63 protein-coding genes and 8 pseudogenes (2 of these 71 cut by a window edge) are annotated in these 55,034 nt (G+C 61.2%); 61 read left to right on the top strand and 10 right to left on the bottom strand.

Features of this window, described 5'->3' with window-relative positions:
* From CFB34_RS33405 to CFB34_RS33365, 9 genes and pseudogenes are all read left to right on the top strand, one after another.
* Positions 1-39 carry the final stretch of a copper resistance system multicopper oxidase gene (locus tag CFB34_RS33405; RefSeq protein ID WP_027810005.1) on the top strand. It extends 1,992 nt beyond the left edge of the window, so only the last 39 of its 2,031 coding nucleotides appear in the window; its start codon lies off the left edge, out of view; the stop codon is at positions 37-39.
* Positions 40-47: 8 nt separating this feature from the next.
* Entirely contained in the window at positions 48-920 is an 873-nt protein-coding gene (locus CFB34_RS33400; protein ID WP_089444650.1) for a copper resistance protein B, read from the top strand.
* A gap of 84 nt (positions 921-1,004) precedes the next feature.
* Positions 1,005-1,391: a copper homeostasis periplasmic binding protein CopC gene (gene copC, locus CFB34_RS33395; RefSeq protein ID WP_027810007.1), complete on the top strand. Its 387-nt coding sequence runs from the start codon at positions 1,005-1,007 to the stop codon at positions 1,389-1,391.
* A 5-nt stretch (positions 1,392-1,396) separates the two neighbouring features.
* A complete protein-coding gene (copD, locus tag CFB34_RS33390) occupies positions 1,397-2,320 on the top strand; it encodes a copper homeostasis membrane protein CopD (RefSeq protein WP_034175672.1) in 924 nt (307 codons plus the stop codon).
* A gap of 233 nt (positions 2,321-2,553) precedes the next feature.
* Positions 2,554-2,841 (top strand): DUF4148 domain-containing protein, encoded by a 288-nt coding sequence (locus CFB34_RS33385; RefSeq protein WP_075687087.1) that lies wholly within the window; start codon positions 2,554-2,556, stop codon positions 2,839-2,841.
* 881 nt (positions 2,842-3,722) lie between these two features.
* Complete coding sequence (locus tag CFB34_RS33380) at positions 3,723-4,094, top strand: hypothetical protein (protein WP_143282329.1); 372 nt, start codon at positions 3,723-3,725, stop codon at positions 4,092-4,094.
* A gap of 253 nt (positions 4,095-4,347) precedes the next feature.
* Positions 4,348-4,721, top strand: a pseudogene (locus CFB34_RS33375) (creatininase family protein); the annotation flags it as partial.
* Between the two features lie 87 nt (positions 4,722-4,808).
* Positions 4,809-5,801: an IS5-like element ISBmu2 family transposase gene (locus CFB34_RS33370; RefSeq protein ID WP_006412423.1), complete on the top strand. Its 993-nt coding sequence runs from the start codon at positions 4,809-4,811 to the stop codon at positions 5,799-5,801.
* 128 nt (positions 5,802-5,929) lie between these two features.
* Positions 5,930-6,052 (top strand): annotated as a pseudogene (locus tag CFB34_RS33365) (creatininase family protein); the annotation flags it as partial.
* A 10-nt stretch (positions 6,053-6,062) separates the two neighbouring features.
* Here CFB34_RS33365 and CFB34_RS33360 read toward each other — a convergent pair.
* Together CFB34_RS33360 and CFB34_RS33355 are read right to left on the bottom strand one after the other, a co-directional pair.
* A pseudogene (locus CFB34_RS33360) lies at positions 6,063-6,458 on the bottom strand (IS4 family transposase); the annotation flags it as partial.
* A pseudogene (locus tag CFB34_RS33355) lies at positions 6,422-7,612 on the bottom strand (IS66 family transposase); the annotation flags it as partial. The pseudogenes CFB34_RS33355 and CFB34_RS33360, both read right to left, overlap by 37 nt.
* A gap of 219 nt (positions 7,613-7,831) precedes the next feature.
* On the opposite strand from CFB34_RS33355, the gene istA reads away from it, so the two are divergent.
* Together istA and istB are read left to right on the top strand one after the other, a co-directional pair.
* The gene (gene istA, locus CFB34_RS33350) at positions 7,832-9,343 is read left to right on the top strand and encodes an IS21 family transposase (protein ID WP_027809980.1); all 1,512 of its coding nucleotides are present in this window, start codon (positions 7,832-7,834) and stop codon (positions 9,341-9,343) included.
* Positions 9,344-9,347: 4 nt separating this feature from the next.
* Positions 9,348-10,136: an IS21-like element ISBmu1 family helper ATPase IstB gene (gene istB / locus CFB34_RS33345; RefSeq protein WP_012213993.1), complete on the top strand. Its 789-nt coding sequence runs from the start codon at positions 9,348-9,350 to the stop codon at positions 10,134-10,136.
* Positions 10,137-10,220: 84 nt separating this feature from the next.
* Here istB and CFB34_RS33340 read toward each other — a convergent pair.
* The 4 genes and pseudogenes from CFB34_RS33340 to CFB34_RS33325 all read right to left on the bottom strand — a co-directional run.
* Positions 10,221-10,592, bottom strand: a pseudogene (locus CFB34_RS33340) (transposase); the annotation flags it as partial.
* A gap of 31 nt (positions 10,593-10,623) precedes the next feature.
* Positions 10,624-10,974, bottom strand: coding sequence for an IS66 family insertion sequence element accessory protein TnpB (gene tnpB, locus CFB34_RS33335; protein ID WP_027810102.1), 351 nt, complete (start codon positions 10,972-10,974; stop codon positions 10,624-10,626).
* On the bottom strand, positions 10,950-11,426 hold the full coding sequence (locus CFB34_RS33330; RefSeq protein ID WP_027810101.1) for a transposase: 477 nt from the start codon (positions 11,424-11,426) through the stop codon (positions 10,950-10,952). The genes tnpB and CFB34_RS33330 overlap by 25 nt, the downstream gene beginning before the upstream one ends.
* Positions 11,427-11,473: 47 nt before the next feature.
* The gene (locus CFB34_RS33325; RefSeq protein WP_077186797.1) at positions 11,474-12,538 is read right to left on the bottom strand and encodes an IS4 family transposase; all 1,065 of its coding nucleotides are present in this window, start codon (positions 12,536-12,538) and stop codon (positions 11,474-11,476) included.
* Positions 12,539-12,669: 131 nt separating this feature from the next.
* Here CFB34_RS33325 and CFB34_RS33320 point away from each other — a divergent pair.
* The 14 genes and pseudogenes from CFB34_RS33320 to CFB34_RS33255 all read left to right on the top strand — a co-directional run.
* Positions 12,670-13,023 (top strand): annotated as a pseudogene (locus tag CFB34_RS33320) (creatininase family protein); the annotation flags it as partial.
* A gap of 101 nt (positions 13,024-13,124) precedes the next feature.
* Complete coding sequence (locus tag CFB34_RS33315) at positions 13,125-13,613, top strand: DUF411 domain-containing protein (protein ID WP_077186796.1); 489 nt, start codon at positions 13,125-13,127, stop codon at positions 13,611-13,613.
* A gap of 353 nt (positions 13,614-13,966) precedes the next feature.
* Positions 13,967-14,277: pseudogene (locus CFB34_RS33310) on the top strand (integrase); the annotation flags it as partial.
* A 1,287-nt stretch (positions 14,278-15,564) separates the two neighbouring features.
* Positions 15,565-15,900 (top strand): metalloregulator ArsR/SmtB family transcription factor, encoded by a 336-nt coding sequence (locus CFB34_RS33305; RefSeq protein ID WP_027810097.1) that lies wholly within the window; start codon positions 15,565-15,567, stop codon positions 15,898-15,900.
* Positions 15,897-16,376, top strand: coding sequence for an ArsI/CadI family heavy metal resistance metalloenzyme (locus CFB34_RS33300; protein ID WP_027810096.1), 480 nt, complete (start codon positions 15,897-15,899; stop codon positions 16,374-16,376). The genes CFB34_RS33305 and CFB34_RS33300 overlap by 4 nt, the downstream gene beginning before the upstream one ends.
* Positions 16,377-16,385: 9 nt before the next feature.
* Entirely contained in the window at positions 16,386-16,880 is a 495-nt protein-coding gene (locus tag CFB34_RS33295; RefSeq protein ID WP_027810095.1) for an arsenate reductase ArsC, read from the top strand.
* A gap of 16 nt (positions 16,881-16,896) precedes the next feature.
* Complete coding sequence (locus tag CFB34_RS33290; protein WP_027810094.1) at positions 16,897-17,391, top strand: arsenate reductase ArsC; 495 nt, start codon at positions 16,897-16,899, stop codon at positions 17,389-17,391.
* A 64-nt stretch (positions 17,392-17,455) separates the two neighbouring features.
* Entirely contained in the window at positions 17,456-18,529 is a 1,074-nt protein-coding gene (gene arsB / locus CFB34_RS33285; protein WP_027810093.1) for an ACR3 family arsenite efflux transporter, read from the top strand.
* A 1-nt stretch (position 18,530) separates the two neighbouring features.
* Positions 18,531-19,763: an MFS transporter gene (locus CFB34_RS33280; RefSeq protein WP_027810092.1), complete on the top strand. Its 1,233-nt coding sequence runs from the start codon at positions 18,531-18,533 to the stop codon at positions 19,761-19,763.
* Complete coding sequence (gene arsC, locus CFB34_RS33275; RefSeq protein ID WP_027810091.1) at positions 19,760-20,182, top strand: arsenate reductase (glutaredoxin); 423 nt, start codon at positions 19,760-19,762, stop codon at positions 20,180-20,182. Before CFB34_RS33280 ends, arsC begins: the two co-directional genes overlap by 4 nt.
* Entirely contained in the window at positions 20,160-20,897 is a 738-nt protein-coding gene (gene arsH, locus CFB34_RS33270; protein ID WP_077186795.1) for an arsenical resistance protein ArsH, read from the top strand. Before arsC ends, arsH begins: the two co-directional genes overlap by 23 nt.
* 309 nt (positions 20,898-21,206) lie before the next feature.
* Positions 21,207-22,199 carry an IS5-like element ISBmu2 family transposase gene (locus CFB34_RS33265; RefSeq protein ID WP_006412423.1) on the top strand — a complete coding sequence of 331 codons (993 nt, stop codon included), beginning with the start codon at positions 21,207-21,209 and terminating at the stop codon, positions 22,197-22,199.
* Between the two features lie 116 nt (positions 22,200-22,315).
* Positions 22,316-22,666: an arsenic resistance N-acetyltransferase ArsN2 gene (gene arsN2, locus CFB34_RS33260; protein WP_242808740.1), complete on the top strand. Its 351-nt coding sequence runs from the start codon at positions 22,316-22,318 to the stop codon at positions 22,664-22,666.
* Positions 22,667-22,852: 186 nt separating this feature from the next.
* Positions 22,853-23,062 (top strand): annotated as a pseudogene (locus CFB34_RS33255) (DUF4158 domain-containing protein); the annotation flags it as partial.
* Between the two features lie 589 nt (positions 23,063-23,651).
* Here CFB34_RS33255 and CFB34_RS33250 read toward each other — a convergent pair.
* Complete coding sequence (locus CFB34_RS33250) at positions 23,652-24,116, bottom strand: hypothetical protein (RefSeq protein WP_027810088.1); 465 nt, start codon at positions 24,114-24,116, stop codon at positions 23,652-23,654.
* Positions 24,117-24,781: 665 nt separating this feature from the next.
* Between CFB34_RS33250 and CFB34_RS33245 the strand changes: the two genes are divergently transcribed.
* The 15 genes from CFB34_RS33245 to CFB34_RS33175 all read left to right on the top strand — a co-directional run bounded on the left by CFB34_RS33245 (position 24,782) and on the right by CFB34_RS33175 (position 35,158).
* On the top strand, positions 24,782-25,609 hold the full coding sequence (locus CFB34_RS33245; RefSeq protein WP_027810087.1) for a DUF932 domain-containing protein: 828 nt from the start codon (positions 24,782-24,784) through the stop codon (positions 25,607-25,609).
* A 73-nt stretch (positions 25,610-25,682) separates the two neighbouring features.
* Positions 25,683-26,348, top strand: coding sequence for an LPD29 domain-containing protein (locus tag CFB34_RS33240; RefSeq protein WP_027810086.1), 666 nt, complete (start codon positions 25,683-25,685; stop codon positions 26,346-26,348).
* 23 nt (positions 26,349-26,371) lie between these two features.
* Positions 26,372-26,653, top strand: coding sequence for a hypothetical protein (locus CFB34_RS33235; RefSeq protein WP_034175683.1), 282 nt, complete (start codon positions 26,372-26,374; stop codon positions 26,651-26,653).
* Between the two features lie 111 nt (positions 26,654-26,764).
* Positions 26,765-27,226 (top strand): hypothetical protein, encoded by a 462-nt coding sequence (locus CFB34_RS33230; RefSeq protein WP_027810084.1) that lies wholly within the window; start codon positions 26,765-26,767, stop codon positions 27,224-27,226.
* A 460-nt stretch (positions 27,227-27,686) separates the two neighbouring features.
* A complete protein-coding gene (locus CFB34_RS33225; RefSeq protein ID WP_027810083.1) occupies positions 27,687-28,340 on the top strand; it encodes a DNA methyltransferase in 654 nt (217 codons plus the stop codon).
* A 23-nt stretch (positions 28,341-28,363) separates the two neighbouring features.
* Positions 28,364-28,870 (top strand): hypothetical protein, encoded by a 507-nt coding sequence (locus tag CFB34_RS33220; RefSeq protein WP_027810082.1) that lies wholly within the window; start codon positions 28,364-28,366, stop codon positions 28,868-28,870.
* A gap of 49 nt (positions 28,871-28,919) precedes the next feature.
* On the top strand, positions 28,920-29,087 hold the full coding sequence (locus CFB34_RS33215; protein ID WP_165581456.1) for a hypothetical protein: 168 nt from the start codon (positions 28,920-28,922) through the stop codon (positions 29,085-29,087).
* Positions 29,088-29,139: 52 nt separating this feature from the next.
* Complete coding sequence (locus CFB34_RS33210; RefSeq protein ID WP_027810081.1) at positions 29,140-29,328, top strand: hypothetical protein; 189 nt, start codon at positions 29,140-29,142, stop codon at positions 29,326-29,328.
* Between the two features lie 699 nt (positions 29,329-30,027).
* Positions 30,028-32,157: a ParB/RepB/Spo0J family partition protein gene (locus CFB34_RS33205; RefSeq protein ID WP_039350079.1), complete on the top strand. Its 2,130-nt coding sequence runs from the start codon at positions 30,028-30,030 to the stop codon at positions 32,155-32,157.
* 1,043 nt (positions 32,158-33,200) lie between these two features.
* On the top strand, positions 33,201-33,467 hold the full coding sequence (locus CFB34_RS33200) for a hypothetical protein (protein WP_027811052.1): 267 nt from the start codon (positions 33,201-33,203) through the stop codon (positions 33,465-33,467).
* On the top strand, positions 33,442-33,993 hold the full coding sequence (locus CFB34_RS33195) for a hypothetical protein (protein WP_077186813.1): 552 nt from the start codon (positions 33,442-33,444) through the stop codon (positions 33,991-33,993). The genes CFB34_RS33200 and CFB34_RS33195 overlap by 26 nt, the downstream gene beginning before the upstream one ends.
* Before the next feature lie 44 nt (positions 33,994-34,037).
* Complete coding sequence (locus tag CFB34_RS33190; RefSeq protein ID WP_027811054.1) at positions 34,038-34,259, top strand: DUF3717 domain-containing protein; 222 nt, start codon at positions 34,038-34,040, stop codon at positions 34,257-34,259.
* A 56-nt stretch (positions 34,260-34,315) separates the two neighbouring features.
* Positions 34,316-34,459 carry a hypothetical protein gene (locus CFB34_RS33185; protein WP_154233621.1) on the top strand — a complete coding sequence of 48 codons (144 nt, stop codon included), beginning with the start codon at positions 34,316-34,318 and terminating at the stop codon, positions 34,457-34,459.
* Between the two features lie 104 nt (positions 34,460-34,563).
* Positions 34,564-34,857, top strand: a complete 294-nt coding sequence (locus CFB34_RS33180) for a type II toxin-antitoxin system RelE/ParE family toxin (RefSeq protein ID WP_027811055.1) — start codon at positions 34,564-34,566, stop codon at positions 34,855-34,857.
* Between the two features lies 1 nt (position 34,858).
* A complete protein-coding gene (locus CFB34_RS33175; RefSeq protein WP_027811056.1) occupies positions 34,859-35,158 on the top strand; it encodes an addiction module antidote protein in 300 nt (99 codons plus the stop codon).
* 162 nt (positions 35,159-35,320) lie between these two features.
* Here the strand turns inward: CFB34_RS33175 and CFB34_RS33170 are convergent, their stop codons facing one another.
* Positions 35,321-35,632, bottom strand: a complete 312-nt coding sequence (locus CFB34_RS33170) for a hypothetical protein (RefSeq protein WP_027811057.1) — start codon at positions 35,630-35,632, stop codon at positions 35,321-35,323.
* A gap of 247 nt (positions 35,633-35,879) precedes the next feature.
* On the bottom strand, positions 35,880-36,383 hold the full coding sequence (locus CFB34_RS33165) for a hypothetical protein (protein ID WP_143277545.1): 504 nt from the start codon (positions 36,381-36,383) through the stop codon (positions 35,880-35,882).
* A 1,016-nt stretch (positions 36,384-37,399) separates the two neighbouring features.
* Here CFB34_RS33165 and CFB34_RS33160 point away from each other — a divergent pair.
* From CFB34_RS33160 to CFB34_RS33140, 5 genes are all read left to right on the top strand, one after another.
* Positions 37,400-37,801 carry a hypothetical protein gene (locus CFB34_RS33160; protein ID WP_027811058.1) on the top strand — a complete coding sequence of 134 codons (402 nt, stop codon included), beginning with the start codon at positions 37,400-37,402 and terminating at the stop codon, positions 37,799-37,801.
* On the top strand, positions 37,794-39,860 hold the full coding sequence (locus CFB34_RS33155; RefSeq protein WP_027811059.1) for a type IV secretion system DNA-binding domain-containing protein: 2,067 nt from the start codon (positions 37,794-37,796) through the stop codon (positions 39,858-39,860). Before CFB34_RS33160 ends, CFB34_RS33155 begins: the two co-directional genes overlap by 8 nt.
* Positions 39,861-39,866: 6 nt before the next feature.
* Positions 39,867-42,761, top strand: a complete 2,895-nt coding sequence (gene mobF, locus CFB34_RS33150; protein WP_027811060.1) for a MobF family relaxase — start codon at positions 39,867-39,869, stop codon at positions 42,759-42,761.
* A gap of 462 nt (positions 42,762-43,223) precedes the next feature.
* On the top strand, positions 43,224-43,700 hold the full coding sequence (locus CFB34_RS33145) for a cupin domain-containing protein (RefSeq protein ID WP_034192242.1): 477 nt from the start codon (positions 43,224-43,226) through the stop codon (positions 43,698-43,700).
* A gap of 188 nt (positions 43,701-43,888) precedes the next feature.
* Positions 43,889-44,680: a VUT family protein gene (locus tag CFB34_RS33140; protein WP_034192243.1), complete on the top strand. Its 792-nt coding sequence runs from the start codon at positions 43,889-43,891 to the stop codon at positions 44,678-44,680.
* Here CFB34_RS33140 and CFB34_RS33135 read toward each other — a convergent pair.
* Positions 44,667-45,284 (bottom strand): helix-turn-helix transcriptional regulator, encoded by a 618-nt coding sequence (locus tag CFB34_RS33135; RefSeq protein WP_049120948.1) that lies wholly within the window; start codon positions 45,282-45,284, stop codon positions 44,667-44,669. The two genes, CFB34_RS33140 and CFB34_RS33135, sit on opposite strands and share 14 nt — an antisense overlap.
* A gap of 282 nt (positions 45,285-45,566) precedes the next feature.
* Here CFB34_RS33135 and CFB34_RS33130 point away from each other — a divergent pair, with 282 nt between their 5' ends.
* The 16 genes from CFB34_RS33130 to traC form a co-directional block, all read left to right on the top strand.
* Positions 45,567-45,818, top strand: a complete 252-nt coding sequence (locus CFB34_RS33130; RefSeq protein ID WP_034192245.1) for a hypothetical protein — start codon at positions 45,567-45,569, stop codon at positions 45,816-45,818.
* A gap of 567 nt (positions 45,819-46,385) precedes the next feature.
* Positions 46,386-47,033, top strand: a complete 648-nt coding sequence (locus CFB34_RS33125) for a lytic transglycosylase domain-containing protein (RefSeq protein ID WP_223274478.1) — start codon at positions 46,386-46,388, stop codon at positions 47,031-47,033.
* Positions 47,030-47,419 (top strand): hypothetical protein, encoded by a 390-nt coding sequence (locus tag CFB34_RS33120; RefSeq protein ID WP_034192246.1) that lies wholly within the window; start codon positions 47,030-47,032, stop codon positions 47,417-47,419. The genes CFB34_RS33125 and CFB34_RS33120 overlap by 4 nt, the downstream gene beginning before the upstream one ends.
* A 179-nt stretch (positions 47,420-47,598) precedes the next feature.
* Complete coding sequence (locus CFB34_RS33115) at positions 47,599-47,997, top strand: hypothetical protein (protein ID WP_027811065.1); 399 nt, start codon at positions 47,599-47,601, stop codon at positions 47,995-47,997.
* Positions 47,998-48,009: 12 nt separating this feature from the next.
* Positions 48,010-48,297 (top strand): type IV conjugative transfer system protein TraL, encoded by a 288-nt coding sequence (gene traL / locus CFB34_RS33110; RefSeq protein WP_027811066.1) that lies wholly within the window; start codon positions 48,010-48,012, stop codon positions 48,295-48,297.
* Positions 48,298-48,301: 4 nt separating this feature from the next.
* On the top strand, positions 48,302-48,913 hold the full coding sequence (locus tag CFB34_RS33105; protein WP_027811067.1) for a type IV conjugative transfer system protein TraE: 612 nt from the start codon (positions 48,302-48,304) through the stop codon (positions 48,911-48,913).
* Positions 48,910-49,656, top strand: a complete 747-nt coding sequence (locus CFB34_RS33100) for a type-F conjugative transfer system secretin TraK (protein ID WP_027811068.1) — start codon at positions 48,910-48,912, stop codon at positions 49,654-49,656. Before CFB34_RS33105 ends, CFB34_RS33100 begins: the two co-directional genes overlap by 4 nt.
* Positions 49,649-50,971, top strand: coding sequence for a TrbI/VirB10 family protein (locus CFB34_RS33095; protein ID WP_027811069.1), 1,323 nt, complete (start codon positions 49,649-49,651; stop codon positions 50,969-50,971). The genes CFB34_RS33100 and CFB34_RS33095 overlap by 8 nt, the downstream gene beginning before the upstream one ends.
* A complete protein-coding gene (locus CFB34_RS33090) occupies positions 50,964-51,818 on the top strand; it encodes a hypothetical protein (RefSeq protein WP_175048440.1) in 855 nt (284 codons plus the stop codon). Before CFB34_RS33095 ends, CFB34_RS33090 begins: the two co-directional genes overlap by 8 nt.
* The gene (locus CFB34_RS33085; RefSeq protein WP_027811070.1) at positions 51,815-52,243 is read left to right on the top strand and encodes an HNH endonuclease signature motif containing protein; all 429 of its coding nucleotides are present in this window, start codon (positions 51,815-51,817) and stop codon (positions 52,241-52,243) included. The genes CFB34_RS33090 and CFB34_RS33085 overlap by 4 nt, the downstream gene beginning before the upstream one ends.
* Positions 52,240-52,698, top strand: coding sequence for a hypothetical protein (locus CFB34_RS33080; RefSeq protein ID WP_027811071.1), 459 nt, complete (start codon positions 52,240-52,242; stop codon positions 52,696-52,698). Before CFB34_RS33085 ends, CFB34_RS33080 begins: the two co-directional genes overlap by 4 nt.
* A gap of 2 nt (positions 52,699-52,700) precedes the next feature.
* Positions 52,701-53,054, top strand: coding sequence for a hypothetical protein (locus CFB34_RS33075; RefSeq protein WP_027811072.1), 354 nt, complete (start codon positions 52,701-52,703; stop codon positions 53,052-53,054).
* Complete coding sequence (locus CFB34_RS33070) at positions 53,051-53,326, top strand: hypothetical protein (protein WP_027811073.1); 276 nt, start codon at positions 53,051-53,053, stop codon at positions 53,324-53,326. The genes CFB34_RS33075 and CFB34_RS33070 overlap by 4 nt, the downstream gene beginning before the upstream one ends.
* Complete coding sequence (locus CFB34_RS33065) at positions 53,323-54,234, top strand: DsbC family protein (RefSeq protein ID WP_223274479.1); 912 nt, start codon at positions 53,323-53,325, stop codon at positions 54,232-54,234. Before CFB34_RS33070 ends, CFB34_RS33065 begins: the two co-directional genes overlap by 4 nt.
* Before the next feature lie 2 nt (positions 54,235-54,236).
* A complete protein-coding gene (gene traV, locus CFB34_RS33060) occupies positions 54,237-54,917 on the top strand; it encodes a type IV conjugative transfer system lipoprotein TraV (RefSeq protein WP_027811075.1) in 681 nt (226 codons plus the stop codon).
* 14 nt (positions 54,918-54,931) lie between these two features.
* A protein-coding gene (gene traC / locus CFB34_RS33055; protein WP_027811076.1) for a type IV secretion system protein TraC crosses the window boundary here: on the top strand, positions 54,932-55,034 show its 5' end (the start). 2,492 nt of this gene lie beyond the right edge of the window; only the first 103 of its 2,595 coding nucleotides appear in the window; the start codon lies at positions 54,932-54,934; the stop codon falls past the right edge of the window.

Below are 55,034 nucleotides of genomic sequence, written 5' to 3'. Positions count from 1 at the left end.
GAGACTGGCATGTTCCGCGAAGTGGCTGTAGAGGAGTGAGGGCTCTCATGTTCGAAAAAAAGCAATATGGGAAATTTGCCGCCACGGCCGCGACCGTAATGTTTGTCACCATGGCGCCCGTATCGGCAATGGCCGAGTCCTCAGGATCGAATCAATCGGCAGGAGTGGGGGAGCCGACCATGCAACCGATGGAGTCCTCGCCGAAAAGCGTGCCATCGCCGGTACCGCCATTGACGGATGAAGACCGTAAAGCGGTCTTCACCGGCGGCCACTTGCATGATATGGGCGATAAGGAGATCAACTATCTGTTCCTGCTCGATAACCTCGAGTGGCAGAACGGCAGCGATGGCGGTGTTCTGAACTGGAATGGAACCGGGTGGGTCGGAGGTGACGTCGATCGTCTCTGGTTGCGGTCGGAAGGGAAACGGACAACGAAGGGACTTGAAGACGCCGAAGTTCAAGCGCTTTGGGGGCACTCGATCGGCCCTTGGTGGGATGTGGTTGGAGGAGTTCGCCATAACTTCAAGCCGGGAAGGTCGCAAACGTGGGCGGCTGTTGGTATTCAGGGACTCGCGCTCTACAACTTCGAAACGCAAGCCACTGCGTTCGTCGGACAGAGTGGACAAACGTCGATGCGCCTCGAAGGGACCTACGATTTCCTGATCACAAATCGCCTGATTCTTCAGCCGTCGCTGGAACTCAACATATATGGAAAAAGCGATGCAGCAAGAGAGCAGGGGGCTGGTTTGGCGAACAGTTCCTTGGGTTTGCGTTTGCGATATGAGGTCGATCGTCAGTTTGCGCCATACATTGGCATTACCTGGGATCGTTCATACGGCAACACCGCGCGCTTTGTTGAGCACGAGGGCGGGCGCCGGAACGAGGTGTCGTTCGTGGCCGGCGTACGTGTGTGGTTCTGAAACGCAGAAGCTTGCTTGCCGTACGGTGATTGAAAGTAGGGCAACAAGATAACTATCACTATTTACTTGAAAGGGAGATTTACTATGTCGCTCCAACGTTTTGTTTCGAGAACTTTCGTCGCTGCTGCTGGCCTCGTAGTCGCAACGGCTGCATTTGCTCACCCGAAACTGCTCTCGTCGACGCCGCAGGACAACACTGAAGGCTCCGCACCTCAGAAGATCGAACTTCACTTTTCGGAGAATCTGATGACTCAGTTCTCCGGTGCGGGCCTTGTGATGACGAGCATGCCGGGGATGACGGACCATTCCGCCATGAAGATCGCAGCCAAGGTTTCCGGAAGCGATGATCCCAAGACGATGGTGATTACTCCTGCTCAACCGCTCACGGCCGGTACGTATCGAGTCGACTGGCGCGCCGTGTCGTCCGACACGCACCCGATCACCGGGAAGATCACGTTTATTGTGAAGTGAATATTATGGACAGCTGGGTAAACATCGCAATTCGGTTCATTCTTTACATGGACCTGATGCTGCTCTTTGGCCTCCCGCTTTTTGGTCTGTATGCCTTGCAGCATCACGAGCGTCGATCCCTGCACATCACGAGACAATTTTCCGCCATCCTCGGCGGAGCGGCCGTAGTCGGGATTGTGATGTCCTTACTCAGCATGCTCGTACTGGCAAAGATGATGACGGGCGCGGAAGATTATTTCAGCGTGAGTCGGCACGCTTTTGAGATGATTGTGTCTGGCACGGCGTTGGGCGCAGCATGGGTCCTTCGACTCGTCGCACTCAGTGTCGCCCTCGTAGTCACGCCGCTTTTGGTGCGTCGCCCGACGTACGGATTCGCGATCACCGCCAGTGCCGGATTGATCGCGTTGGCCACCTTGGCTTGGGGTGGTCATGGGGCAATGGACAGCGGTGGCAAAGGTGTGCTTCATCTGTCGGCCGACATTCTTCATCTTGCTGCCGCGGGCGGATGGGTGGGCGCCTTGACGGCCTTTGTATTGCTGCTTCGCGTAAACCATGCATCACCGAATCAACAATTCGAGCTTTTGCAAAGGACATTGGCCGGCTTTGCCGCGATTGGGACAATGATCGTTCTGACGCTCACCGCAACCGGGCTGATCAACTACGGCATGATCTCCGGACTCACACTTAGTGGTTTGACATCGACGTTGTACGGCCAGCTCTTGTTGACTAAGCTGGGGTTTTTCGCTTTGATGCTCGCGCTTGCTGGGGCGAATCGCTTTCACTTGACGCCACGTCTCGAAGAGAAAATGCGAATCGGAGATCATGTTGGTGCAATAGCTGCTTTGCGCAAGAGCTTGTTGATCGAGTCGGGTGCGGCGACGGCGATCCTCCTGTTAGTCTCTGTACTCGGCCTCCAAAGTCCGCAATAAGGTTTTCCTCCTATTGGGCGAAGGCTCGCGAGCTCGCTCAAATTTTGCCCCCTTAATCGAATTAAAACACAACGGCGTCCATATATATGAGCGCCGTTAATCGCATTCAAGAATTGGGGCCATGGAAACAATCCTCAATGGCGCTCAGATTTCAGAATCTTAATCTATCAGCCATGCATTCGTCGGGTGCGTTGCGTAGTATTCATTTGTAGTTCCCTGACATGGAGGATTGTATGAAAATCGCAACTATCTTGATCGCAGTCGCCAGCTTTGCGACGATTTACCCTGCGTTCGCTGATTCCGGTATGTCACAAGACAGCGGTGTCGGATACTCGAGTGCCGCGAATAGCCAATCGGGAAACCCGGTGCGCGGAAAAACGAGGGCGGAAGTATACGCGGAGCTGATTCAGGCCCAAAAGGACGGTCTAATCCCGAGTAGCAAATCGGATTATCCGCCGAGCGAAGCAACTATCCAGAGAAATCGCGAGCTTTATCGGTTGGGACGTTTTTCGTCAAACTAAATGATGCTGTAAATCCGTGGATCGGTGGTACTTGCATATGGCTATTTGGGAATTGTGGTGATACGAAAAGGCATCTCTTGCAAGTACGCCGATCGAAGTGAATTTGCTTTTATTCCGCTCAGGTGGCTCCCAAAACGAGATTTGCGATGCAATTGAAGGCCTGGAGGAGATATGAAGACTTTTCGCCACAAGTACATGCTGTTGGCGAGCTGCATCACGTTGCTGCTTTCCGCTTGTGCAGCAAGGAGTGTGACCGCCGAATCTGGAAAGGTCAGCCAAGCCGAGGAGAGCTCGAAAATTCAGGTGCCGAAATCGTACCCTTGTCAAAATCTTCACGTCAAGACCGGAAATTGCCCGCCTCGGTAACTCCGGATAGGGCTGATGATGTTCGGCAGATACGTGACGTCCCGGGATGCCGCTGAACAGATTTTTTGAATCGGTATGGTGGAAGAAATGAAGACTTCAAGATTGCTAGTTATGCTTGGTGTGCTTTCTATCTCGGCTGCCGCATTTGCGAATGGCATGCCGGAAAGCAAGTACAATGAACTTCAAAAGCATGTAAGGACCGAATCGACGCGAGATCCTTATCTGCGGTCACATCAGGATAGGACTCAATCGACATTTTCAAAACATGCTGTCGGTGTTTATAGGAAAAAATAATATGACCGACCATCCCGCGCCGTGATCTTGCTTCTCTCCGTGCCCCTCCAACCTTTCCAGTCTTGAATCGGGTGTGCTCGTCTACTCCAAACATATCAAGGAATGTGGTAAATTTTGCGAGGTTGGATTCTATGCGGTCTTTTTTGCGGCCTCATCTGCGTTCCATCGTGTTTGCGTTGCGCTGTATGTGACAAAGATGTAATGCTGCTGCCACGCTGCAATTGGGTGAATTCCTGCATGCTTGTGACCATTGCGATCACGCGGGTTTTGATGCAGAACGGAAGGCCCTCGGATCGTTCAAGTTAATTGCCTGGGAGATTGAAATGAAAGAGATAGCAGCTTTTGTAGCCCTGACCATCGCGCTCGTTTCGAGTTTGATCGCTGCACCGGCATTCGCCGATGCGGACCACAAGTATCCGCAATTGCCGAGCGTAGCCGCGAGCGCCAACGCACAAGCAGCTGGTGCCACGGTGCGGAAGGAATATGGGCAGGACGGCTATGGCAACGACGCCACGAGCGCCGCGCAAAGCGGTGTGCGCTCGGCTTCCGAATCGTTCATGATCAACGACCGCTCGCTATACCGCAATCCGTGATCTTCACCGTCCACGCAGGTGAGCCATCCCACGTCGTCCTCACCCTAGCGTCTAAGCGAGAAAGGCGCTAACCGTGTGGCTCACCTTTTATGCCCCGGGCAGTATTGTCCGGGGCACTTTTTTTTGCGAATCATTGCGGGCTAGTGGAGCGGACGCCAACTTGTACTTCGCGACGTGCCGAAGCCTGTTCGTTTGGTAGAAAGTGCGAGTAGACTCGTGAGCCGAGTTCTCCAATTTGCCTGGTGAGTCCGGTATGCAATTCATCCTTCAAGTCGCTTGTGCCGCCACTGTCGCTTTGGCAGCGACACATTCTGTCTTGGCGCAGACGTCTCAGACGATTCAACTAGAGGACTTGACCTGGACCGAACTGCGTGATCAGATCCACGCCGGCAAGACCACTATCGTCGTTCCCATCGGCGGAACTGAGCAAAGCGGGCCGTAGTCGCGCTTGGCAAGCACAACGCGCGCGTCGGGGTGCTATCTCGGCGCATCGCGGAGGGTCTCGGCAACGCGCTCGTCGCCCCCGTGATTGCCTACGTTCCAGAGGGCGGCTATGCGCCACCCACGTCCCACATGCGCTTTCCCGGTACGATTACGGTGCCTGACGACGTATTTGAAAGGACCCTAGGGAAACGCTGATTTATTCGGCTCGGCGGTCATCGCAGACGTAGCCGAGGACGTTTAGAAGACAGCTCACGGAACGGACCCACGACGATGAAGAGGCAGATCGGCTTCGCGGAAGCGGAAATTGCAGGCAAGAAGCGAGTGACGAGGCGCCAACGCTTCCTGGAAGAGATGGAGAAGGTCGTTCCGTGGCAGCGCTTGCTGTCGGCCATCGAACCGCACTATCCGAAGGGCACGCGAGGTCGCCCGCCGATTGGCCTTGAGCGGATGCTGCGAATCTACTTCGTGCAACAGTGGTACGGACTGTCGGACGAAGGACTGGAAGACGCGCTGTATGACAGCATCACGCTGCGAGCCTTCGCCGGCATCGATCTGGCGATCGAGAACGTGCCTGATGCAACCACGCTGTTGAAGTTCCGGCGCCTGCTGATCGAACACGAACTGACACGGAAGTTGTTCGACGAGATTGGCATCTCGCTGTGCGAGCGTGGGCTGATGATGAAGGAAGGCACGCTGGTTGACGCGACGATCATTGAAGCGCCGCCGTCGACCAAGAATGCCGGGAAGAGCCGTGACCCGGAAATGCATCAAACGAAGAAGGGCAACGAATGGCACTTTGGCATGAAAGCCCACATTGGCGTCGACGCCGACTCGGGCCTGATTCACAGTGTGGTTGGCACGGCGGCCAACGTGTCGGATGTATCGCAAGCTCATGCCCTGCTGCACGGGCATGAAGAGCAGGTGTTCGCCGACGCGGGCTACATTGGCGTCGACAAGCGCGAGGAAATGGCGGGCAAGGCCGTGAAGTGGCACGTCGCTGCCAGGCGGGGAAAGATCAAGGCGATGCAAGAAGGAGCGCTGAAGGACCTGGTGATCGCGCTCGAGCGAACCAAGGCGCAGATCCGTTCGCGGGTTGAGCATCCGTTTCATATCGTCAAGAATCTGTTTCAGCATCGCAAGACCCGATACAAGGGCTTGGCCAAGAACACCGCGCAACTGTTCAGCCTGTTCGCTCTGGCGAATCTGGTGATTGCGCGAAATCTGTTGCGATCGGTCCATGGGAGCAGTCCGTCATGCGTATGAAAAATGCGAGCAGGGGAGGCTCGCTTACGCGCCAAATTCACTGAATTGAGCGCCGATTCGCTTCGTCATCCAGAAAATTTGAAGCCATCTCGCCTGCAACTTCGGAAGTTGGTCCATTGATCAGCGTTTCCCTAGAGTCCGCCGCTCACAGTTTCAAAATTCACGGCTTCGTGAATATCGTTTTTCTCGGGGACCATGGCGGCTATCAGGACGACATCAAATGCGTGGTAGCGCGACTTAATAGGCCCTGGACGCATGTCGTTATACAGAAGTGCCGGCGTCACCGTCATCGCGTAATAAGCGCATGGTTTCCGCGGCGATATGAACTTTCGTGAGTCCCTTCCAGATCGTCTCAGCGCCGGGTTCGCCGTCGCTCTTGCGAGCGAGGAATCCACCGAGACGCGCGACCAAGCGCAGCACTTCGTTGAGCTTGGGTTGCGCAGATCGAGGCGTTTTCGTAAGCAGGTACGCAGCCCGAATTTCATCGGGATCGAAGAACAGACGCGCGTCCAAATCAGGGCAGGTGCGCCCCAGCCGCATCAGATAGGTCACGCGCCAAGCCACCACAAGGAACAGCGCCAACGCGCGCTCAAGTGTATGCGGTCTTTTAACGACACCCATCAGAGGTTGGGAGTGGCAGGCATGCTCCATGGCATGAGGGCCGCGTAGTCGTCGGCGGTTGCAGCGAGAGGCAGCTTCGTGAACAGCCAGACGAGGTAGCGATACGGTTCGATGCCGTTCGCCTTGTACGTCTCGACGAGGGAGTACAGATTGGCGCTGGCCTGCGCGCCGGCGACAGTGTCGGAGAACAGCCAGCCTTTGCGGCCGACGACGAACGGTCTGATCGCGTTTTCACACAGGTTGTTCGAGAGTGGCCAGTTGCCGTTCTCGATGTAGCGGACCAGCTTGGGCCATTGCCCGCTCATGTATTGCAGCGCCTTGCCGAGCAGACTCGACGGCACGACGGCGGGCAGATGCTCGACCATCATGCGTTCGACGAGGGAGAGCACTCGGGCGCTGTATCGGGTACGCAATCGCTGCCGGCGTTCAGGCGTCCACTTCGCGCTTCGCGCCTCGGCCGTGAACAGCTTGCCGATCAGCTTAACGAAGCGCGTGGCCAGCAGATCCGATGAGCGTGCCGCTTTCGGCACCGACTCCTCGGCCTTGATGAAGCCGCGGCGTACATGCGCCCAGCATCCGAGATGCACGAGCTGGTGATCGTGGGCGATGCCGTTATAGAGTTCGTACCCGTCCGTCATCAGCACAGTGTCGGGCTGCACGCCGGCATAGAGCTTCTGCGCATGTTGGGCACCACGTCCCGGCGAGTACGAGAACATCCGCACGGGCGGCCCTGAGCCGTTGACCTGCGCCCACAGGTAGCTCTTTGCCTGCGGCCTTCGTCCCGGTTCCTTCAGCACCTGGAACGTTGTCTCGTCGCCGTAGATCAGGTCGGATTCGAGCAGCGCGTCACGCATCAGGTTGATCACCGGCTGCGTAGCAAGCCCCACTCGCACCACGCTAGCGGCCAGCGTGTTCGACAAGATGTCGCCGCCGAAGCGACGCAGCAGCGTGGCCTGGCGATACAGTGGCATGCCGTATTGGTACTTGCCAGTGATGATCCACGCCAGCGCGGATTCCGTGAGCAGCCCGCGAGGGATGATGCGCGTCGGCGCTGGCGTGACCTTAATGCCGAGATCACAGCAAGGGCAGGCGTACTTGACCCGCTGGTGCTGAACGACGCGCACTTGCTCGGGAATCACGTCGAGCTGTTCGCTCGTTTCTACGCCAATCTCGACGAGGGCGTGGCCGTCTGTCACGGGGCGGCGCTATGGAGCCAATGCGGGGTCGGCATAAGGGCGCCACTTGAGGGGCGGCACATAGGCGCCAGTCCAAGGGCGGCGTAATGGCGCCACGTTAGGGGCGGCGCATAGGCGCCAGCAGCATCAGGGCGAGAACGCGGTTCGAACTTTCCGAGTCGGTACGCTCCGTTCTTTTTGAACGGAGCGTCCATGGCCAACAGGAGGTTCGAATTGTTTGAATACCGCCAAGTCCTTGTCCGCATGCGGCAAGGCGATTCTGACCGCGACATCGCGCGCGGCGGTTTGATGGGGCGCAAGAAGCTGACGACCGTGCGCCGCGAGGCTGAAGCGCGTAGTTGGCTGGATCCGGTGCAGCCGCTGCCGGACGACGCTACGATCGCGGGTGTCTTCGGGCGCACGCCGCACCTGCCGCACACCTGTGTGTCGACGGTTGAGCCATATCGCGAACAGGTCCGCGAATGGCTTGCCGCCGGCGTTCAGGGCACCACGATCCATGCCGCCCTTCAACGCAATCATGGCTACGCCGGCAGCTATTGTGCCGTGAAGCGCATGCTGCGCCATCTGGCTGCCGAGCGCAGCGTGGCCACCACAACGATCCTCGACTTCGCACCGGCCGACGCCGCGCAGGTCGACTTCGGCGCGGGACCCGTGCTGACGGTCGAGGGCATTGCGGTCCGGACGTGGATCTTCGTGATGACGTTGTGCTGGTCGCGCCACCAGTATGCCGAGATCGTGCTGGACCAGACCGTCGAGACGTGGCTCGCCAGCCACCGGCGCGCCTTCGAATGGTTCGGCGGCTGTCCCGACCGGGTCATCATCGATAACGCGAAGTGCGCGATCATCCGGGCGTGTCGATACGAGCCGGCGGTGCAACGCTCGTACGCCGCGCTTGCCGAGGGATATGGATTCCGGATCGACGCCTGTCCGCCGCACGATCCCCAGAAGAAGGGCGTCGTCGAATCGGGCGTCAAATACGTCAAGAAGTCCTTCGTGCCGCTGCGCGAGTTCCGGGATCTGGCCGACGCCAACCGGCAACTGCGCGAATGGGTGATGCAGCAGGCCGGCACTCGTATCCACGGCACCGTCCACGAACGGCCGCTGACGCGCTTCGGCGTCGAGCGCCCGTTGCTCGCTGCATTGCCGGACGTGCCGCCGGTACTGTCGGTCTGGAAGGAGGTGGCGGTCCATCGCGACGGCCACGTCGTCTACAAGCACGCGCTGTACTCTGCACCGTTCACGCTCGTCGGCAAGTCGCTCTGGCTGAAGGCGACCGATACGGTCATCCAGCTGTTCCATCGGCATGAACTCGTCGCAACCCATCCGCGGCAGCGGGCCGGCGGTCGCCACACGGTGCGAGATCACCAGCCGCCCGAAGCGCAGGCCTGGCTCGAGCACGATCCGCAGTGGTGTCTGGCGCGCGCGAAGGAGATCGGGCCGTCGTGCCACGGCGTGATCCTCGCGCTGTTCAACGACAAGGTGCTCGTCAACCTGCGCGGCGCGCAGGGGATCATCCGGCTGCGACAGAAAGTCGGCGATCAGAGGCTGGAAGCAGCCTGCGAGCGTGCGCTCGCGTTCAGCAGCGCGAAGTACAGCACCATCAAGGGCATCCTCGACAAAGGCCTGGACAGCGAACCGGTGCCGCGTCCCGCGTCGGCCCCGACTGGCGCTTACCAGAACGGCGGCCGCTTCGGCCGTGATCTCCAATCCCTGCTGATCCACTGACACCATGAACCCGAGTCCCGAATTGAATTCCATCCTCAAACAGCTGCGCCTGTCCGGCATCCTCGACTCGCTTGAGCAGCGCAACCGTCAGGCGATCGACGGGCAGCTCGCCTATACCGAGTTCCTTGCCATGCTGCTGCACGACGAGGTTGCCCGTCGCGAACACAAGAAGCTCGGCACCCGTCTGCTGCGCGCCGGCTTCGCGATGGGCAAGACGCTCGAGACGTTCGACTTCGACCGGCTGCCTACGTTGAACCGCTCACACGTTCATGATCTCGCGACAGGCCGGTATCTCGACGAGAAGGTCGCGATCCTGATCGCCGGTCCAACCGGCACCGGCAAAAGCCACTTGGCCCAGGCGCTGGGCCACTGCGCCGCCCGCCAAGGCCGCGATGTGCTGTTCATCTCGCAGACCGAGCTGCTCAAGCGATTGAACGCCGCGCGCGCCACCGGCGCCTATGACCGCAAGTTCCAGCAGTACGCCCGGGTGCCGCTGCTGATCGTCGATGACTTCGCGCTCAAACCGCTACGTACCCCGCAGGACGAGGACTTCCACGATCTCGTCGCGGCCCGCTACGAGCACGCGGCGACCATCCTGACGTCGAATCTCGACTTCGGTGAATGGGGCGCCGCGTTCCCCGACAACCGCATCCTCGGCACCGCCACACTCGACCGACTACGCCACGGCGCCTACCGGCTCGTCCTCGAGGGCGACAGTTACCGCACCCCGAAACCGATGCCAGATCCCCCTCAAAATGCAGTTGCCAAAAACGGCAAAAAACCGCAACCTTGAAACCGTTCGAATCCGCGTTTTACCCCCGGTTCTGCTGGCGCCATTACGCCGCCCATCCCCGGCTCCTTTACGCCGCCCCGCGACACCGTCGTGCGCGCAGAATCGTTCAGCTTCTGGCAACTCGTGCCGCACGACCTCGCGCGGCAGGCTCGGATTGAGTGGTTTGCGCCCGCGCTTGCCGCGCGTGTGGGCGGCGACCGAGGTGCCGGGCACGTCTTCACGCGCGGGCGCGTCGGCAGTCGCCGCCAATGCCTCTGCTTCGTTGAACAGGCCGAGCTGGTCGGCATGGCGCGCCTCGCTCGATGCACCGAACAGTTCGTGCTTGTAGGCCCGCAGCTTCTCTTCGGCCAGATCGCGCTGGGCCGTCACGAGTCGAAGCTCACCGCGCAGCGCATCGCGTTCGGCGAGCAGTGCCTGGTATTCCTCAACACTCGGCATGACGGGGCTGTTCGGCATGGCCGATTAGACCATGTCACCCGCGCGGTGTTCAGCTCATCCGCGCGTAATATCGCTGGGGATGCTTCTGGATCACGGCCAGGTCGATGCCGTCGAGCAGCCAGTGCAATTGCTCGGCGCTGAGCGTGATTGTGTCGCCTCCGTTCGGCCAGATGAAGCGATCGGCTTCGAGTCGCTTGAGCAGCAACCAGAAGCCGTTGCCGCCCCAGCCGAGAATCTTGATTCGATCGCGCCGGCGGTTGCCGAAGACGAACAGCGCCGAGGTCATCGGGTTCAGGCGCATCGCCTGTTCGACCAGGATCGACAGTCCGTTGATGCCCATGCGGAAGTCGACTGGATCGCGATGCAGATAAACCTTCAGCCCTTCGTCGAACCGGAACATGGCAGCCTCCCGAGCATTTGCACAACGGCCGTCAGTTCATCGAAGTTCGCCGGGCCCAATTCTAAGGAAACGCCGTTTGGCAGGTGCACATTCAGTGAGAATGCCGCAGCCAATTTAGTCGGAGTGGGAGCAACCGCGGAGGTGACGACCTGCATAAAGGCTGATTCCTCATGCACGGAAGCCGCCGGCAGCTCGACGCGAGCCTCTCGTGACGGCTCCGTCACGGAGCTGACTATCTCGCCCGCGGCTTGTTCGCGCTGATACTTGGAAATCCACGTCCGAACGAGGTTTGGATTGACGTCGTGCTCCATGGCCGTCCGCGCGATCGACACCCCGGGCTTCAGACACGCCTGTATCAATTCGCGCTTTGCATCCTCGTCGTACTTACGCCGTCCGTCTCGCTTGCGATCGACCACCAATCGGCTCTGCAAACCTCCGCGTTGCTCGTTCATGCACACCTGTCCACGCTCATTGAACATGGACACGTAGCCTCGGTGAATCAGCCTCGCCGTGCAATGGCGTCAATCAAAGAGCGCTTACGCTCAAGTCGCTCAATCGTGCCCAACTGCAGTTCTTCGACCTGACAGCCGTTCTTCAGAACGTTGAACAGGATTTCGATTTCCCATCTGGCCCGATACCACTCGATCAATTCCGTCGCTTCATCCAGCGTGGTCGCCGTACGGTTAGTCAGCAAGCGCCATTCGATCGGCTTCACACCGGCTGGTGCGTCAAACTCGCGCGCGACCAGGCACGTTGCAGCGACGCTTTTGCCCTTGCTCGCAGGCAACTGCACGCGCCGCAGCCACAGGCGCTGGCGCACCGTGCGCGCTTTCACACCTTGGCGCGCGGCCATCGGGAAGGCGATTTCGCCCACCGCTTCGTCGTGCGTGGCGTACTCCCACAACTTATCGCCTTCGGGCAGGCTGCGGTTATGCGCGGCACGTACCAGCCAGTCGGCCGGGTTGCCCAACGCGTCGGCGCGCTCCATCAACGCCATCAAATCCGCTTCGCGGTCGGCCACATACAGCAGACGGGTCGAGGACATATCCGGCGCCATCTCGGCGATGCGCTCGTAGCCTTCGATCCAACGCAAACTTTCCTTCGGGCCACCACGTCGGCCCGAGTCGTCCTTCTTCTCGCGGGCCCACATCCATACGTCAAGGATGCCCAACGGCTCGCGCTGCGGCGTCACCGCATAGGTCGGATGAACAAACATCCCGCGCTGCGCCTCATACGTCAGCGGCCCCAATCCGAGCGCATCCTGACCATTGAAATCAAGCTCGGTGGTGTCTTGAAGACAGAGCACAACCTGATGCGTTTGCATCCGCTTTTGCGTCTGCTGCCAATGCGGCTCCAGAATCGCATGCCACTGGACCTTCTCGTTATCGAAGAAGCGGTACGCCGCTATCGTTTCGCCCCAACCGTGACATGCCTGCGGCACGCTGGCCGTCGGGTCCGCCGCCATCCTTTCCATCAAAAGCCTCGCTCGCTTGTTCAGGCGCGCGTCGCCAAGGTCCAGTTGCTCGAATTCCGTTTGTGTCCAGGGCGTCGATTCGGTGACCAAGGCATCCGCTCAAAAGCGGAGAGTAGACGCGATCCGCCGACAGTTTACAAGCGCCGCTCTATGTCATTGAAAGTAAACGGGCTTCGTCGCCGTCGCCGAACAACGAGGACGTTGTGTATAACGACATGCCCTGGACGGGGTCACGCGCGCGTGCGTTCGTCCCATCAGAATATTATGCGTCGAGTTTTGACGGCTACGCGCAGATTTTGCGCGAGCGTCGCGTGCGAAGCGACGAGATCGGTACGCACGCCGGACTCGCGGACACATCATTGCAACTGGCGGTTGTTCCGCAAATGGTGCGTGTCGAAGAACTGCGCAACGCGGCTAAACCCGGGGTTGCGGATGGAGTCTATGGCGGCGACCCGCGTCACGCAAGCTCGGAGTTCGGGCAGCTCGGCGTTGAAGCAATTGTCGCCCACACCGTCAAGGCGATCAACACCCAACCTGGGCGCTACTCCCTTGGGGACACTGGTAATATCCGCTAATGCCATGCAACAGTACAGTACGCTCAATACTTGGCAAGTTGATCATGTCCGGTACTGGATAGTTTCCGCCGATATACCCATTCAATTAAGGAGGAGTTTGTATGAAAAAGCCTTTGAAGGTCGGATCGATTTCACACGCAAGGCGATCAGTCGTGGCCGGGTTGGCACTTTTGCCCGTCATAGCGTTTTCGCAGGAGACTGCTGGCAAGCCTGTCGTGCAAGTATGGAAGACACCAACCTGCGGTTGCTGCGAAGACTGGGTATCACATCTCAAGAACAACGGCTTCAAGGTGGCCGTGCAAAATGTCGACGATACAGTCGAGGCAAGACGTAAAGCAGGCATGCCTGATCGCTACGCTTCGTGCCATACGGGTATCGTGCAGGGATATGCTATCGAAGGACATGTTCCGGCTCGTGAAATCAAGCGCCTTCTGCGCGAGCGACCGAAAGCAATCGGATTGGCTGTACCTTCCATGCCGATTGGGGCTCCTGGTATGGACGGGCCGGCATATAACGGACGCCACTTGCCGTACAACGTCATGTTGGTGAGTCGCGATGGACAAACCAGCATATTCCAATCGTACAGATGAGATGCCGTGCCTCTGCGGCCGCGGATGCTATCACTGGTGGAATCGATTCGCCTGATTGATAGTCGATGGCGGTAAAATCCGCGCTTTTCGGGCGGCCCCAAGGTGTAGCGATGCGGCTTGGTGATTAGTGTGATCGCAACTAATCGTTCGTCGCGATCCGATTAAGTTTTGGGGCGAGCACGTAGAAAACCATCGGATAGATTAGTACGAGCCGTCGATCGCGCGCTCAGAGAATAGCGAAGCGCCCACTCTCGAAGCGGTGCGCAACGGCGATCGTGACGCGCGATGCCGTCACGGACGAATCCCGAGCCGAGGCCTTTGGCGCGGCAACGCAGCCGGCGACTGCCTGAACGATGGCCGACCGTTCCCTGCAGCAGCTGGCACAGATGCCGTTGCGCAGCTACAGCCGTACCGAATTCACAGCTTTGCGCGCGCGCGTTCAAGGCCTGGCGATCGAGATGATCGAGCGGCTGTCCTTCGATCGCGATGCGGATGAGCGGGCCGACGTCGCGCAGCGCTGCGTACGATGCGCGACGACTTGGTCGCGGCTGCGCTGCGCGACGGTTCGCCGGTGCTGAAGTCGCAGCTGCAGGCGACGATAGAGAAATGCGGTGAGGCGCGCCTGACGCTGATGTCGCTGCAGATGATCGAGCAGGTGGCCGGAACGCATTCCGACGTCGAGGTACAGGAGCGTCGACTTCATGCCGAAAGCCCGCACCAGGCAACGGCCGCCTTCAGGCGGTCGTTGGTATCTGGCGCGCGATCTGGTGAATAAGTATGGCGGGTGGCCGACAGTATGGGACGTTTCCGGGACTGAAGCCGAAGTTCTCGACGCGCTTGAGCGTTACCTTAAAATGTGCAAAATGTCGACGTTAGTATCTGTTATGTAAAATCATTCGGATTGCTATCAAATAAGGTGAGCGCCAATGGAATTGGAACCTCGGAGCATTCTCGCGCCCGGAACAGGTCTGCTAGAGATCTTGGGATGCGGGATTGCTTGGATCGCCGTTGTCGCAGCACTTATCTATCTTTTCGGAAGGTTGAATAAGACTGCGGGGGTAACTGCGGGGATTGTCGGTATGGTCGGCGGCTGCGCGATACTGATCCTGCACTTCATACAGTGATACGTTGAGAATCGCGCAACGTCCAATATGCTGTATTACCCGCCGGACGCAGCAAGCAACCGCTTTTTGCTTCCGACGGCCGTTGAATAGGGAGCACTGACGATGTCGTTACTAGCCGGATGGTTTTTCGAGGGAGCGATGCTGCGCCACACGCCGTCGCTCACGGACCTTGCTGTTTGGGAAATCGCGTCCGGGGGAAGTTCGAAATCGCCGGCAACGCGCGAGCAACCAGACGGGCTCCAAATGACAAGGAGGCGCACGCTCGCAGTTGCTGTCAATGGTCGGAACATGATCCTCCGAGGTGACCTCGATCGTCTCCCCGGGCAGGGGGAGTCCGTCCGCATGCTGGGCCTCCTCTATGCACGCCCGGACAGCGCGGCGGCCGAATTCGGAGGAACGAGGTGGTACGAGATCCGCCGTGACGGCGATTCGTACCGTGCTACCCCGACTTAAGACGCAGGCGACTTGGCCTCTAGAGTTGCAGTACCGTTCGTCGCACAACTACTGACGGACGCTCACCAGCGCCCCCTAATCCGCCCTATCGATGTCCACGCCGGCTACGTTAGAGTCGGCTTCGACCACGAGCTCCCGATGAAGGCCTCCCCTTGATTTTCGTGCGCTTTACCGGTGTTGCGCGCGGTAGGCCTGGTAAGGGTCTGCGGCCAGGCCCTTAAATAATGTTCAGCGAATTCAAGGGCTTCCTGATCGTCGCTTCATCTATTCTCCAGAGGGCTCCGTCCACGACTCTGGGTGCGCCGCTGGCTCTGGAGATCAGCAAGCGGACGAAATTCTTGCCTCTAATTCGATATTTCGACTAATATGGAATCATGGAAACGAACCAAACTATTGCCGCCCTTGCGGCGCTTGCCCACGAGTCCCGGCTCGCCGTCTTCCGCGCCCTCGTACAGGCCGGGCCGGAAGGCATGCCGGCCGGGCAGATTGCAACACTGCTGGACGTGCCGCCGTCGTCGCTCTCCTTTCATCTGAAGGAGCTGGCGCATGCACAGCTTGTCACCAGCCGGCAGGAAGGTCGCTTCGTTTTCTATTGCGCGAACTTCGCCACGATGAACAGCCTGCTGGCCTATCTCACGGAGAACTGTTGCGGCGGCAATCCCTGCTCGCCAGTTGGTGCATGTTCTCCATCCAAGGAGCAACAATCATGAAGCGCTTTCACGTGCACCTCAGCGTGCCGAATCTCGCTGACAGCATCCATTTCTATTCGGCGCTGTTCGCCGCCGAACCGACCGTCGTCAAGACCGACTATGCGAAGTGGATGCTCGACGATCCCCGTGTCAACTTTGCGATCTCGCAGCGCGGCGCTGCGGCCGGCCTCGATCACCTCGGCGTACAGGTCGAAAACGATGCCGAGCTGGCCGAAATGCACGAGCGTCTCAGCGACGCCGCACTGCCCCTCGACGAACAAACGGGTACGACGTGTTGCTACGCGCGCTCCGACAAGTACTGGACGGTGGACCCGCAAGGCATTGCATGGGAGACGTACCAGACGCTCGGGAACGTCCCGACCTATGGCGAATCCCGTAATGCGCAGCCGGCCGAATCGAATGCCGACACTGCCGCTTGCTGTACTCCTGCGCGCGGCAATCCGACCGGCGCGGCCGTGAAATCTGCCTGCTGCTGAGGTCCAACCATGAGCGACAAGCGCTACAACGTGCTGTTCATCTGCACCGGCAATTCCGCACGATCGATCCTGTCGGAGGGGCTACTGAACCAGCTCGGCGACGGGCGTTTCGTTGCCTACTCCGCCGGCAGTCATCCGAAAGGCGAGGTGAACCCGTTCGCACTGCGCGAGCTGGCACGGTGGCACTTGTCGACCGAAGGGTATCGAAGCAAGAGCTGGGACGAATTCGCCGCGCCAGACGCGCCCGCGCTCGACTTCGTTTTCACTGTGTGCGACAAGGCCGCCGGCGAAGTCTGCCCGATCTGGCCCGGTCAACCGGTTACCGCACATTGGGGCGTGCCCGACCCGGCCGATGTCGAGGGCTCCGATGAACAGAAGCAGCAGGCCATGCACGACGCCGCGCTGACGCTGAAGCGTCGGATCGACCTGCTGCTGTCATTGCCGCTCACCAAACTCGATAACGTCGCACTGGAGAAATCGGTGCGCGATATCGGCCAACAGTAAATCCGGATGTTTTGACATGACTACGAACGTACTGATCCTCTGCACCCACAACTCGGCGCGCAGCGTGCTGTCGGAAGGGATGCTCAATCATTGGGCCGCGAAGCTCGGCAAGGATGTACGCGCGTACAGCGCAGGTAGCGCGCCGAGCGGTCGCCTCAATCCGTTCGCGCTGGAAGCGCTGACGAACGCCGGCGTCGACGTCGACGGCTATCGCAGCAAAAGCTGGGACGAATTCGTCGGCGACGGCGTACCGGAAATGCGCGTCGTCATCACCGTGTGCGACAGCGCGGCGGCGGAAACCTGCCCATACTGGCCCGGCAGCCCGGTCAAAGTCCATTGGGGCTACGCCGATCCGTCGAATGCGACGGGCGGTGACGAAGGCAAGCGCCTCGCGTTCGAACTCACACGTCAGGCGATCGGCTACCGCATGCTGCAGTTGCTGGCGCTACCGCTTGACCGCATGAGCAATGCCGAACTCCAGACGGCGTTGACTGAGATCTCGCAAACCTGATCATTCGCGCGGCGGTCTGCCGAAACTAGCGGCCGCCAACGACTTCGAGACTGAACCCTGTCCAATGAACACGTCCAACATCGCCCCGCCCGGCAAGGCCGTCGCAAAGCCCTCCATCAACTTCTTCGAACGGTACCTGACCGTCTGGGTCGCGCTGTGTATCGTCGCCGGCATCGCGCTCGGCCAGGTGCTTCCCGGCCTGTTCCAGCAGATCGGCCGGATGGAGTACGCGCAGGTGAACCTCCCGGTCGGACTGCTGATCTGGGTGATGATCATCCCGATGCTGGTCAAGGTCGACTTCGGCGCATTGCACGAAGTGCGTCAGCACGTCAAAGGCATCGGCGTCACGCTCATCGTAAACTGGCTGGTCAAGCCGTTCTCGATGGCATTCCTCGGCTGGCTGTTCATCCGCCACCTGTTCGCGCCGATGCTGCCGGCGGATCAGCTCGACAGCTACATCGCCGGCCTGATCCTGCTCGCTGCGGCGCCGTGCACGGCGATGGTGTTCGTATGGAGCCGGCTGACCGGCGGTGATCCGCTGTTCACGCTGTCCCAAGTTGCTTTGAACGACAGCATCATGGTGATCGCGTTCGCGCCGCTGGTAGGGCTGCTGCTCGGCATGTCCGCGATCACGGTGCCGTGGGCGACGCTGCTTACGTCGGTCGTGCTCTACATCGTCATTCCGGTGATCCTCGCGCAGGTCTGGCGCAAGGTGTTGCTCGCGAAAGGACAGGCGGCGTTCGATGCCGCGATGGCGAAGATCGGCCCGTGGTCGATCTCCGCACTGCTGGCCACGCTGGTGCTGCTGTTCGCGTTCCAGGGCGAAGCGATCCTGAAGCAACCGCTGGTGATCGCGCTGCTCGCTGTGCCGATCCTGATTCAGGTGTTCTTCAATTCGGCGCTCGCGTACTGGCTCAATCGTGCGATCGGCGAAAAGCACAACATTGCATGCCCGTCGGCGCTGATCGGCGCGTCGAACTTCTTCGAGCTGGCGGTCGCGGCCGCGATCAGCCTGTTCGGTTTCCATTCCGGTGCGGCGCTGGCCACCGTCGTCGGTGTGCTGATCGAAGTACCGGTCATGCTTCTGGTGGTGCGCATCGTGAACCAGTCGAAGGGCTGGTACGAGTGCCGGACCTGACATGTCCAACAGGACGCCCCGTCCGCGCGCTTGGCTGACGCCCTCGCTCGGGCTGACGCAGATCATCGGGTGGGGTTCGATGTTCTACGCGTACGGCGTCCTGATGCAGCCTATGCAGGACGAGCTGGGGCTGTCGAAACCGATTGTCGTTGGTGCTTACTCGGTGGCGCTACTGATCTCCGGGCTGTGCTCCACGTCGGCTGGCGCCATCATCGATCGCATGGGTGGGCGCTTGCTGATGGCAACCGGATCGCTACTTGCGGCGCTCATGCTTGCTTGCCTGTCACGCGTGCATGGCGTTGTAGGGCTGTATCTCGCATGGGCCGGCATTGGCGTCGCAATGAGCGCGACGCTGTATCAGCCCGCGTTCGCGGTCATTACGCAGGCGTTCGGCACCAACTATCGCCGGGCCATCACGCATCTGACCTTGTTCGGCGGCTTCGCCAGCGCGGTTTTCTGGCCGCTGACGCAAACCCTGTTGCAGCATGCCGGGTGGCGAGAGACATGGCTTCTCTATGCCGTGGCGAACCTGCTGGTCTGCCTACCCATTCACGCCACCTTACCGAAGCGCGGCAAGGCAACGCACGGGGTTGCAGCGGCGCGCACGGAAGATCCGGCTACCAACCTCATCGCTGTCCTGCGCGAGCCGGCTTTCTATCTGGTGACGGCAGCGGTCACGCTCAATGCGCTGGTGTTCGCCGCGATGTCGCTGCACATGATCCCGGTCTTGCAGGCACACGGCATTTCCGCCGCGAACGCGGCATGGGTGGGTGCGTTGGTTGGGCCGATGCAGGTTCTTGGTCGCGTGCTCGAGACGACGATCGGCAAACGCGCCAGCACGCGCCACGTCGGCATGGCAGCGATCTCCCTGTTGCCGTTGTCGTTGATCCTGCTCTTTGCATCGGGTGACTGGCTACCGTTGTACGTCGTATTCGCCGCACTGTATGGCATCAGCAACGGCATCATGACCATCGTCCGCGGAGCGCTGCCGGCGGAACTGTACGGGCGAGCTGCGTACGGGGCGATCAGCGGGGCAATGGCGACCCCGGTACAGATCGCTATCGCAGCAGGCCCGTTCGTCGCGTCACTTCTGTATGCCGCCGGGAACGGCTATCCCGGCACGCTATTGGCCTTGGCCGGTATTGGCTCGGCGGGCGCGATTCTGTTCCGCTTCGCGATCGCGCAAATCCGGCAGCAAGCCATCGACCTATCAAACAAAGGAACCTCTACATGAGCGACATCACGATTTACCACAACCCCGACTGCGGCACGTCGCGTAACACGCTGGCCCTGATCCGCAACAGCGGCGAGGAGCCCGTCGTGATCGAGTACCTCAAGACGCCGCCGTCGCGGGAAACGTTGATCAAGCTGCTGGCCGACGCGGGCCTGACCGTGCGCGAGGTGCTGCGCGAGAAGGGCACGCCTTATGCGGAACTCGGCCTTGGCGATCCGAAGTGGACCGATGAGGAGTTGCTCGATTTCATCGGGCAGAATCCGATTTTGATGAACCGGGCCATCGTGGTCACGCCGATTGGCACGAAGCTTTGCCGGCCGTCGGAAGCCGTCCTAGACATTCTGCCGAACCCGCAGAAGGGACCGTTCACCAAGGAAGACGGAGAGGTCGTGATCGATGCGGAGGGCAAGCGTGTCTGAGCATCTGAATGACCTGCCGCAGCTCGACGCTACACTGTTTCGCGTGCCGGACGCCGCTCAACTTCGGCCGGCGACGCCGTCGACTCATCCGCCCCGGCTCTTGCTTTTATACGGCTCGTTTCGCGAGCGTTCGTTCAGCCGCCTGCTGGTCGAGGAAGCCGAGCGCTTGCTCACCGCGATGGGTGCCGAGGTCCACGTGTTCAATCCGAGCGGCCTGCCGCTGCCCGATGATGCGCCCGAGAGCCACCCGAAGGTGGTCGAGCTGCGCGAGCTGGTGATGTGGGCGGAAGGGATGGTCTGGTGCTCGCCGGAACGGCACGGCGCGATGACCGGGATCATGAAGTCGCAGATCGACTGGATTCCGCTGTCGGTCGGCGCCGTGCGGCCGACGCAGGGCAAAACGCTCGCGGTGATGCAGGTCAGCGGCGGCTCGCAGTCGTTCAACGCGGTGAATCAGATGCGCGTGCTGGGCCGCTGGATGCGCATGCTGACCATCCCGAACCAGTCGTCGGTCGCGAAGGCGTTTGCTGAATTCGACGAGGCTGGGCGGATGAAGCCTTCGGCGTATTACGATCGGGTTGTCGACGTGATGGAGGAACTGGTCAAATTAACCTTGCTCACGCGCGACGTCGGTCCCTACCTGGTCGATCGGTACAGCGAACGCAAGGAAAGCGCCGAGGAACTGTCTAAGCGCGTGAATCAACGCAGTATCTGACATGCCAAAATGCCGTGACCGCGGGAATTCGCCGCGGCTTGCCGGCCGCATGAACGTCGTTAGAGCCCGAAGCATTGTCAATCGCATCCGAACACCCGATGCCGTCACCACCTGAGGACCGACACCATGCAACTTCGTGCAGCCGCCGTATCCGATCTGGTCTCAATCGAGACACTCCTGCGCGTGTCCAACTTGCCGACCGCCGGCGCGGCGGAACACCTAAGGAAACGCTGATTTATTCGGCTCGGCGGTCATCGCAGACGTAGCCGAGGACGTTTAGAAGACAGCTCACGGAACGGACCCACGACGATGAAGAGGCAGATCGGCTTCGCGGAAGCGGAAATTGCAGGCAAGAAGCGAGTGACGAGGCGCCAACGCTTCCTGGAAGAGATGGAGAAGGTCGTTCCGTGGCAGCGCTTGCTGTCGGCCATCGAACCGCACTATCCGAAGGGCACGCGAGGTCGCCCGCCGATTGGCCTTGAGCGGATGCTGCGAATCTACTTCGTGCAACAGTGGTACGGACTGTCGGACGAAGGACTGGAAGACGCGCTGTATGACAGCATCACGCTGCGAGCCTTCGCCGGCATCGATCTGGCGATCGAGAACGTGCCTGATGCAACCACGCTGTTGAAGTTCCGGCGCCTGCTGATCGAACACGAACTGACACGGAAGTTGTTCGACGAGATTGGCATCTCGCTGTGCGAGCGTGGGCTGATGATGAAGGAAGGCACGCTGGTTGACGCGACGATCATTGAAGCGCCGCCGTCGACCAAGAATGCCGGGAAGAGCCGTGACCCGGAAATGCATCAAACGAAGAAGGGCAACGAATGGCACTTTGGCATGAAAGCCCACATTGGCGTCGACGCCGACTCGGGCCTGATTCACAGTGTGGTTGGCACGGCGGCCAACGTGTCGGATGTATCGCAAGCTCATGCCCTGCTGCACGGGCATGAAGAGCAGGTGTTCGCCGACGCGGGCTACATTGGCGTCGACAAGCGCGAGGAAATGGCGGGCAAGGCCGTGAAGTGGCACGTCGCTGCCAGGCGGGGAAAGATCAAGGCGATGCAAGAAGGAGCGCTGAAGGACCTGGTGATCGCGCTCGAGCGAACCAAGGCGCAGATCCGTTCGCGGGTTGAGCATCCGTTTCATATCGTCAAGAATCTGTTTCAGCATCGCAAGACCCGATACAAGGGCTTGGCCAAGAACACCGCGCAACTGTTCAGCCTGTTCGCTCTGGCGAATCTGGTGATTGCGCGAAATCTGTTGCGATCGGTCCATGGGAGCAGTCCGTCATGCGTATGAAAAATGCGAGCAGGGGAGGCTCGCTTACGCGCCAAATTCACTGAATTGAGCGCCGATTCGCTTCGTCATCCAGAAAATTTGAAGCCATCTCGCCTGCAACTTCGGAAGTTGGTCCATTGATCAGCGTTTCCCTAACGAACTTCGTTGTGGTGGTGAATTCCCAGGGCCTTGTCGCATGCGGCGGCATCGAATTCCACGGCAACTTCGCGCTGATCCGTTCAATCGCGGTCGCGGAACAGGCGCGAGGAGCCGGTGTGGGAAAGGCGATTGTTTCGCGATTGCTCGCGCAATGCCGCAGCCGTGCAGTCGAAGCGGTTGCCTTGCTCACGACGACGGCCGAGGACTACTTCGCAAAGGAAGGTTTCATGCGCGTCGCGCGCAACGACGTGCCTCATCTCTTGCTGGCATCCAGCCAGTTCCAGGGCGTGTGTCCGGGATCTGCTACGGTCATGTTGAAAGTGCTCTAACCCCCAATAAATACTCTTGACCTTCCGATCGTGGGAACCTCCATCACAAGAAGCGATGGAGCTGCGCTTCGCTCAGGTTCGCTTCTCTGAACATCTTGCACGATTGTCATATTTCGGTTTGCGATTGCCCGCCGAATAATTTCTCGCTACGCTGCACAGTCCGTTTTTCGCGCGGGAGTGCGGGCGATGGACCACGGACAGTTGGCGTATCTCGGCATGCGGCATTTCCCGCAAGAGCTCTCTGAGTTCGAGCTCAACATATTCTTCACGTTCTCCGCTCGCGAGCGAGCGCTGATCGATGGGCGCCGCTCGCATCTCTACCGGCTGGCAGTTGCCTTGCATCTGGGTTTCGTGCGGATGACGGGGCGCACCCTCGACGCCTACAAGCAGGTGCCCTAGCGGGGCGATCATGCTTGACTCCGAGGGACGCGGACTAGGTTCCCGCGCGCGGTGGCCAGCTTGTAGTCGCCGATGCAGCCAGACCGTCCAGGGAGCGCACTGCGATCTCTCGAACGTCGATCACTCGAATCAGATTGTCCGTCCCACCTTCTCGCGCGCGGCGGCCGGTGCCGCCGAAACACTGTATATACATCAGGGGGCTGGGGCGAGCGCAACATCCGGTCGAAATTGCAGCGGTGTCAGCCGAGCCTGGATCCGGTGGCAAGGTGCCGCGCGGGCGGCCGGCCGTACGATCGACCCTCCCGCATCCGCTCAAGTCGCTCGAGCGCCTCGACGAACACCGCCAGCGGCTCGCGCCCAACTGGTCCCCGTGCCACGTGATCAGCGCGGCGACGACCTCGTCTGCTCGATCCTCAATGGACCTTGGTCGTCTTACTGAAGGCGCGGGCAAGCCGCGCGATCCAGCGTCGCCATCCCGGCAAATGCGCGATCTGAGCTTCTGCCCGGCGTGTCGGGATTCGCGTGCGCCCGCTGTCTTTGACGATACGGTGTGGACGCATGGGTCGAATTCTCGCGTGGAACGTGTTCATTGTTCGGCCAGCTGCTCGAGCTCGTCGCATTCGCCGAAGAAATCTTGCTGTCCGGGAAGCGGCGCCGGCGGCCGGCGCACAGCGCGCGGCCGCGGATGGCCGGAACGCTTCAGTGTACGCGCGATCGCCTGCAGCTGCGCCCAGACACGGTCTGCCTCGGCGGCCGACATGGTGTCGGCCGCGACTTCGAGTGCACCGACGAGCGATTCCAGTTGCGCAGGCGCCGAGGCCAGCATCGCACGCGCCTCCGTGCGCGCCTGGCCTTCCCGGTAGACCGAGAGCCAGCGTGCGAGCCCTTCGCGTTCGTCGGGAGTTAGTGCCGCGAGCAGCTCGGGCGGTATCGGCTCGTCGGCGCGAAACGTGCCGAGCACATGTTCGCGCCGACGTCCCCTTGCACGCGGTTGCTTGGGAGGCTCGACGCGCAGCACCTTGATGAGGTTTCCCTGTTCTCGAATGAGCATCGACTCGTCTTAGATTTCACACGATCACGCCGAAGGATAGCGCAACCGCGTGTCGCGAACGACCGCGACACGCGGCACACACCTCACCAGTCTTGCGGCCGCGGCCGCAAGACGGGGCGCTCGCCGCGCGGCGAGCCGGTGCCGTCTCAACTATCCGCATTCCGCCAGTCCCCTGAGCTCGCCGTCCCAAACGCGACCGTAGCCCACCGTCGTTCGCATTCAAGGGTCCGCTCCGCCGGCCGCAGCACCCGTTCGGTGCTCGCCCTTCGGGCTGCGCTCCGCGTGCGGCTTTGCGACCGCCCTTGAACACGCCCGCCGGCAGGCTCCTTCAGTCGCGGGACGACGAACTCAGGGGACTGGCGGCAGCAGTTCTGCCGAAGTCCAGGCAGCACCGGCACAACCCCTACGTGGGGACTCGGAATCTTGGGTCCCGGTCGGCCTGAAGAGCAAACCAACCGCAGATGGAGGTCACGATGGAAACGAACCGATTGCACCATTGGATAGGAGTCCTGCACTGTGCGTACATGGAATACACGTACACGCCCTGGGATGGACGGAACTACTACCGGCGCACCGTCGCTTACGACCACGTCGTCTGGTGTTGACGGACGCCAGCGAATTCCTGAACGACTCGCATCGAACCTGAATCTTCACTGGAGAAAACCATGCAACTCGCAACCAAGTTTGGCAGTAACGCCCCGATCCTTCGCTCGAACACGCCGCTCTCCGATGACCAGATTCGTGAGGTCGCGCCGTCGATTTTCGCCGGGGACAAGCACGACTCACGGTCGGACCGATACACGTACATTCCGACCATCGAGATCCTCACGAAGCTTCGCGCAGAAGGGTTCCAGCCCTTCATGGTTTGTCAGACCCGCGTGCGCGTCGCCGCGAAGCGCGAGCATACGAAGCACATGCTCCGACTGCGGCACGCGTCGCAGGTCGCGTCGCCGGAAACCCCGGAAATCATCCTCCTCAACAGCCACGATGGGTCGAGCAGCTACCAGATGCTGGCCGGTTACTTCCGGTTCGTCTGCCAGAACGGTCTCGTATTCGGCGACACGACGCACGACATCCGGGTGCCGCACAAAGGCGACGTCGTCGACCACGTCGTCGACGGCGCGCACGAGGTGCTCGACGGGTTCGACCTGATCCGCGAATGCAAGAGCGAGATGGAAGCCGCGCAGCTTGATGAAGGCGAGCAACAGGCGTTCGCGCGGTCGGTGCTGGCTCTCCGGTACGACGTGACCGAAGCGCCCGCGCCGATCACCGAGGATCAGCTGCTTCGCGCGCGTCGTACCGAAGACAACCGCCCCGACCTCTGGACCACGTTCCAGCGCGTGCAGGAGAACGTGATCAAGGGCGGGGTGCGTGGTCGCTCGGCCACCGGCCGTCGGATGTCGACACGCGGTGTGACCGGTATCGATCAGGATCTCCGCCTGAATCGCGCCATGTGGGTGCTCGCCGAAGAGATGCGCAAGTTGAAGGGCTAACCCGAACGCGCCGGCGGCCGCCGCCGGCGCCCTCGCCTCACGTTGTCCCGTACACCATCATTCGAGGTTCAACATGTTCCATCACATTGCAGATCGCCGTACCCAAATCTCCGAGTCCGTCCGCGCGCGGGGCAGCCGGGATTCCGCAACCGCGCCCGCGGTGCTGGCCGACGTGCTGACGCTTGTCGAGACCGCGCAGTTGGTGCAGACCGTGTTGCGTGAAGGTTTCCCCGCGACGTCGTTCGCAGTGCGCGTCGCAAAGAACGAACGCGGCACGCAGCTGACCATCGACTGGACCGATGGCCCGCGAGACGTCCAGGTCGCGCGCCTTGTGATGCCGCTGCAGGCCACCCGTCTGGCCGACGGCGGCAGGCTCGAGCGGGTCGAACACTTCATGTTGACGTCCAGCGGCCGGCGGACGGTCCGCCTCGCCGCAGATCGGATCGCGCTGTCGCGACAATTCAGCGATCGCGCGGTTGAGCGTGTGCTCACGCGGCTCGCGTCGCGCTACGGCGATCGGCTGGCGCCGGACGTGCGCGCCTCGATGACGGTCGACGGATATCGCGCGGGCGACCTGCAGCTGCTCGAGGTGATCGGCGTGCATCGGGCGGGCAGCGTTCGCTCGGGATCTAACGTGCAGATGGACGTCGCCGCAATGCTTGCCGAGACGTCCGACGTGCATGGCTTTCCCCGTTCGGCCACGGCCGCGCGTCTATTCGTGCGCCGCGATGTCCACTGACCGGAGTGACCAAGGAGCGAAACATGACAGCGATCGAAACTGCAGCAATTGAAGCGGCCCGCGCGTATGGCCTTCAGCTGCGCACCGTACCGGATTGGAACGACGAGGACGGGAGCGAGTGGGCTCGTGCGCGCAAGGCTGGCCGCGAGCAGCTCCTGACGGCCTTGGCCGCCCTGAGCGACGCAGATGCATTGCACGTCATTCTGGAGAACCCTGGCATCGAGCCAGACGGCGAGACCCCGTTCGAGCTCATGAAAGTTTACGAGGTGCAGGCGTGGCGGGAGCGTCCCGACAGTTCCCGATGAGCTGACGCCGATCGTCGCGCACATGGTGATGATGGATGGTGCGCGATCTCACATTTTGCGGGCAGCCAGCCGCCGTGGTTCGGCTGCCTCGAGCACGACCAGGACGACCCAATGAATCAACTTTTCCTGAAGATGCCCAATCTGCATCGCGTCATCGACCGTGCGCACGCCGATCTGATTGCGCGCGGCGCGGCGATCGCCGCTGAATGTGGTCTAGCGCCTTGCGGGCCAGCGGGCTGGTCCAACGGCCTGCGCGACGCCGATCGTATCGCTCTGGTCGTATACCAGCCGAGGCACGGCGGCGGAGAACGGTATGGCGTGACACGATTCTTTGACGGCCAGTACGCGTCGGCCGACTGCGTGCTGCCCGAGCATGCCACGCGTGCCCTTTTGGCCGCTACGCGTGCAGAATTCGAGCGCATCTGTGCGGCCGACGCCACGCGACGTGCGGACATTCGGCTCGACGCGAGCGTTGAAGACCCGGATGGTGCATCGATCGAGCTGCTCGCGAGCGACGTCGACGTGCAGCGTCGAGATGTGCGCCTCGAGGCGCAGCAACTGGCGCTGTTCTGACGCTGCCGTACCTTAACCTGCTCGGCCGTCGTACGGGCAAGTTTGCGCGGCGGCCGCTCTCGCGGCCGCGCTGACGGAATCGCGATCGCGCCGCGCGATCGGAGATCGCCGCGGCGCTCATGACCGGGACGCAGCACCGTCGGTCCGCTACGTCCTGCAGGTCCATCCCCTTCCGTCGGCATTCCACAGCCGTCGACCTTTCAACCCGGAGCCCACGTTCGCCCGCCGTGTCCTGGCGGACGGACCGCTGCGCCGTGCGCGACGAATGTCGCACGGCGCCCCGCTCCTGCAAGGGGCTTTCGCGGCATATCCTCGCGCGCTTCGCGCACTCCGGTATTCCACGGTCCCCTTGCCCGCCATTCCCCTGCGGGCGCTCGCCAGCTCCGGGTAGCACGGTTTGCGAGCCAGATCGTTCTGGCTGTGCTCCGGCTGCCCCTATCTCAACTCTATGGAGCTGACCGTGAGCTATTTGTACAACGGCGACTGCCTGGTCGCCATGCCCAAACTCGCCCCCGAATCCGTCGACTGTATCGTGACGGACCCGCCTTACCTCGTGAATTTCCGCGATCGGAGCGGTCGCTCGATCGCGAACGACGTGAACGGCGACTGGCTGGCGCCGGCGTTCGCCGAAATGTTCCGCGTCCTGAAACGCGATGCCGTGTGCATTTCGTTCTACGGCTGGAACAAGGTCGACCTGTTTTTCGACGCCTGGAAGGCCGCCGGCTTTCGCGTGGCCGGCCACTTCGTCTTCACGAAATCCTACGCGTCCAAGGCCGGCCTGGTGAAGTACCAACACGAATCCGCCTACCTGCTCGCCAAGGGGCGGCCCGTGGCGCCGGCGGCGCCGATCGCCGACGTCATGCCGTTTCCGTACAGCGGCAATCGCCACCATCCGACCGAAAAGCCGGTCGCCGCGCTGCGCACACTCATTTCCGCTTTTACGCAGCCCGGCGACGTCGTACTGGATCCGTTCGCCGGCTCCGGCTCGACGTGCGTTGCCGCCCGCGAGCTCGGGCGCCGGTATATCGGCATCGAACTGGACGCGACCTACTTTGCGGCCGCCAAGGCGCGCCTGACGGCGCCCGTCGCCGGCGCCGCGTTGGCCGCCGCCTAAGACCCGAACAGAGGACATTCATCATGCAACTGATCGTTTCAGCCTATTCCGGTCTCGAGCAGCTCGACCATCCCCGCACGAACGAAAACGGCGACCCTGTCGACGTGTTTTGCGTCCGCCTCGACGCCGCGGCGCGGTTCCCGCACCGCGCCAGCGACCTGGACATGGCGCGTATCTACCGCTACCGGAATTCGTTCGAGTTCAGCGCCGGCACCTACGTCATGCACGACATCTTCCGCGAGCGCCTGGCCGAGCTCGCCGATTACCCGGCGATCTCGATCGGCGCCGCGCGGATCTGCCATACGAACGGCGCCATCGCGGCAAAGGACGGCCCGTTCAAGGAACTGATCGATTTCTCGATCACGTCGGGAACGATCGGCACTCGGACTTCCGCAAAGCTGGCCGACGATTTCAGTCAGTTCCTTGGGGCAATCGACGCCGATTGCGATCACCTGTTCGCCGAACTGTACCGAAATTGGTATTTCGCCTTCTGCCTGGCCGAGAACTGCGGCGCTGTGCAGCTTTCTTGACCACACGAGCGCCGGCCGCGCGCTGCGGCCGGCGCAACTGGAGAACAGCATGCCCCGATATTTGATTGATGCAATTTTGGCCGCGATCGCTGCAAACGCCTTCGGTCCCGAGATCTCGGACGTATGGGATTCCGATACGGAAATCGAAGTCCTGCCGACGTCGTTGCGTTACGCGATGCTGGAAGCGTTCCAGGCCGGCCAGTGCGCGCGGCGATAAATCCACTCGCCGGCCCCGGCTTTGCCCGGGGCCGGCCTTTCCAGAGAAACCCATGAACAAAGGCGAATTCGAAATGTTGCTGTTTGCGATCGCGCGTATCCATCTGAACATCGACACGCTTGAAACGCGTTACAGCGACCGGCTGGATTTCCACGATTGTGCCGTCTGGTGTATCCGTGCCGCATTGACCGCGGCGTACGACGCTGGCGTTATTGACGGGCGCCGAAACGCTTCGAAGTGACTCGCGGCGGCCGGCGCGCGCCTGGCGCCGGCGGTGTTCGCCGCTCGACCATGTTCCACCGCCGGCGTGGGCCCGCGGGCCCGGCCGGCGCCTGGAACGCGGAAAGCCGATTCCGTACCGCGAGATGTTCCACTGATCCGGGGCGGCCCACCCCGCCCGCATCGAGCGGCCGGCGCGGGCGGGGACTGCTCGCCCCAGCTGGCCGCGGTGGATCTTCACCGTTCCCAATATCCAGCCGGCGCGCGGCACCTTGCGCGCCCGGCTGCGCCAGGCACGCAAGCCGCAGGCACCCGCGCGCCAGAGAAACGGGCTGTCCGCTCCTGGGGCTCGGCCGCCACCGGCGTCCGGCCCCGGCGCTGGCCGCCCCGTCAGCCACGCGGCGAGCCGCGCGGAGTTCGCGCTCGGGCCGCGCGTGCGGCCCCGCGCCGGCGATGTCCGGGTCTCGGCAGCCGTCCCCGCGTTCCAGCCTCTCCCGTCGGCGCATCAGCTGCCATCGGGCCGCCTCATCCCGACGCATAGTGCGGCCCGCCGTCACCGCAAGGGTTCGCGTTGCCGCGCGCGGCGCCCGGTCGCCGGGCCTGGCGGCCGCGGCGCTGCGGCCTTGCTCGCGCCCTTGCAGTGCCTGCGCGTCCGCACTCCCCATGCGTCGAGGCGGCTCCGAATGGCAGCTTTTTCCACCCCGACGTAAAGGAGGCTTTTATGAACGCAGTGACCACCGAGATCCCGGCCCTCGCCCACGATGCGGGCGTTCCCCCCGCACCCCCCGAGGCTCACCGAACGGCAGACGAGCTGCGCGACATTCCGCTTAAACGGCTCGTCGCGTCCCCCTACAACGTGCGGCGCGTGCCGCCCACCGGCATCAAGGAACTCGCCCTCAATATCTGGAAAGTCGGTCTGCTCCAGAACCTGATCGTCCATCCAATGAAGGTCGGCGCGCGGAGGGCGCAGACGTTCGGCGCGGCCGCTGGCGAACGCCGCCGCCTCGCGCTCATCTACCTGTTCGAACACGACTACATCCCCGCCGACCACCCGGTGCGCTGCCGGGTCGTGCCGGTCGAGGACGCAGTGCTGCTGTCGGCAACCGAGAACGAAATGCGCGAGCCGATGCACCCGGCCGACGCATGCGACGCTTACCGGATTCTGGTCGAATCCGGTCGATCGATCGAGGAAATCGCGGACCTGTACGGCGTGCATCCGAAAACTGTGCAGCGCCGCCTCAAGCTCGCACGCGTCTCTCCGAAGCTGGTCGACCTGTTCCGCACCGGTGAAATCAAGCTCGATCAAATGCAGGCGCTCGCGCTGTCGGACAGTCACGACGAGCAAGAGGCCGCGTGGTTCGACGCCGAGCCGTACAACCGCGACGCGCACGCGATCCGCCGCCGCTTCGTGCGCGACGAACAGTCGTTCGTGAGCAACCGCGTCGCGAAATTCGTAGGCGTCGAGGCGTTCGAAGCGGCTGGCGGTGCCGTGCGACGCGACCTGTTCTCCGCAGCCGAGGATGCGTGGTATCGCGATCATGCGCTGATGCTGCGCCTCGCGACCGAGCAACTGGAAGCGCTCGGCGCGTCGGTGCTGGCCGAAGGCTGGGCGTGGGTGAAAGCCATGCCGGAACGCGACCATGCCACCCGGTCGCAGTTCCGCCCGGTGCTGCCGCGTCGAACGGAACCCACCGATGAGGTGGAGAAAGAACTGACAGCGATCGATCAGCGGCTGGCCGAACTCGCCCAATTTTGGGATGCCGACGAGAGAGACGACGAAGTCGCCGAGCGCGTCGAGGCGGAAGAAGAAGCGTTGACCGTGCGTCGTGACGAAATCGAAGAGTCCCTGCTCGTCTACCATCCCGACGACATGGCGCAGGCTGGGGCGCTTCTCTCGCTCGATGCTGACGGCGAGCCCGTGATCGAGCGCGGACTCGTTACGCGTGAGCCGGTTGCAGCCGCGACGACCGAAAGTGGCGAGAATGGTGACGACGATGACGACGACTCGTCAGATGGTCAGCCCGCGCGCGTCGCCGTGTCGGCTGTGAAGCCCGTGAAGGGGCCGCACTCCGAACGGCTGGCGCTGCGTCTGAACGCGCATCGCACGGCGGCCGTTGCCGCCGCCCTCGCGCAGCAGCCGCACGTCGCGCTCGCCGCGCTCGTGCACCGGCTGCTGGCGGGCGAGTACGGCCACAGTACCGAAGGCAGCGCGCTGGACGTGACGTTCCGCGACCACTCCCACACCCTGACGAAGCATGCGCCGGAACTGGACGACGACCTTGCGTTCACCATGCGCCGAGAGCAACGCCGGGTTTGGGGAGGCGTAATCCCCCACGACAGCGACGCGCTGCTGCGCTGGCTGATCGAGCAGACCGACGAGCGCCTGCAGCTGATCCTCGCGCAGTACGTCGCGGCGAGCGTGGACAGCGTGCGCCCGGACGAGCGGCCGCACGCGATCAACGCGCTGATCCCGGCGCTCGGGCTGAATCTCGCGGATGCGTGGCAACCGACGAAGGCGGGATATTTCGACCATGTTTCGAAGGATCGGATCGTGGACGTCGTGAGCGCGGCCGTGTCGCCTTCCGATGCGATGCGCGTGGCGAAGCTCAAGAAGGGGGACGCGGCGACAGAGGCCGAACGGCTGATCGGGGGGCGCGGCTGGTTGCCTGAGCATTTCGCGAAGGCCGAAGTCGTGCGGGTGAAGCTGTGGGACGTTCCGGCGAAGGCGTCGGATGCCGAGGCGAGCGCTGAGGAAGCGGAGCCCGACGCCCGTGCTCTGGCCGTGTCGGCCGACGACGTGCGCGACGATGCCGCTGTAGCGGAAGGCAAAGGCATGCCGCCGCGAGATTGACCGGATCGACGCCAGCGGGTGCGTTACGCCCGCTGGCGCAGTGTGCCGGTCAGTGTCCTTCGGCGGGCCGTCCGCAGCATGATGATCTACTCCCGAAAGTTCTCACTTTTCGATTCTCTGCCGCTCCCGTAAAGGATCACCTTTCCGATGCTGCGCATGCGCGCCCGTCGCTGTGGCGCATGCGCTGGCGGCACTTTCCTGACTCGCTGCTGGGGCGTCTCCCTCCGCTTCGCTCCGGGCCGGGCTTTCGCGCTGCGCGTCGAGCCCCGCTGCGCGTGTCTCGCCCCTGACGGGCTTCAATCCCTGACGTCTGCGCGCCGTGCCGGCGCTGCGCGCTTCGCTTGCTCGTGGAGTACGCGCCCGCTACGCGCGGGCGGACAGCAGGTCTAGCGGCCGGCTACGCCGGCCGAGGGGGCGCGGGGCCGGCTGCCCCGCGCCGTGTGCGCGATCCGGTCGGGGAAACCGCGTGGTTGCGCTCCATCCTTTTGCGCCGGGTTAAGCGCGTGGATCTGCCATTGGGAGCCGCCCCTTTTCGACGCATAGCGCGGGCGGGCACGGGCGCAAGGGTAAAGCCTGCGCTTCGCTCCGCCCACGTCCTCACCCGTTCGGTGCTCGGCTACGCCTGCGCTCCGCATGCGGCCTCCGGGCGCGCCCTTGCACCCGTGCCCGCCCGCGCTAAACCCGCGTCGAGGCGGCTCCCAATGGCAGATCCACAACCCGACACAAAAGGACGAAATCGTGAGCACAACCACCCCCGACCGAATCACGCACACACGCGCGGGCGTTCCCCCCGCACCCCCCGAGGCTCACCGCCAGGCAGGCATTCGACACACGAAAAATCGCCTGCGCGCGACCGCCGCGCACTGGCTCGGCTGCCCGGTCGATGCCCCCATTCGCGTTTTGTACCGCTGGACCCGCCCTGATGACGACGCGCGCGCTGTGCGGCTCGAAACGAGGACCGACGGTTGCGCTCAGCGCATCACCCTGTTTCGCCTTTCGTCCGGCGCGTGGTCGCCGGTTTGGCAATAACCCGGAGACTCACGATGAGCTACGAGACTGACGAACTGATGATCGAAGGTATCACCGAAGGATTTTTCGCAATTGCGTGTTCCGAACGTGCTGCGTCCTCCATCGGGGTACATCATGGCGACGATGGCGAACTGGCATTTACGCTGCCCACGATCGACTGGACTGCGTGGCAAATCAATGTCGCGATCATGATCTACGAAAAGGCGTACGCGCGCGGCGAGCGCTACGGCGCCGCGAGCGCTCAACGCGTCGTTCGTGAAGCGCTCGGCATCTTCCATTGACCCACTTGCCGGCGCGCAGAAGCTGGCGCGCCGATCGGAGCGAGCTGTGAAAAATGATCGCCCTCCCATCGACAGTTTCGATTTTGCCCTCGAAGCGCGCATACAGCTTGCGCTGCACGGCATCGCCGCGATTGCCGGAAACCAGTGGAACGCGGAGCAGCACTTGATTGACGCCGTTATCTGCGCCCGAGAGAGCGGTGTGCGCGCGTGCCGCGAAGGGTCCGACATGTCGCTGATGCTGGCGGACGAGCCCACTCTTCTTCCGTATTGGGATGACGGCTTCGAAGCCGAGGAATGCGGTCGGGTCGTCTGGTTTGGAGAATGGTTCAGCGACATGGACGGATTGAACGAAACGCGCCCGAGCGTGAGCCTGACCCGGCACGGCTATGTCCCCGCCCTCGAAGTGTCTCATCGTGGCGGCGATTGCGAGCCGAACACCGGCCATCCACGCGAGACGCTTCAGGAGGCGATCGGTGCCGCCAAGGAAATGGAGTCGCGCTGGCACTTCGACGAATGTATCGACTAACCTGCGTGCGCCGTGTACACGGCGCACTCCACGGAGCGAAAACGATGAACAGCACAACAGTTTTGCATATCGAGCAGATCGAGCGCGCGATCAACATTTGGCGCGCACGCCAACCGAGCGTAGACGGTGATCCAATCCTGTGCCGCGAAGCGCGGATTCTTGCCGAACCCTACGCGCTGATGATCGTGAACCGCGCGACGCAGATCGACGCGGCGCACTTGTCGGACACGCAACGCGCCGCGTTCGACGGCGCGTTTTCGAAATAACGCGTCATCGACGCGACCCGCATTCGATTTAGCCGGAGTTCGCGAAGGAGAATGACATGCAGGCACAGTGGGCGATCACCTACAAGACAGAGACTGGATTCGACGTCGAGATCATCGACGCAAGCAGCTTCGAAGAGGCTTGGAGCCGTGCGGAAGCGCCTTTTGGGTCGCAGCTTGTAGAAGTCGAGCGCGTCGCGTGAAAACCGTACCCCCTTCGACGGGCGCATTTCGCGTCGCCGGGGCGTTCAGCCGGCACCCAGAATGCATCTTGAAATCGTGTATCCTATGGGATACTATATAGGATATGAGAATCGAGCAGACAGACGACTTCGCGAAATGGTTGCGCGGCCTACGCGATCACATCGCGCGCGCGCAGATCGCCAAGCGGATTCAACGGCTCGCGCGCGGCCAATATGGGGACATGAAGCCGGTGGGTGCCGGAGTGAGCGAAATGCGCGTGCACGTCGGCCCCGGCTATCGCGTCTACTTTGTCCAACGAGGCTCAACGCTCGTCGTCCTGCTATGCGGTGGCGACAAGTCAACGCAGCAGCGCGACATTGAGCGTGCTATCGCGCTTTCGGCGCAATTGGGAGATTGACATGGGTATCAAGACAACGCCGTTCGATGCGGCCGAATACCTCGACACGCCCGAGGCGCAGGCCGAATATCTGCGGATTTCGTTCGAGACCGGCGATTCCGCCGACATTCAGGAAGCCATCGGCACCGTGGCGCGTGCGCGTGGCATGACGCAGATTGCGCGCGACGCGGGCGTCGGCCGCGAAAGCCTCTACAAAGCGCTGGACGAGCACGGCAACCCGGAATTCGCGACGATCCTGCGTGTTGTGCGCGCGCTCGGCCTCACGTTGACCGTGACGACGCCCGTACACGAGCACGCCTGAGCCGGGATTTTCGCGGCGTCGCGGGCTGGCGGGCGCTCGCCGCTACGCCGCGACCACCCGCCAGCCCGCGACCAATGCGTTAGCCAGTTTGCGCGCTGCGCAAACGAATCGGGGCAATCCCGCTCCGCGCACACTTCGTGCGTCGCCGGATTGCCCCAACGATCACACCGACGCGCCGTCGGCGACAGCGGCGGCCGGCACGCCCTGGGCGGGTTTCGCCGGCACCGGGGTCTCGCACGGTTTCGCGAGTGCGACTTTTACCGCATCAAGCCGCTCTTTCCACTGTTCCGCCGGGATCTCGTCCAGCCCTTCCGCGCGCAGCAGCTCGAGCACCGCCTTATGATTCCGCTCGCGATCCCTGCGGATCATCTCGCGCTGTTGGTCCTGCAGCTTTTTCAGCTTCGCCGCCGCCCTCGCGATCTCGTCTTCGATCGATCGCGGCTTGCGCGCTGTCTTCCCTGCATCTGCTGTCATGGCCTCTATCACTCCATCTTGTCCCTCCCCCTTGCCGCGAAGTGTAACGGAATTCGGCCGCGCAACGTAAAGCACTGAGGCCTGATACCCCGCTGTCGCACCGCTGCCCCGCGCGTCATCCGTCGCGGCGCAATTGCCCGCTGCGCAACTCGCGCGCAGCGGCCGGCACCGTCGCGGCCGCCGACGCAACCGCTCCGAGCGCTGATCCGGCGCCCCCGCATTTTTCCTGCTGTCGCCGCGCGGGGCGTCACCCGCGCCATTCCGCGGCCACCGCCCCGCGCGGACCACCTAGCCAGAGCGCAATGCTCGCATTGCGCAGCTCGAGCACGGCGGTCGCCACCGTCGCGACCGCCGGCCCGACCAACCCGCTCGCCGAGCCCCCGGCCCCGCGACTTTCATGCTGTCGCCGCGCCGGGCGGCGCCCGCGCCATTCCGCAGCCGCCGCCCGGCGCGGACCATCCACCCAGACGCAATGCACGCATTGCGTAGCTCGAGCGCGGCGGCCGCCACCGTCGCGGCCGTCGACCCGACCAAGCCAGCGCGCGAGCGCCCGCCCCGCGCTTTTTTTCGCACAGTCGCCGCGCGGGGCGTCGCCCGCGCCGTTGCGCAGCCGTCGCCCCGCGCGGACCACCCATTCAGTGCGCAATCCTGAATTGCGCAGACCGTGATCGGCGGCCGCCAAGTCGCGCCCGCCGAATACCGCCAAACCGATCGTGCTCACAGCGTTTTCTCTCTGGCTGTTGCTCGACACCCCATCTATCCACGACCGTAATCCGCGCACGCCGGCAGGTTTTCCACATACCCACCGGTCCCCGCGCTTCTCCCGTTTCCCACAACCAACACCGTTGTGGAAAACGGCGCGCGGCCAACGCTCTTGCGATGTAGGCGCATCGCTGCGTCGGTTCGGACCCGTGGATATGTGGAAAACCTGCGTGGCATAACCACCCTCGTCGCTCCGAATTTCCCCCTGTCCGCTCCCTGCCTCCGTTCGACCTCCCTATTCCGTTTTTTCCCTGTGCGGAACGGATCGACGCTCGCCTCGTTTTTCTCTCTTTCGTGTCGGTGACTCAACCTTCACTTTTCTGCAAAATTTTCGCGGTGCTCCACCCAGGCGAACGCCTCAACGGAACGAAATCCTCGCTCTTGCTGGCTGCGATGCCGATCGCCACGCCTGCTGAAAAACCGGTGATACCCGGACCCGTCCGGGTATCACCATCCAGATACCGTCCGTCCGTCCGAGGGGCGACCCGTGGGGCAAGCCCCACCCCCCGACCGGACGGTCACACACCACGCAACTCCGTTGCGGGTGCTTAAAGCCTTGCTGCGCAAGCCTTTAAGCGGTACGACGCCTAAAATCGCGATATCGATAAGGTAGAGCCAAGACTCAAAGCTGGATATAGCGTATGCCGGTATGACGCCCGTAAAACCCTTTTAATACCGTTCGACCTAAGATCGAAAGCGCGCGTGACAACGGCTATATGCGTATTACACCATTGGCGTCACGGTAGTACACCTAAATTCGATGAAGATCCAGATATACAGCAAACGATAATTAAATCAGTGCTTTAAAGACGCGAGGGGGATGTTGATGGAGAAAACAATGCGAAACGACAAGATTGTCGCCCTTCCCAGAAAAACACATAGCCGTATGACGAAACAGCGTGACCATGTGCTAACATCTTCACACGACAGAAGCGCGTATCGGCAGCGCAATCCGCACATAACCACGGCCACAAAAAGGTAAGGATCTCTCGCTACGAGGTCTTCATGCCGCGTCTCAAAACGCCGGGGAAAGGTGCGTCCAAACCCATCTCCTTCAAACTCGATCCCGAGTCGGAACGCTTCTATCGGCGCAAGGCCCAGGAGAACGGTGTGTCGCTGTCCGACTACATTCGCAAGCAGCTTGCGCTCGGCGTCGTCACCGAAAATGTCTCGCTCATCGACCAGCGTCTCAAGGCCCTCATTCAGCAACTGAGTGGGCACACGCCGTCCGATGGCAGCCCCGGCAAATCCGTCCAGACGCTACCGTCCGAACTGGTTCAAGCCGTGTTCTTCAGCCGCGAAGTCCTGACCAGCATCATCAGCGACAGAAACATCCAGTTCTTCCACCAGGCACAGGATCGCGCCGAAGCCGCTACCAAGAAACTGCTGGGAGAGAGCAATGGCTGATCAACGCTCACCCAGCGGACTCGCCACCTTTTCACGAGGAACTGCCCTCTGGTGGCAACAGGCAAAGCTTCTCACCAGTGCGATCGTGGCGGTTGTCGTCGCGGCAATTCTCGTCGGTGCGCTGGCCGGCGGTGCATACGTGTACTTCGTCACGTCGGCCGAAACTCGCTATTTGACGATCAAGCACCTTGAGGCGGAAATCCTCACCGTCGTTCCGATGGCGAATCCGAACGTCTCGTTCCATCTCGGCAACGACGACACGGCACTGCCGCCCGCTGCGGCGCGGTCGTTTACCGAGGATGCGGCCGACGAGTTCTTCGTCTATGCGCGCAATGCTGCCGTGTACGCTGTTCTAACGGCGATTGCCGTCACGTTCCTTTCCGTCCTGTTTTGGATGGAGTACGGCCGCGGAAAACTTACCGACAAGCAGGTGCGCGGTGCCAAGCTCGTCAAAGCAAAGGAGCTCATCAAGGAACTGGAGGCTCGAGACGACGCGAGCCCCTATCGCATCGCCGGCGTGCCGATGCGGAAGAAGGCCGAAGTGCTCGGCACACTCTTTTCTGGTGCCCAAGGCAGTGGCAAGTCCCAGCAGTTTTTTGCGCTGATGGATCAGGTGCGCGCCCGCAAAAAACGGGCGATCGTCTATGACCCATCAGGTGAATTCACCGCTGCGTATTATCGCGAAGGGAAGGACGTCATCCTGAATCCCCTCGACGCGCGTAGCCCGAACTGGAATGCCTGGCGCGAAATCCAAAGCGAGATCCATTACGACGGGCTGGCTGAGGGGCTCATTCCGATTCCGCCGAATGTCGCCGACCCATTCTTCGCGATTGCGGGGCGCATGGTTTTCAAGGGAGCGATTCGTGCGCTTGGCGGCGACAACAAACGAACCAACGCAGCGCTGTACAAGGCCATCGCCCATAGCAATCTCGAGGAATTGCACGCGATCCTAGCGAACGAGTCCGCGGCGACCTACGTCGATCCAGTCACTGAGCGTACGGGCATGAGCCTTAAGATGACCGTGCAGAACCAGCTCGATTGCTTTCGTTACCTGCACGACGAAGGCGAGCCATTTTCGATCCGAGAATGGATCCAGAATGAGGATGAAGACGACGATTCCTGGCTGTTCATTTCCGTCAACGAGGAGCAGAAAACCGCCCTGCTTCCGCTGATCAGCCTCTGGTGTGATATCGCCATCCGCTCGCTGCTGACACTCAAGCCGATTCATCGCGAACGTCTCTGGTACTTCTATGACGAGCTCCCCACTCTGCAAAAGCTCGAGATCATGAAGCTCGCCGTTACCAACATTCGGAAGTACGGCGGTTGCTTCGTGCTCGGCATCCAGGACTTTTCCCAACTCTTCCAGATCTACGGCGAGCACTTGGCGCGCACGATCATCTCCGGATGCCAGACCAAGCTCCTGTTGCGCGTGACCGATGGTGACGCGGCCAAGGCATTGGCCAACGCGATCGGTCAGGCCGACCTCGACGAAAAGGAAGAAAGCCTGAATCTCGGCATCGACGAGCGGCGCGACGGCATGAGCGTTTTTGCGCGACGCAATCTCCGCGATCTCGTCCTCTCATCCGAAATCCTGCACCTGCCCGACATGCAGGGCTATCTGGTCACACCGAGCGACTATCCGGTTGCTCGGGTCAAGTACGAATACGTCCCCCATCCCCAAACGGTGACGCCCTTCATCCCGCGCCAAACGTACGATCTCTGGCTTCCGGCAGGCGCTGTAGCTGACCGTCCGGCTGCGCCGGAGAGATCCGGCAGCGACCCGTCCCTGTCCCACTCCCCGTCACCCAATCCTTCCGGCGCACCGACCACGGCCGCCGAGGATTCGGCGACCAACGCCGCTGCGGCCGGCCCGGCTGTCGGTGCCTCCGCGCCGAACACTCCTCGTTCCGTAGTACAGCCGTCCAACGTGATCTCGCTGTCGACCGGCGAAATCGTCGACGGTGACACCGGCGAGGTTCACGATACGTCGGCTTCCCGCGAGCCAGGCGCCGGCGAACGGCCCACCGGCCGCGCCGGCCTCGGTGACCTGTTGGGGTGACACGCCATGATGAGCATGCACAATGTCGGCAGCGCCAGCCAAGCGCTCCACTATTTTTCGAAAGACAACTACTACACCACCGATCAGGGACTCGAACATTCCGCCTGGTTCGGCAAGGGGGCGGCCACCCTCGGTCTGAACGGGCAAGTCGATCGGAACGTGTTTTTCAAACTGCTGTCTGGGCAGGTCGGCGATCAGCAACTCGGTCGCGTCGTCTTGGACGAGAATGGCGAGCCCGAGGTCGTGCATCGGCCCGGCATCGATTTGACGTTTTCGGCACCGAAAAGCGTCAGTATCGCTGCCGAAGTTTTCGAAGATCGCGAGGTCCGTCTCGCCCACGAGGAAGCCGTCAAGGAGGCGCTCGAGTACGTCGAGGCGTATGTGGCGCAGGCCCGCAAAACGGTCGATGGCGAGACGCTGGTCGAGCCGACCGGCAATGTAGTAGCCGCCCTCTTTCGACACAACACGAGCCGAGATCTCGACCCCGATACGCATACCCACGCCCTGGTCATGAACGCGACCCAACGCGCCGATGGCGAATGGCGATCGCTCACCAATGACGAGTTGTACGTGCAGCAGAAGGTGATCGGGGCAATCTACACGTCCTCGCTCGCGCGCGGGTTGCAGAAGCGCGGCTATGCCATCACGGCACCCGACGAGAACGGGAATTTCGAACTGGTCGGCGTCACGCGGGAGCAAATTGAACACTTCAGCCAGCGCTCGGCAGCGCGCGATCGATGGCTGCGGGCCAACGGAATCGATCCTGCAAACGCCACGGCCGCCGAGAAGGAGCGTGCCGTGCTCGCGACCCGCGAACGCAAGGTCGGCGTCGACCATGAGGCCTTGTCGGTTCAATGGCGTGAGCGCGCACAAGCAGTCGACCTCGACTACAGCGTCATCCAGCAGAAGGCACGGGAGGCGCGGGAAGCGGGAACGGATGCACGGGTCGTCAAGTTGTCCGGTATTGAAGCCCTACGGTTCGCTGCGTCTCACCTCGGTGAGCGCGAAATCGTGCTGAACCAATATGACCTCGTCCAGACCGCGCTCGAACATGCGGTCGGCCGAACGTCTCCGAATCAGATTCTCGATGCCTACAAAAAGCTGGTCCATCAAGGCAAGATCGTCGACCTTCCGGACGGCAACATTACCACCGAGAAGATGCTCAACACGGAGCGCTGGACGGTCGAGAACGCGCTCGCGCAGCGAGATGCGACGCCGGCGATCGCGCCTGCCGAATTAGTCCGGTCCAGAATCGAACAGGCCATCGCCACCGCGCGTGCGGAGCGGAACGATTCCACCTTCGACTACACCCCCGGCCAGCGAGGCGCGATCGAGCATGCGCTGACGAGCAGAGACCGGATCGTCGCGGTGCAGGGGCTCGCCGGCGTGGGCAAAACCACGATGGTCAAGGGAACAGTCCAGGTCGCGCACGAGCAGGGTTGGCTTGTACGAGGGATGGCCGCAACCGGGCAGGCTGCCAAGCAGCTCGAGAACGACTCCGGTATCCAGGCCGATACGGTTACGATGTTCGAGATTCATGAGCAGCGGCGCCAGGATGATTTGAAGGTCCTGCGCGAGTATGTGCCGGACCTATCACGAGAGCGCGAGCTCTGGCTCGTCGACGAGTCATCGTTCCTCGCCCAACGGCAAATGGCTCGCCTATTTAAGATGGCGGAACGAGCGGATGCGAAGGTCATCCTCCTTGGCGACCGCCTCCAGCTGCAGGCCATCGAGGCGGGCAAACCGTTTGAGATCCTGCAGGACGAGGGCGTGACCACCGCTCAGATGACCCAGATCCAGCGCCAGAAGAATCCCGAGTTGCAGCAGGCAGTCGCGATCACCGTGGGCACCGCCGACCTTGCACCGGATGAGCCCCTCACCGACCTGAACCTCGCACGTAACGCTCGCGCCTTCGACTTTCTCGAGCGAGCTGGGCGCGTGACGGAACACGAGGATCCGCGAGACCTGATCGACCTGTTGGCGCGCCAGTACGTCGACCGGGGACCACGAAGAAATCAGACGATCATCATCACCCCGTTTAACGAGGACCGCGTCGAAATCAACAATGCGGTTCGGGCGGAGCTGCAGGAGCGTGGCGATCTCGATGTCAACGACTCGGCACACACCATCTTCCGGTCCGACGGCGATTTGACCCGGGCCAAGCAGAAGGAGGCGCAGTACTACACCAAGGATATGACCGTCCGGTTTGGTCGTGACTATCAGAAAATACTCGCCTCCCGCGGCGAATACATGGGCGTTGTGGGCACTCGACCCGACGAGGGTATCGTCGTTCTGCGGAAGTCCGACGGGTCTCTAATGGAATGGGAACCGAAAAAGTACAACCGGGTGGAGGTGTATCTCTCGGAAACGAGGAATCTCGCCGCGCGTGACGTCATCCGCTTCACCCGCGGCGACGAGCTCGTCAAGAATGGCCACGAGGCGACCGTCGTTTCTGTCAACGAGAACCAGGCGGTCCTGCGGCTCGCGGATGGCAAGGAAATTCCTTGGGATCTCGACGCGCAGCGTCATTGGGATCACGCGTACGCGGTGACGGTTCACGCAGGCCAAGGCGCGACCCGCGAGCAAGCCATGCTGCATATCCCTTCACACAAAATGGAGCGTGATCCGGAAGATGCTCGGCGCCAGTCAGACGTCGCGATGACGGTGCGTAGGATCTTCGGCGACCGGAGCTTCTATGTCGGGCTCACCCGGGCGGTCGAGGATCTCCAGATTTTCACGACCGACGCAATTCTCGCTCGAGCGGCCGTCTCACGCCACCAGGACAAGTCAAGCGCCATCGAGACGCTGCGTGAACATGAGCTGGCCGAGCAGGCGAATACCCAGCCGCAGCGCCAGCGACGTCAACAAGCTGCGCAACAGATGCAGATCGAGCCGGACTGAGGTTGCGGCGCGCGCCCGCGACGGACGCTGTTCCATCGCCTCGCCGCTACGGTTATAGGGGCGATGCTCGGTCGCAGGCGCGCTGCGCGTTCAAATTAAATCAAATCGAAAGAATTGTGTTGGAGTCTCGAATATACCTTTCGATTTGTTGACATCTGTTCGGCGCGGGAACCTCCGTATTGCAAAGCGGTAAAGAATTCCAAATCGATGTCGATATCATCGTGTAGGATCAGCAGCGGTACTATTTCCCCGTGCACCTGCGGTCTCGCGATGTATTAGAAATTTCAACTAAAACCACATCGTATGTTTGCGAAAAACAATAAATTTATGTGTAGAGGGCCGAAGGCGGTGCTTCAACGAGTAACCTTCGTTTCGATTTTTGTAATAGTTTTCATGATATCTGCGGGAAACGTTATGCCAAATTCAAATAGCAGCAGACCTCGCGAATCCAGGGAATTCTGGATGGAGAAACTTGGTCTGGAGCCTCATCCGGAAGGAGGCTATTTTAGATACGCATTTGGTTCTGACATTTATCGAAAGACGGCGAGCGGCGCTGAAAGGAAAAATTATAGCGGAATCTATTTCATGGTGACCCATGATAGCCCGTCGCACTTCCATCAGATGATATCCGATGAAATATGGTACTACCACTCTGGCGACCCGCTCATGATGCACGTCATCGATGAAACGGGAGCATATCGGACGGTCCGTCTCGGCCCGAACGTGGAACATGGAGAGGTACTTTCTGTAGTTATGCGCGGAGGATGGATTTTCGGGGCGTCGGTCGATTCAGGTGATTACACGTTGGTCAGTTGCGCTGTTGTGCCGGGATTTGACGATGCTGATTATAGAATTCTTACTCAGTCCGAGTTGCTGGGAAAGTATCCGCAATATCGAGATATCATATTGAAGATGGCGTATCAGAATCTGCCCAAGTGACGTAAGTGTTCGGTTTTCCAAGGTAGGCCGGTGGTGCTTTTGGTTGTTTGGTGGATCGATTTTGAACAGGCGCAATTATGGTAACGGCAAATAGTATCCCGAGATGCCAGGTAGAGGCGATTCTTCCGAAGGATGGTGAAAAGCGATTTTCGGTCGCGAGAGTGCGCGTGAATGATACGGGTATTTCGATGAAGCTGCCCGTTGGTGAACTGTTAGAGGCGGATTGGATTGGCAAATTCTCTGCCAACGATGTCGCATTGCTCGCTACGGTAAATGCTAACGACGTCAATATCCAGAACATCACCGAGCGAGTGCCGCACTTCCCTTACGGGATTATTTATCTTACGGCACTTTTCAGCGTCATGTTGGTCACTACCAATTTAATTGGAGATAGTATCACCACCATCAACCTGCCGTTCCTGCATGGGTACAGCGTCCTCTTTCCGACCGCGCTAGTCGTTTTTCCGTTGACGTATTGCTTTGGGGCTTGCATAACGGAGACGTATGGATTTGTTGTAAGTCGCCATGTGATATGGGGTGCGTTTTTAGTGAACATCCCGGTTATTCTGATTATTCTGTCGCTCGAGAAGGCGGGATGGCTGGGCGGTAGCGTTCTCGGAGTGTCCCATCAAATGATGAGGGCGCTGGGCGCGTCGGCTGTCGGCTACTTCGCAGGCGAGTTATCTAATTCGCTGGTCGTATCTAGGCTGAAGATCGCACTAAGAGGCCGCGCCCTGATTCTTCGTTTTCTTGCGGCCAATGCAGTCGGAGCAGTCGTCGATAGCGTTCTATTTGGGACACTATTGTTTTACGGTGTTGTGCCGTTGACTGTGCTTCTCAAGATCGTGCTTGCACAAATCACGATAAAGATGTTGTACGAAATGGCGTTCTCTGTCTTGTTTTCCAGAATCGTTCTCTGGATAAAGTCGCGTGATGGTGTCGATCATTACGACTATAAGGTGAATTTCATTCGGAGCTAGTGCCCATTATAATTTCCACAACTTTTCCGATGATCGCTTGCTCATTTATCAATATGGGCCGGCGCTTTGAGGTTGATTCTATGTCGTAACCGATGAGTTTTTCGCCATCCGTCAACTTGACGAAGGTGTAAGTTTGTTCATCTACTTCGACAAATGCAAAATCGCCTGAATCAAGAGAAGCATAATCTCCTATGACAAGGATGGCATTGTGCGGAAGCGGTTCGGTGCGGCTCTTGGGGGCGAGTGCAATCGCAAATCGACTCGAATTTGCGTTCGATACCCTGATCCACAGCTGACCGTGGCGCGGCGCCGCGGATACTTTTCGCGCGTCGCGCAGACTCCGCTGCTCATAGACAGGCACGAACCCCCTGCTCTCTTCGCCGAAGAGGGACGACATCGGAACGGCGAAAAACCGGGCAATTGCTGAAATCGTGCTCAGTCTCGGATCGATAGTTTCACCCGATAACAGGCGGCTGAGCGTCCCCCGGTCAAGATCGATCGCGCGCGACAGTTCCGAGTCGTTAACCCCGGCCTCCTGCTGCAAGTGTTTGATTGTTGCCACAAACGTGGCCGCTAGACTTGCAAGTTCTTCCTTTTTCTTCACGCGCTTTGTCCGACCCTAATTTTTGTTCAACGAAGGAGTTGAAAATTTTCAACATCCTGTTACAGTTGGTAACGTCATTTGCTGGTCGACCGATCGGCGCTGGTCAGGGTGAGAGGACAAGATCGTCGTCTCCCGCTGCGCCCTGCAAAATATGTTGTTTTGCAATGCAAGTCATGTTCTATTGCAGTGCAATACAGGTAATGTTGGTAGAAATTGAATCGAACCATCCGAATCGGTAGCTATCGCTTTACTATCCTCCAGTTGAGCACATTGGAGGGTGGGTTGAGCAAGATTACTGAGGCGGAATTTCGGGATGCCGCGAAGAACAACGCTATCAAGCACGCATCGGTTTTGCGCACGGATAGGGGCTATCTCTTCGTCGTCGAACTGTCTTGGAAAGAGGGCTTGCACACGTTGTATACGTTCCGCAATGAACCGAGGACATGGGCAAGCCTGGATAGCATGATGAAGTACTTTGAGAAGCACGAGCTGAACGTTAACGTGATCACCCTGCAGTGGAATCCAAAGGGATGAGCGGTACGAACCTGGTAGCTCCAGGTAGCGGCAGTCGCCAGGTTTACCGATGCGAAGTCGGCCCGGCCTCTGAGCCGCTCGCGCGAAAGCGTAATGAGTTCTGAGCGCTGCCCACGTGTGACTAGCTGTTCTATACGCGATCTTGGTCAATTGACCGCCGTGGGTTTTGAAGTGGACAAAAAAACATGTGCGGCGCTTCGAATATCGTCACGCCGCAGATTCGGAAAGTCTCCGAACATTCATGTCTGTGTTGTGCAGTTGTAGTTAATTAAGACGGACATACAGGGTGCGCCAACACCCCATATGTCCTGACCACAAGCAAATAGCTGGGAAAGCTGAGAGAGACCACTCGTGGCTACAGATATTGTACGTCAATCCTTCGGGATTGACGCATTCGATGCGTCCCTTTTTAAGGCGACGGCGATACGCCTTGTCCACCGCACCGGAATATCACGCGCGAGCAAGACATTCGATCGCTGTTCCGCGTCAAACCTCCTCCGCAGCGGCATGTCTTGCCCTGCGGGTTCGGTGTCACGCATCTTTTCGGACGGACCCCCTTTTTGCTCCATGTTGCTCTTTTGGTACGAGCAGCTTTCGCTCGTATCCCGCCTGTCGCTTTCTTCTCTCAGTGCCTCGACTGCAGGCGGTCTCGTAGCGTTTCGGGGCAACCCGATACGCTACGTTTTTTATTCCGTGCGTCGCCACTCATCGTGTGCGATGCGCACCTTCTGCGTGGCAGTTGCTGCCACGATCGCCCTGCTCGCTTCTCCGCCAGCGACCGCGGACGTTTGCAAGGGCAATATCTTCAATGAGGCGGCAGCACTCTATCACCTCGATCCCGATCTCCTGCGGGCGATAACCTGGGTCGAATCCCGTGGCGTGCCCGGCGCCGTTGGGCCGCGCTTGCCGGACGGCCACAGGGCGTGGGGAGCCGCGCAAATCAACGATGTCCATCTTCCCGAACTCGTCAGCTACGGCGTCACCCAACGCGACCTCCTGAACCCGTGCGTGAACCTTAAGCTCAGCGCGTGGGTGCTCGCCAACTGCATCCAGGCCAAGGGCGCGACCTGGGCCGCCGTCGGTTGCTACAACACAGGGCCCGGTTCCACGAACATCGCCGCCCAGGCGCGCTATGTCCGGCTGGTGCAGCGCGCATATGCGGGCTATCGCGCCCAGTCGGCGCTCGGCAAGGTCGCCGAAGGAGGCGCGCGATGATGCGCCTCGTCCCTCTTCTTGGCCTGATTGTCGGGACCCTTACGCAAGCCTGCTTTGCGTCTTCCCGCCTTCCGGACTACGACGTCACGCAGATCGGCGAACCCGGCTCCGGCCGCTACGTGTTCTGTTCCGGCGACTCGTGCCCTGAACCGACGATCAAGCACCTCGCGGCGCCGGCGCCTGTCGTTCAAGAGAATCTATCGCTCCCTGTATCGGCCGCAGAAACCCGGCCCGTTCAAGCGCTTTCCACGCCGATCGCCAAGCGCCACCAATCCCTGCAAGCGCGAATCCGACATGTCCACCGAGTCGCGAAGGTGGCGAATCGAACGCTTTGCACCGCGGGCGCCGCGGTCGGGACGGCGTCGAAGCACCTGGCGGGCCGTTAGTCCGCGCAGCTCACCGATTCACCACTCGACCAAGGAGGAAACGCGACAGTAAGTAATCCGTAATGAAATTTCGATTGTTCGTTTAACTACTTTCCCCCTGAATCGTGCTCGCGCTGCATATAGCGGCGCGAGCACAACCCCCGGCCCGCGCTGCTGGCTAGCTACCACATGAGGACTAGATGAATACCGCTCAATTCAACCAGCTCGAGATGCTCGAATATCGAGCCGCGAGCGCCCTCGTTGCTTTCGAGGATCGCGCGAAGGCGCTTCTGGAGAAATCCGAAGTGCGTGAAACGCTGAACTTCGTCGTTGCCGTGATCCTCGCGGTCACGCTAATGATGGTCGCCCGTTACGCATTTGGAACGGACGGCGTGGAGTTCCAGCAAGGGTCGACCACCCTTGAGGGATGGGTCAAAGGCAATCCCGGAAAAAGCTGCGCACTCGCTGGTTTGATGTTCGGGAGTGTGCGCGCGATGTTCGTGAAGGACTACGGTGCTTTCGTTGTCCCGTCGGGAATCGGCATCCTGACCGGGATAATCGTCGGCATCATCGACGCCAGCTATACCGCGACGATCTGACCGGGAGCGGCGATGTCGGATGATCTCAGTCACTACGTACCCAGTCGCCTTGACGACCCGGAGAAGTTTCTGTTCTTTCGCAAGGATGTAGCAGCGATCGGGCTCACTGGCACGATCGGCGGTGTGTTGCTTAACCACACCCTGCTTGGTCTAGTCGCGGGCGTTGCGATCGCGGCGCTTTGGCAGAAGTTCAGCTCGGGCCAGCATCCCGGTATGTCGGCTCACGTCATGTACTGGGTATTGGGTCAGCCAGCGCCGAAGAAGTTTCCGCCGTCCGATCTTCGCGAACTGAACGGGTGATTCGATGACACCCGGTAAAGCCGCCCAATCACGCGAACAGCTGCAGGCCGAGAACCGCTTTCTGAAGAAAGTGCTGCTCGGAAACGGCACCACCAGTGTGGTCATCGCGCTCACCTGTGCATGGCTGGTCGTCACGCAGCGCGTCATCATCATGCCGCCAGCCGTTCGCGGCACCTACGTCGTCGGGGCTCGGTATGCAAACGACCAGTACCTCGCCGATCAGGCCGCGTACGTGCTCTCCCTTTCCAAAAGTGTCACGCCGACCACCGTCGACAACAACGTACGGATTCTCCTGTCCATGGTCGACGACGATCGACGCGCCGCGCTCAAGACGGCATGGGAGGCCGACGCACTCCAGATCAAGCACGACGGCGTGACGGACGTCTTCGAGCCGATGGGGGTAGGCGAGGTGGATTTCCGCAACAAAGCTGTGAAGGTCACCGGCACCTTGACCACCTACATCTCCGGCAAGCGCACGAGCTCGGAACAAAAGACCTACGAGGTCTATTTCGGAATCACCGTCTTCGGCCGCTTAGTCCTCCTCGACATCCGAGAAGCCGCGCGCGGCAAACAAGGCGTCGAGCCGCTGGTCACAACGGAGACTCCCGCATCATGAAATTTGCCTTCAATCGACAGTCGCCGAAATTGTGCACGGCATTCAGGCCGCGTCTCGTGTTTGCCGCCATGATGTTCCTGACTACCACTAGTGCGCATGCGATCCAGGTCGTCAAGGGAGCGGATCGGCAAACGCAGCAGGTCTCGATCTCCGCGGCGGAATACAACGTTCTGTCAATGTCCGGGGGGCGCAGCTTTTCGAAGATCGTGCCAGCTCTACCAGGCTCGATCTCGTGGACGCAAGACGGCGGAAAGCTCTGGCTCATGCCCGCGAATCCGACCGCGCTGAATGAGTCGATCACGGTGTTCGTGATCGATGACGCCGGCACGACCTACCGATTATTGCTCGTTCCCGGTCCGCGACCGGCCGAAGATATCCGTATCGAACCGCCTGCAGCGCGCTCGACCCAAGCGCTCCACGCGTCGGCTTTTCAACGACGGGTGAAACTCATGATGCTGGCGATGGCCGGTGGTCGGGGGGCACCGCAGCTGTCGTACACGTCGCTCGACACTGTCGTGCCGCTCTGGAAGGAGGCTGTATTGACGCTGGTCCGTCAGTACAGCGACGGCGATTTCATTGGCGAGACCTACACGCTCTCGAATACCTCGCACACCGACATGGCCATCGACGAGCGCGAACTCTACGCGCCGGGCGTGCTCGCCATCGCGATCGAAAACGCAAACCTGCCGGCCGGCGCCAGCACGATTGTCTATGTCGTTCGTGAGCGGGGCGACCATGAGTGATGTCAATCAAGCAACCAAGCGCCGCCAGCGGATCCTGACCGTGGCCTGCTTCGCCGTCCTCGCTGGCCTCTTCACCGTTGGTATGTTCTTCACGCAGAGCGGGCCGGCCAATCGTCAGTTCACCACGAAGGTGCCGTTTACGAGCCTCGGCGACCAGAACGATCGCAATGCCTGGCGGGCTCACTCGGAGGCGCAACTCGCTGAGCTTACGCGCAGGATGTCGAGTATAGATTCGCGCGCCGACGATGCCGTGTCACAGATGAAAGCCTTGTCGAAAGCCCAGGACGAGCTCAGCAAGCGGATCGACGCGATGAAGAGCACGCCGGCAAGCGCCCCCGCGGCCGCGTCCGGAGCAACGGCAGACCGCGCGGCCCTGGACAAGCCAATTCCCCTCAACGGGGCCCCGGCCAAGACGGGCGCAATCCTGAATCCGCCATTCGGCAAATCCGGCAACCCCGGTGTCGATATGGCTGCCGCCCCTCCAAAGCTCGCCATCATTCAATTCAATGCGCCGACCGGCAACGGGGTCGACTGCGTCGACCCCCGCTACTCGTCGTTGCCGTTGGATCAGGCGACACGCGCACAGCAGGACTGCCTGAAGGCCAACGGCAAGAAGAAAGTCACTTTCATCCCTGCCACCTCCTTCGTGCGCGTATTCATGATGAACGGCGTCGACGCTCCGACGGGCGGCGAGGCCCAGCACGATCCGCTTCCGGTGTTCCTCCAGGTATTGGACGCAGCCAATCTACCGAACAGTCGCAAGCTCGACATCACGGAGTGCCGCATCCTGACGCAGGCGTATGGCGACGTTTCCAGCGAGCGCACTCACATGCGCGGTGAAACGCTCGACTGCATCCTGAAGAACGGCCGAACCGTGGAAATGCCGATTAAGGGCAACGTCATGGGCGAGGACGGCAAGGAAGGCGTGCGAGGTCGACTAGTCTCGAAGGCAGGATCGGCACTGGCCATGTCGGTGTTCGCCGGTATCTCCTCCGGGATTGGGCAAGCGTTCAACGAATCAGCCAACACCCTCAGCAATACCGCACTCGGGTCCACCTCCATTATCAACCCGAGCCAGGTCGGCCGTGCCGCCATCGGCAGCGGCGTATCTGGGGGTGCAGACACTCTTAAGCAGTACTACATCCGAGCGGCCGAAAAGCTTTTCCCTGTGATCGAGACGGACGGTGGTCGCATCGTCGAGTTCGCCGTGTCAAAGGGAGCCGAATACGACGGCGCCCTCTCCGATATCAGCAACATCAACGATGGCTTGGCCAACGATGGCCGTGCTAACGATGGGGGCTACACCGATGATTGATGAAACGAAGAGCGTGACCATCGCAGCGTTCGAGGCCGCGATGCTGCGGTGTGCGGACCAAGCGGTTCACGAAGCGTCGTTCACGAAGGATGGAGACGGCAACTACCACCAACCGGAAATGCGCCGGGCGCTTGCCGGTTGGTGCGGCGCTGCTTTGCTCATTGCCGAGCAGGTGCGGGGATTCGCGGATATCGGTGCCGATCGATTTCGCGGTGATCCCGCGTTTCAATCGGGCTTCCTTGAATTTCTTAAGCAAGCTGCGGATCTGCTCGACCTCTCCAGCAACGAGCTTGGTTCGTCAGCCGTTACCGACGTGACCGACGCGAATCCACTGACAAGTGCGGCAGCGTTCGACGATGCAGCACTCGACGGGTTCAACCGCGTGTTGAAGGCAAAGATGGCAGTGGGTAGAGCCCAGGGGCGTGCCGGGTGGTGGAGCGCACAACGGGGTGATCTGTCGACTATGTTGCGCTCGCACGTCGACAAGGGCGACCCCATCGATATCGGCCTGCTCGCCATGATGCACTGGTACATGGACGAGGCCGTCGCGTCTGCCCCCACGCAGCCTGACGCGATCGTTGCCGCTGGCGAGCTCACGAAGATTTCCAGCAGTCCGGTCATGGGCGGCCAACTCGACATCAGGACGCCGGCCGGTGCCATTGGCATTACCGGCTTTCCGAACGAACTTGCGCGCGACTGCAAGCCCTGGCTCTGGGAACAGGTGGAGATTGTGATCCGTTCCACGGCCGAAGCGCGCCGCGCCGGCGCCGTCAAGCTGGACGCAGGCGCGGATCGTGGAGTCGCCTGCCAGGATGCTGCCACACCTGCCGTGGAGCATAAAGCGTGAGCCGGCTGACGAAAGCACAGCGCGATCGGCTCCGGCGCAAATACGACGGCCGCTGCGCGTACTGTGGAATGCCATTGCCCGATCGGTGGCATGGCGACCATGTAGACCCGGTTGTACGCGCGGTCGAGACCAAGCGAACCGCGAATGGCCAATGGAAGCTTGTGAGCGTCCCGTCGAGGCATCCGGAGCGTGACGTCGAGTCGAATTACATGCCGTCCTGTCCGCCTTGCAACATCAGCAAGGGGCAGATGTCGCTTGAGCAGTGGCGCCAAGCGCTCATGAAGCATGTCGCCTCCCTCAACGCGTATCACCCGATCGATCGCCTGGCGAAGTGCTACGGGTTGATCGAGGAAACCGGGGCGCCTGTCGTCTTCTATTTCGAGCGGGTCGCTGCGCGCGCGGCCGTCTCTGGAGAACTTCAATGAACTCTCCCCGCGATTATCAACTTGTCCCGTGTCCGTACTGCGACCTTGACGCGGTCATGCGTGTTTCCGAAGCGATGTTCGGTGGGAGTTGCGTCGAACCCGCGTGCCCCGGTTATCAGATGGTGCTGCTCTTCAACGACGCCGCTGCCGCTGCAGCCGCCTGGAATCGACGCGCTGGCTCAGTACATCCGGACGATGTCGCCGTTGACCTCTTCGCTGCACGGATGAAACGCAAGCTCGCCAAGAAGCGTCAAGAAGGCCGTCGCGGACGGCGCGACCCCGCGACCGTCTCGGCGATGACGCTCGCGAGCGAGCTTATCGAGGTCGTCGCGATGGGCGATCCCGTGGATGTTGCCAACGTCGCGATGATGCTCGACCAGCGAGGTGCAGAGGCGCGGTTCTTGCCGGCCGCGCTGTGGGACTTCGTGCAACGCCGCAAGCCCCTGGAGGACTGACCATGCCTCGTGCCAAATATATGCCGACTGCCAACGATGTACTTGCTGCGATGCGCCCACGTGTCGCCTATGCAGCCTACGCGTTGGCAAGCGAGTTTCACCTGAGCGCGGCACGGATTCGCCCGCTGCTCGAAGCGATGGTCTCGCAGGGCACGCTCTCGATTGCGCATGTTCCGAATTCGCGGGGCTACAACGTCCGCATTGCCGGAGATAAGCAGACCGCGGATTCCCCTGTTGAAGAGTATGTCGGTGTGCCGGCCGCACCGCGCACGCATGTTGTGTTGACCGGCGACTTGACCGTATACGCGGCTGAGATCAAGCGCCGGGCGGACCTTTGCATGATGGTGCGGCGATGACCGAGATCAGCAAGATCGAGTGGTGCGACCGCACGTGGTTTGGAGCGTGGGCCAAACGGACTGGCCAGGTCTACGACGGCATCGATTCAGCAGCCTACGACGACGGCGACGCCCGCATGCTGCGCGTTGGTAAGAAGCTGGCTGGCCGCACGATCGATGGGGTCAAGCATCACGCTTTTTCGAAGCCATCTCGGCAAATGACCGTCCCTCCAGCGTCGGCGCCCACGTTCGCCGCCGGCACCTCGCCCTCAACATGCTCAATGATCCAATGAAACACGCCAAATTCACTTTCGCTCTTCTGATGACGACGTGCATCGCGTGGGGCTGCACCACCCAAGGTACATCCGCGGTGCCATCCACGGTTCCGGCGCGCGTCGCCGGGCCAAGCTCTGAAGTCGGTGTCACGGCGTCCGTCGCTCAGGCTGCGACGTCGCAGATAAACCCTGCCGACCCGAACCTTGATCCCGGCGTAGCTGCGCTCAAGGCGGCGCTCCATGCACGCTACCCGGCAACCAAGTTTCGCGAGGTCGCCGCCACGCCGTCGGTCGGCATCTATGAGGTCGTGATGGGTAACAAGGTTGCCTATACGGATGTCACCGGGCGGTACTTCCTGTTTGGCCATCTCTTCGACATGGTGACGCAGCAGGATCTGACCGTGCCGCTCGAGCAAGCGCTGCAGAAGGTGCGGTTCCCGGCGGATCGGCTTCAGGACGCGTTCGTCGAGGTTCACGGTACCGGCCGCCGCAAGCTCGCAATCTTCGACGATCCCGATTGTCCCTACTGCCTGGCCTTGGAGGACGACCTCTCCAAGCTCAAGGACGTCACGATCTACCGCTTCATGTACCCGCTCGAATCGATTCATCCGCGTGCCCGCGCCCATTCCATAGCGATCTGGTGCGCCGAGGACAGGCTTGCCACCTGGCACGCGTGGATGCCCCTCGCATTGTCGCGCTGGATGCGTGATCAGGGATCGACTCCGACTGGCGTCGCTGCCAAGACACCTGCCCCGCCACGCGTCGAGCCGAAGCTCGTGTCGTGCGCAAATCCCATCGACGCGAACGAAGCCCTGGCCGCAAGCATGGGAATTTCCGGCACGCCTGCGCTCGTGAGCGAGGACGGGCGGGTGCTGCCGGGCGCCGCCAGCGCCGAAGCAATCGATCAATGGCTTGGAGCGAAGTGACCATGAAAAACAAGATCATGCTCGCCACGCTTTCAGCGCTTCTCAGTCTGACCGGCTGCAGCTTCAGCGGCTACGACGCGAACTCGCAATTCGCCTGCAAGGCGCCTGAAGGTGTGCTCTGCAGCAGCATGTCCGGCATCTATGCCAACGCGATGGCGCATAACCTGCCTGATCAGCACGTTCATACAGGCGCGGGCGCGACGACCAATATCGCACTCGGCAGCTATGCCGGAGATCCCGGCCCGGCATCGAACGCATCGGGTGCTGCGGTCAGTGCCAGTTCTCGACCCGTCGTCGGCTCCGCCGAGATTCTCCCCAAAGCGCTCGATAGCGGCGCTCCGGTTCACACGGCTTCGCGCGAAATGCGTGTCTGGTTCGCGCCGTGGCAGGACGCGGACTCCGACTTGCATGACCAGGAATACGTCTATCTGATCGTCGATCCTGGCCACTGGTCGATCGCGCACAACCAGCAGCGCATCCAGGCCGCGTTCCGGCCGGTGATGCCGCCGACTCCTGCGCGGGATGCTAGCAGTAGCGGTAGCAAGGCGGCTACTTCCAGCTCCAACAGCGATTCGACGTCGGGGGCGATATCGAGTGCTGATCGGGTCATGCAGGGCATTCTCACGCCTGCCGGCGCAGTCGACCGTGCAGCGGCTGCGATGCCCGCAGCGACGGACCATTGATCCAGGAGTCATTGATGAGCACCTTGCAGGCCTGGATCGATGACGCGAAATCGCTCGCGCGAATTGCGATCAGCGAAGCAATTCTCGGCACCGAGGACGATCTCGGGCCGCCCGCGC

It is taken from the genome of Burkholderia sp. HI4860 (assembly GCF_002223045.2).
Taxonomy (GTDB): Bacteria; Pseudomonadota; Gammaproteobacteria; order Burkholderiales; family Burkholderiaceae; genus Burkholderia.
This window is presented reverse-complemented; position numbering and strand designations above follow the sequence as displayed.

Excerpts from the sequence above, each read along its gene's own strand:
- CFB34_RS33400 (WP_089444650.1), top strand. The coding sequence starts at position 48 with ATGTTCGAAAAAAAGCAATATGGGAAATTTGCCGCCACGGCCGCGACC.
- copC (WP_027810007.1), top strand. The coding sequence starts at position 1,005 with ATGTCGCTCCAACGTTTTGTTTCGAGAACTTTCGTCGCTGCTGCTGGC.
- copD (WP_034175672.1), top strand. The coding sequence starts at position 1,397 with ATGGACAGCTGGGTAAACATCGCAATTCGGTTCATTCTTTACATGGAC.
- CFB34_RS33385 (WP_075687087.1), top strand. The coding sequence starts at position 2,554 with ATGAAAATCGCAACTATCTTGATCGCAGTCGCCAGCTTTGCGACGATT.
- CFB34_RS33370 (WP_006412423.1), top strand. The coding sequence starts at position 4,809 with ATGAAGAGGCAGATCGGCTTCGCGGAAGCGGAAATTGCAGGCAAGAAG.
- istB (WP_012213993.1), top strand. The coding sequence starts at position 9,348 with ATGAACCCGAGTCCCGAATTGAATTCCATCCTCAAACAGCTGCGCCTG.
- tnpB (WP_027810102.1), bottom strand. The coding sequence starts at position 10,974 with ATGTTCCGGTTCGACGAAGGGCTGAAGGTTTATCTGCATCGCGATCCA.
- CFB34_RS33330 (WP_027810101.1), bottom strand. The coding sequence starts at position 11,426 with ATGAACGAGCAACGCGGAGGTTTGCAGAGCCGATTGGTGGTCGATCGC.
- CFB34_RS33315 (WP_077186796.1), top strand. The coding sequence starts at position 13,125 with ATGAAAAAGCCTTTGAAGGTCGGATCGATTTCACACGCAAGGCGATCA.
- CFB34_RS33305 (WP_027810097.1), top strand. The coding sequence starts at position 15,565 with ATGGAAACGAACCAAACTATTGCCGCCCTTGCGGCGCTTGCCCACGAG.
- CFB34_RS33300 (WP_027810096.1), top strand. The coding sequence starts at position 15,897 with ATGAAGCGCTTTCACGTGCACCTCAGCGTGCCGAATCTCGCTGACAGC.
- CFB34_RS33295 (WP_027810095.1), top strand. The coding sequence starts at position 16,386 with ATGAGCGACAAGCGCTACAACGTGCTGTTCATCTGCACCGGCAATTCC.
- CFB34_RS33290 (WP_027810094.1), top strand. The coding sequence starts at position 16,897 with ATGACTACGAACGTACTGATCCTCTGCACCCACAACTCGGCGCGCAGC.
- arsB (WP_027810093.1), top strand. The coding sequence starts at position 17,456 with ATGAACACGTCCAACATCGCCCCGCCCGGCAAGGCCGTCGCAAAGCCC.
- CFB34_RS33280 (WP_027810092.1), top strand. The coding sequence starts at position 18,531 with ATGTCCAACAGGACGCCCCGTCCGCGCGCTTGGCTGACGCCCTCGCTC.
- arsC (WP_027810091.1), top strand. The coding sequence starts at position 19,760 with ATGAGCGACATCACGATTTACCACAACCCCGACTGCGGCACGTCGCGT.
- arsH (WP_077186795.1), top strand. The coding sequence starts at position 20,160 with ATGCGGAGGGCAAGCGTGTCTGAGCATCTGAATGACCTGCCGCAGCTC.
- CFB34_RS33265 (WP_006412423.1), top strand. The coding sequence starts at position 21,207 with ATGAAGAGGCAGATCGGCTTCGCGGAAGCGGAAATTGCAGGCAAGAAG.
- CFB34_RS33250 (WP_027810088.1), bottom strand. The coding sequence starts at position 24,116 with ATGCTCATTCGAGAACAGGGAAACCTCATCAAGGTGCTGCGCGTCGAG.
- CFB34_RS33245 (WP_027810087.1), top strand. The coding sequence starts at position 24,782 with ATGCAACTCGCAACCAAGTTTGGCAGTAACGCCCCGATCCTTCGCTCG.
- CFB34_RS33240 (WP_027810086.1), top strand. The coding sequence starts at position 25,683 with ATGTTCCATCACATTGCAGATCGCCGTACCCAAATCTCCGAGTCCGTC.
- CFB34_RS33235 (WP_034175683.1), top strand. The coding sequence starts at position 26,372 with ATGACAGCGATCGAAACTGCAGCAATTGAAGCGGCCCGCGCGTATGGC.
- CFB34_RS33230 (WP_027810084.1), top strand. The coding sequence starts at position 26,765 with ATGAATCAACTTTTCCTGAAGATGCCCAATCTGCATCGCGTCATCGAC.
- CFB34_RS33220 (WP_027810082.1), top strand. The coding sequence starts at position 28,364 with ATGCAACTGATCGTTTCAGCCTATTCCGGTCTCGAGCAGCTCGACCAT.
- CFB34_RS33215 (WP_165581456.1), top strand. The coding sequence starts at position 28,920 with ATGCCCCGATATTTGATTGATGCAATTTTGGCCGCGATCGCTGCAAAC.
- CFB34_RS33210 (WP_027810081.1), top strand. The coding sequence starts at position 29,140 with ATGAACAAAGGCGAATTCGAAATGTTGCTGTTTGCGATCGCGCGTATC.
- CFB34_RS33205 (WP_039350079.1), top strand. The coding sequence starts at position 30,028 with ATGAACGCAGTGACCACCGAGATCCCGGCCCTCGCCCACGATGCGGGC.
- CFB34_RS33200 (WP_027811052.1), top strand. The coding sequence starts at position 33,201 with ATGAGCTACGAGACTGACGAACTGATGATCGAAGGTATCACCGAAGGA.
- CFB34_RS33190 (WP_027811054.1), top strand. The coding sequence starts at position 34,038 with ATGAACAGCACAACAGTTTTGCATATCGAGCAGATCGAGCGCGCGATC.
- CFB34_RS33185 (WP_154233621.1), top strand. The coding sequence starts at position 34,316 with ATGCAGGCACAGTGGGCGATCACCTACAAGACAGAGACTGGATTCGAC.
- CFB34_RS33180 (WP_027811055.1), top strand. The coding sequence starts at position 34,564 with ATGAGAATCGAGCAGACAGACGACTTCGCGAAATGGTTGCGCGGCCTA.
- CFB34_RS33175 (WP_027811056.1), top strand. The coding sequence starts at position 34,859 with ATGGGTATCAAGACAACGCCGTTCGATGCGGCCGAATACCTCGACACG.
- CFB34_RS33170 (WP_027811057.1), bottom strand. The coding sequence starts at position 35,632 with ATGACAGCAGATGCAGGGAAGACAGCGCGCAAGCCGCGATCGATCGAA.
- CFB34_RS33160 (WP_027811058.1), top strand. The coding sequence starts at position 37,400 with ATGCCGCGTCTCAAAACGCCGGGGAAAGGTGCGTCCAAACCCATCTCC.
- CFB34_RS33155 (WP_027811059.1), top strand. The coding sequence starts at position 37,794 with ATGGCTGATCAACGCTCACCCAGCGGACTCGCCACCTTTTCACGAGGA.
- mobF (WP_027811060.1), top strand. The coding sequence starts at position 39,867 with ATGATGAGCATGCACAATGTCGGCAGCGCCAGCCAAGCGCTCCACTAT.
- CFB34_RS33145 (WP_034192242.1), top strand. The coding sequence starts at position 43,224 with ATGGAGAAACTTGGTCTGGAGCCTCATCCGGAAGGAGGCTATTTTAGA.
- CFB34_RS33140 (WP_034192243.1), top strand. The coding sequence starts at position 43,889 with ATGAAGCTGCCCGTTGGTGAACTGTTAGAGGCGGATTGGATTGGCAAA.
- CFB34_RS33125 (WP_223274478.1), top strand. The coding sequence starts at position 46,386 with ATGTTGCTCTTTTGGTACGAGCAGCTTTCGCTCGTATCCCGCCTGTCG.
- CFB34_RS33120 (WP_034192246.1), top strand. The coding sequence starts at position 47,030 with ATGATGCGCCTCGTCCCTCTTCTTGGCCTGATTGTCGGGACCCTTACG.
- CFB34_RS33115 (WP_027811065.1), top strand. The coding sequence starts at position 47,599 with ATGAATACCGCTCAATTCAACCAGCTCGAGATGCTCGAATATCGAGCC.
- traL (WP_027811066.1), top strand. The coding sequence starts at position 48,010 with ATGTCGGATGATCTCAGTCACTACGTACCCAGTCGCCTTGACGACCCG.
- CFB34_RS33105 (WP_027811067.1), top strand. The coding sequence starts at position 48,302 with ATGACACCCGGTAAAGCCGCCCAATCACGCGAACAGCTGCAGGCCGAG.
- CFB34_RS33100 (WP_027811068.1), top strand. The coding sequence starts at position 48,910 with ATGAAATTTGCCTTCAATCGACAGTCGCCGAAATTGTGCACGGCATTC.
- CFB34_RS33095 (WP_027811069.1), top strand. The coding sequence starts at position 49,649 with ATGAGTGATGTCAATCAAGCAACCAAGCGCCGCCAGCGGATCCTGACC.
- CFB34_RS33090 (WP_175048440.1), top strand. The coding sequence starts at position 50,964 with ATGATTGATGAAACGAAGAGCGTGACCATCGCAGCGTTCGAGGCCGCG.
- CFB34_RS33080 (WP_027811071.1), top strand. The coding sequence starts at position 52,240 with ATGAACTCTCCCCGCGATTATCAACTTGTCCCGTGTCCGTACTGCGAC.
- CFB34_RS33075 (WP_027811072.1), top strand. The coding sequence starts at position 52,701 with ATGCCTCGTGCCAAATATATGCCGACTGCCAACGATGTACTTGCTGCG.
- CFB34_RS33070 (WP_027811073.1), top strand. The coding sequence starts at position 53,051 with ATGACCGAGATCAGCAAGATCGAGTGGTGCGACCGCACGTGGTTTGGA.
- CFB34_RS33065 (WP_223274479.1), top strand. The coding sequence starts at position 53,323 with ATGAAACACGCCAAATTCACTTTCGCTCTTCTGATGACGACGTGCATC.
- traV (WP_027811075.1), top strand. The coding sequence starts at position 54,237 with ATGAAAAACAAGATCATGCTCGCCACGCTTTCAGCGCTTCTCAGTCTG.